This is a genomic window from Pseudomonas furukawaii (assembly GCF_002355475.1).
GTDB classification, from domain to species: domain Bacteria; phylum Pseudomonadota; class Gammaproteobacteria; order Pseudomonadales; family Pseudomonadaceae; genus Metapseudomonas; species Metapseudomonas furukawaii.
The window spans coordinates 5651092-5708412 of sequence record NZ_AP014862.1 but is presented as its reverse complement, the minus strand read 5'-3'; the positions used below and the strand labels follow the sequence as shown (position 1 = coordinate 5708412).

Below are 57321 nucleotides of genomic sequence, written 5' to 3'. Positions count from 1 at the left end.
GGCGGTCAGGGCGGACTGTTCGGCGACCAGCAGGCCGCGCTGTTCGTCGCTGATGGCCTTGCCCGCGTCCTTGCCGCTCTTGAGCAGGCCGTTGATCTGCTGGATGCGGGTCTGGTTGGCGCTGATCTCGGCCTGGGCCCGCTCCGGGCGGGTCTGGGAGGTGATGATCAGGCTGTTGGCCTCGGCCAGGGACTTCTGCAGCTCCCCCTGTTCGGTGCTGCGCTCGTCCAGCAGCTTCTCCAGGTCCGGCAGGGGGGACTTGGCATAGCGCTGGGCCACCGCCACCGGCGGGTTGGACTTCAGTCGCGCCAGCTCGCGCTGGGCCTCGCTGATCAGGCGCGGAGCGTCCGCCAGCTGCCGCTTGAGGGCGGCCAGGTCCTGCTTGCTCTGCTCCTGGCTGCTGGTGAAGGCCAGGGTCTGCTCCTCGATCGAGGGCTGGGCGGTGTCGGCTGACGCGGCCTTGCTGTCCGCGGGCGCCGTGGGCTTGGCGATCACGCCGGGCGTGGCGGGCGCAGCGGTGGACAGGTTGGGGGACAGGCAGAACCCCAGCAGGGCGGCGGCAAGGAGGGATCGCAGGGTGGCTGTCATCGCGATGGGGTGGCTCGGGTTGGCGTGCGGCTAATCATATGCCAGGGCGGCCCTGGTGGGGCCGTCCGGCGCAAGCGGATGTGATTCGGGTTCCGTGGATCGTGCCCACGAGCTCTGGAAGGGTTGAGCCAGAGCGGCTGCTTAAAGGAAGAGCCCGGGTCGTGCCTGACCTTCGGGGAATTTGACGCCGACCTTGCGCACCTTGTTCCCTTCCATCAGCGCAACGGTCCAGGTCAGGCCGTTCCATTCCACCTGGTCGCCCACCACCGGCTCACCGCCGATCTCGTGGGCGATGAAGCGACCCAGGGGCTGCTGGCCATCGAGTTCGCCGAGCTTGAGGCCGTAGAGCGAGGCCACCGCCGACAGCTGGGCGTCGCCTTCCAGCACGAAGTCACCGAAGAAGCGCAGGTCGAGGCCGCGTTGCGGCGCCTGGCTGAACAGCTTGCCGAGGGCCGACAGGTCGTGCTCGTGGCCTACCACGCAGAGGATGTCGCCCGCTTCCAGGGTGGTACTGCCCGACGGGTGGAGCAGTTCCTTGCCGCGGAACAGGGCGGCGATGCGGGTGCCTTCGGGCATCTTCAGTTCCCGCAGGGCGGCGCCGATGCACCACTTCTCGGCGCCCAGGCGATAGACGAACAACTCCCACTCGCTGGTGGGGTGCACCTCCAGGCCGGCGCGGGAGATGGGCGCCGGCTCCGGGGGGACCTCCACTCGCAGCAGCTTGGCCGCCCAGGGCAGGCTGGTGCCCTGGAGCACCAGCGAGACCAGTACGATGAAGAAGGCCACGTTGAAGAACAGCTGGGCGTTGGGCAGCCCCGCCATCAGCGGGAACACCGCCAGGATGATGGGCACCGCGCCGCGCAGGCCGACCCAGGCGATGAAGGCTTTCTCCCGGTCGTGGAAGGCGCGGAACGGCAGCAGGCCGAGGAAGATCGACAGCGGCCGCGCGAACACGATCATCCACAACGCCAGGCCCAGGGCCGGAAGGATGATCGGCAGCAGCTCGTGGGGCGTTACCAGCAGGCCCAGCACCAGGAACATGCCGATCTGGGCCAGCCAGGTCAGGCCGTCGAGCATGTGCAGGATGCCGTGGCGGGAGCGGATCGGGCGGTTGCCGAGGAACAGGCCGAAGAGGTAGACCGCGAGGATGCCGCTGCCGCTCGCGGCGTTGGTCACGGCGAACACCAGCAGGCCGCCGGCCACCACCAGCAAGGGATAGAGGCCGTTGGCCAGGGTCAGGCGGTTGATCAGTTGCAGCATCAGCCAGCCCCCCGTGAAGCCCAGCAGGGCGCCCAGGCCGAACTGCTGGACGATGTGGACGACGAAGCTCCAGCTGAAGCCGGTCTGGCCGCTGGCGAGCATCTCGATCAGGGTGACGGTGAGGAACACCGCCATTGGGTCGTTGCTGCCCGACTCGATTTCCAGGGTGGCGCTGACCCGCTCGTTCAGGCCTTTGCCACCCAGCAGGCTGAACACCGCCGCGGCATCGGTGGAGCCGACGATGGCGCCGATCAGCAGGCCTTCCAGGGTGCTCAGGTTGAACAGCCAGGCGGCGGCGACGCCGGTCAGGCCGGCGGTGATGAGCACGCCGACGGTGGCCAGGGAGAGCGAGGGCCAGAGGGCCACGCGGAAGGTGGCGGCCCGCGTTCGCAGGCCACCGTCCAGAAGGATGATGGCCAGCGCCAGGTTGCCCACCAGGTAGGCCTGGGAGTAGTTGGTGAAGACGATGCCGCCGGGGCCGTCGCTGCCGGCCAGCATGCCGACCACGAGGAAGACCACCAGGATGGGGACGCCGAAGCGCGACCCGAAGGCGCTGACCAGAATGCTCATGCCTACCAGCACCGCGCCGATCAGGAACAGGCTATTGATGGCAGCGGCATCCACTGGCGGCTCCTTGCATTGGAATGGGGGATTCGAGGAAATGCAGGGGGCGCCTGCGGGAAGATTCTAACCTGCCGACGGCGCGTTCCTGCAAGATTTCATGCAGGGTTCTTGCCAGGCCCGGCGCAGGGTCTGACTGTCGGGACGACGGAAGGGCGCATCGCGGAGGCGACGCCAACCCCCCGGGAACGGGGACGCTCAAAAAAAGCCCCGCATGTGCGCGGGGCATGAAACCGTCGAAAGGGGGGGCTAGAACCAGCTGTCCTGCATGGCCAGGCAGGTGTCGTCGCGGGCTTCCAGCAGGGCCAGTTCGTGGTGGCAGCCGGGCACTTCCCAGGTGAGGAAGTAGCGGGCGGCCTGCAACTTGCCCTTGTAGAAATCGGCGTCGGCGGCGTTGCCACGCGCCAGGCCTTCCTGGGCGCGGATCGCCTGCTCCAGCCAGCGCCAGCCGATCACGGCGTGGCCGAAGACCTTCAGGTAGAGCGCCGAGTTGGCCAGGGCGCGGTTCACCTGGCCCTGCATCAGGTCGCCCAGAAGCCCGAGGGTAACGCTGGAAAGGCGCTTCATCAGGGTTTCCAGCGGCTGGCGCAGGTCGTCCAGTGAGTCGAAGGCGGCGGCACGCTCGCAGCACTGGTTGATCAGGCGAGTCAGTTGCTTGAGTCCGGCGCCCTGGTTCTGCGCCAGTTTGCGGCCCAGCAGGTCCAGGGACTGGATGCCGTGGGTGCCCTCGTGGATCGGGTTGAGGCGGTTGTCGCGGTAGTACTGCTCCACCGGATACTCGCGGGTGTAGCCATGCCCGCCGAGGATCTGGATCGCCAGCTCGTTGGCCTTGAGGCAGAACTCCGAGGGCCAGGACTTGACGATGGGGGTGAGCAGGTCCAGCAGTTCATGGGCCTGCTTGCGCTCGTCCTCGGTGTCGAGGGTCTGGGTGTCGTCGAACAGGCGGGCGGCGTACAGGCCGAGGTCGAAGGCGCCTTCCACATAGGCCTTCTGGGTCAGCAGCATGCGGCGCACGTCGGCGTGCTCGATGATGGGCACCTGGGGCGAGGTCGGGTCCTTGCCGTCCGGGCGGCGGCCTTGCGGGCGTTCGCGGGCGTAGTCGAGGGAGTAGAGGTAGCCGGCGTAGCCCAGCATCACCGCGCCCATGCCGACGCCGATGCGCGCCTCGTTCATCATCTGGAACATGTAGGCCAGCCCCTGGTGGGGCTTGCCCACGAGGTAGCCGACGCAATCGCCGTTGTCCCCGAAGTTGAGGGCGGTGGAGGTGGTGCCGCGATAGCCCATCTTGTGGAAGAGGCCGGCGAGGATGACGTCGTTGCGCTTGCCCAGGGAGCCGTCATCGTTGACCAGGAACTTGGGCACGATGAACAGCGAGATGCCTTTCACCCCGGGCGGGGCGTCCGGCAGCTTGGCCAGGACCATGTGCACGATGTTCTCCGACAACGGGTGGTCGCCGCCGGAAATGAAGATCTTGTTGCCCTTGATGCGGTAGCTGCCGTCGCCGGCCGGTTCTGCACGGGTGCGGATGTCCGACAGGGAGGAGCCGGCGTGGGGCTCGGTGAGCGCCATGGTGCCGAAGAAGCGACCCTCGATCATGGGTTGGAGGAAGCGCTGTTTCTGTTCCTCGCTGCCGAAACTCTCGATCAGGTTGGCCGCGCCCATGGTCAGGAAGGGGTAGGCGGAGCTGCCGACGTTGGCCGACTGGAAGTGGGCGAAGCAGGCCTGGGACAGCAGCGTCGGCAACTGCATGCCGCCCTGTTCGAAACTGCGGGTGGCGTTGAGGAAGCCGGCCTCGAGGAAGGCGTCCACGGCCGGCTTCACGTCCGGGATCAGCGTGGCGGCGCCGTCGTGATATTCCGGTTCGTTCTCGTCGCCCTTGCGGTTGTGCGGCGCGAAGAATTTCTCGGCGATGCTACGGGCGGTCCCCAGGGCGGCGTCGAAGGTTTCGCGGTTGTGCTCGGCGAAACGCTCGCGCTGGGTCAGGGCTTCGGCATCCAGCACTTCGTAGAGTTCGAAGGCCAGGTTGCGGGAACTGAGCAGGGTCTCGGACATGGTGGCTCTCCGGTGGGATCGACCCAGTCTAGGTCGGTGAATGAAGGGCGCCTAGCAACATCCATATGCGTGATAAAGAGGGTGCAGCCGTGGTGAGCCGCCGACTGTTAAACTGCGCGCCTTGCGAGGACTCCCCGATGAACTACCGCCATGCCTTCCACGCCGGCAACCATGCCGACGTGCTCAAACATTTCACCCTGGCCCGCCTGATCGCGCTGCTGTCGCGCAAGGAGGCGCCCTTCGCCTACCTGGACACCCACGCCGGCATCGGTCTCTACGACCTCCTGGGCGACCAGGCCAGCCGCACCGACGAATGGCGTGAAGGAATCGGCCGTCTCTGGAACCTGTCCGACCTGCCGGCGCCCCTGGAGGATTACCTGGGGGTGGTTCGCGCGCTCAATCCCGGTGGCGCGCTGCGCTACTACCCCGGCTCGCCCGAGGTCGCTCGTCGGTTGACCCGGCCCCAGGACCGTCTGCGCCTGAACGAGAAGCACCCGGAGGATGGCGTCCTGCTGAAAGAGAACATGGCCGGCGACCGCCGGGTCCACGTCAATCTGGGCGAGGGCTGGCACCTGCCCCGGGCCTTGCTGCCGGTGCCGGAAAAGCGTGCGTTGATGCTGATCGATCCGCCTTTCGAGCAGGGCGATGACCTGGAGCGATGCGTCATGGCGTTGAAAGAGGCCATCGGCCGCATGCGCCAGACGGTGGTGGCGATCTGGTACCCGATCAAGGACCAGCGTCAGCTCAAGCGCTTCTACCAGGGCCTGGAATCCAGCGGCGCGCCCAAGCTGCTGCGGGCCGAACTCCGGGTCAATGCCGCGGACAACGCCTTGGGCCTGAACGGTTCGGGCCTGGCCATTGCCAATCCGCCGTGGGGGATCGAGGACGAATTGCGCCAGACCCTGCCCTGGCTGGCGGAGCACCTGGCGCAGAGCCAGGGTGGCTGGCAGCTGGACTGGCTGATCGCCGAGTGATCAGCCGCGCCCCGGCTCCACGTAGTAGGTCAGCTGCTGGCGCGGGTTGAGGTATTCCAGCACCTCGATCGGCAACTGCGACGGCCGCAGGCTCCGGGCGATGGCCAGGCCCGGTTCCTGCTCCAGGTCGAGGATCAAGGCTTCCTGCTTGGGGATGCCCGGGTCATGCAGGACCACCGTCGGCCGCAAGGGCAGCGTCGGGTTCATGCCCAGGACCAGCGCGTAGCGTTCGTCATCCAGTTGCACCAGGCTGCCCGGCGGATAGACCCCCATGGCACGGATGAAGGCCTTCAACGCCACTTCGTCGAAGCGTGAGCGCTGCTGCTTGAACATCAGGGCGAGGGCTTCATGGGGGCTCAGGGCGTTGCGTGGGTCCGGCGGGTTGCAGAGGTTGTCGAACTGGTTGGCGATGGCCGCCAGCTTGCTCAGGCGTCCGATGCCCGCTTCCCGCAGGCCGCGCGGGTACCCCGTGCCGTCGCAGTGTTCATGGTGCTCGTGGATGATCCGCAGCACCTCGTCATCCAGCATCAGGCGCTGGCCCATGCGCAGTCCGAATTCGGTGTGCAGCTGCAGGAGCTGCTGCTCGGGCCGGGTCAGGGGCCCGGGCTTGAGCAGCACCTTGCTGGGGACCTCCATCTTGCCGATGTCGTGGAGCAGCGCGCCCAGCCCGAGGCTGTGGCAGGCCTCGGCGTCCAGGCCCAGCTGGCGCCCCAGCAGCAGGGCCAGCACCGTGACGTTGAGGGCATGGAAATAGGCATCCTCGGCGGCCTTGCCGGTGATGCTGTGGAGCACCACGCCCGGCTCCCCGAGCAAGGTGTCCACCAGGTCCACCACGATGGCGCCGGCCTGCTGGATGGCTTCTTCCGGCCGGCTGCGCAGGGTCTGGTTGAGGGCCTTGACCCGCTGGCTGGCCTGCACGAAGCGGCGGTCCACTTCGGCGACCCGCTGGCGCAGTTTGCGGAGCTTCTGCGCGCGGGATTCCCGGGCGCGGGCCTCGGGATCTTCCTGTGGGGGAGGCGGGGCCGGGCTGTCCGGAATGTCCAGGGGCAGGGGCTCGCAGTCGCTGCGGCTCGGGTCGTAGCGCAGGCGCTTGAGACCCAGGCTGCGCAACGCGCGGATCTGCCCCTCGTCCTTGATCCTGAAGTTGCTGAAGGCGAAGTCGTGCTCCCACCAGCCCAGCTCCAGCTGGATGTAGAGGCCGATGCAGAGCTGTTCGGGACGGATGTACTGGGCTTGGGGCGACATGTCCGGGTTCAGTGGCGATTGGCCATGTGAGTCTAACCCGTCAGGGGGCGCCCCGCCTGCCCTGCCTTCAGGCGGGCAGGCAGACCCCGGTTCCCCCCAGTCCGCAGTAACCGCCCGGGTTCTTGGCCAGGTACTGCTGGTGATAGGCCTCGGCGTAGTAGAAGGCCGGCGCCTCCCGGATCTCGGTGGTGATGCCGCCGAAGCCGGACCGTTCCAGTTCGGCCTGGAAGCGCTCGCGGCTGGCTTCGGCGGCGGCCAGTTGGGCCGGGCTGTAGCAGTAGATGGCCGAGCGGTACTGGGTGCCGACATCGTTGCCCTGGCGCATGCCCTGGGTGGGGTTGTGGGCCTCCCAGAACACCTTGAGCAGTGCTTCGTAGCTGGTTTCCCGGGGGTCGAACACCACCAGCACCACTTCGGTGTGACCGGTCAGGCCGGAGCAGACCTCGTCATAGGTGGGGTTGGGGGTGGCGCCGCCGGCGTAGCCCGCCGCGGTGGTCCACACGCCGGGTTGCTGCCAGAAGCGGCGCTCGGCACCCCAGAAACAACCCAGGCCGAACTGCGCGACTTCGAAGCCGGCGGGGAAGGGGCCCTGAAGCGGGTGGCCGTTGACGTAATGAGCGTCAGGCACCGGCATCGGCGCATCGCGGCCGGGCAGTGCCTGGGCGGCTGTGGGCAGTTCCAGCTTGTGGGCGAGGATTTGCGAACGCAGGACCATCGGTCTTCTCCTGTCGTGAACGGCGGAGATCGATGTTACCGCGCCAAGGCACCTTTGCGGGAAGGGTAGCGGCCGAGGTTTTCAAGCAGGTGCTTGCCGGCGATGGGCTTGTCGAACAGGTAGCCCTGGCCGACATCGCAGTGCTGGCGCCGGAGGAAGCCCAACTGGGCGGCGGTTTCGATGCCTTCGGCCACCACCTTGAGCTTGAGCTTGTGGGCCATGGCGATGACCGCGGAGGTGATTTCCTTGTCGTCCTGGCTGTCGGGGATGTCCTTGATGAAGCTGCGGTCGATCTTGATGACATCGATGGGAAACTTCTTCAGGTAGCTCAGGGACGAATAGCCGGTGCCGAAATCATCCATGGCCAGGGTCAGGCCCAGGCTTTTCAGGCGATTGAGCTGGTGCCGGGTATCTTCGGTGGCCTCCAGTAGCAGGCCTTCGGTGAGCTCCAGTTCCAGCTGCGCGGGGGGCAGTTGCTCCTCGTGGAGAATGGCGGCGATGGAGCCCACCAGGTCCGGGTCGCTGAACTGTTTGGGCGACAGGTTGATGGCCACCTGCAGGTTGCCGAGCCCGGCGGAGGACAGGTGCCGGCTCATGCGGCAGGCTTCGCGGATCACCCATTTGCCGATGGGGATGATCATGCCGGTCTCTTCCGCCACGCTGATGAACTGCTCCGGGCTGATCATGCCCTTCTCCGGATGGTTCCAGCGCAGCAGCGCCTCCATGCCCAGCAGTTGGCCCGTGCGCAGGCAGAGCTTGGGCTGGTAGAAGACTTCCAGCTCGTTCTGTGCGAGGGCCCGGCGCAGGTTGTTCTCGACGAACAGCTTGTAGCTGGCTTCGGCGTTGAGGGCCTCGGTGAACAGCTGCAACTGATGCTTGCCGTTGGCCTTGGCCTTGTGCAAGGCGAGGCCGGCGTGCTTCATCAGGGTCTGCGGGTCGCGGCCGTGCTGGGGCGCGCAAGCCAGCCCGAGGGAGCCGGTGACGCTGATCAGCTGGTTGTCGACGAACAGCGGCTTGTCCAGGGTCTGCAGCACCTGGGCGGCGATGCGCTGGCCGCTCTCCAGGTCGGCACCGTCCAGCAGCACCGCGAACTCGTTGCTGGCGAAGCGCGCCAGGACGCCATTGGACGCGAGGCTGTTGCGCAGTCGACGGGCCAGGCTCACCAGCAGCTTGTCGCCGGTCTGGTGGCCGAGGCTGTCGTTGATCCGCTTGAAGTTGTCGATGTCCACCAGCAGCAGGCACAAGGGCGTCTCGTGGTCGTGCTGGAAGCGCTCCTCGAGGGTGCGGATGAAATAGGGGCGGTTGCCGAGCCCCGTGAGGTTGTCGGTGTAGGCCAGCTTCTCGATGCGTTGCTGGGCCAGCTTGCTCTGGGTGACGTCCTCGTAGATGCCGATGTAGTGGGTCAGCTCGCCGTCCTCGCCGAACACCTTGGAGATCGACAGCTGGCCCCAGTAGGGCTCGAGGTTCTTGCGGCGACTGCGGAACTCGCCCTGCCAGCTGTTGCAGGCGGCCAGGCCGGAGCCGGTGTCGAAGAGCAGCTCGCTGAGATTCTCCAGGGCCGGCAGGTCGGACAGGCGGCGGCCGTGGACTTCGTCGGCGCTGTATTGGGTGATGGCGGTGAAGCTCGGGTTGACGTACTCCACCAGGCCGTCACGGTCCACCAGCAGGAAGGCGCTGGCGCTCTGCTCCACGGCACGCTGGAACAGGTGCAGGGCGCTGGCGGCATGGCGCCGCTGCTGGTTCACCAGGACCTGGGCGAACTGGTCGGCCAGCTCCCCCGCGAAGGCGATCTCGTCGCTGTGCCAGACCCGGGGCGCCCCGATGTGTTCCAGGCAGAGCACACCCACCACCTCGCCGCCGATGCGGATGCTGGCGTCCAGCATGGCGGTGATGCCCTCCGGCTTGAGGTAGTTGCTGGCTAGCTCGCTGGTGCGCGGGTCGTTGCGAGCGTCGTGGGCATCGATGGCACGGCCGCTGTGGAGGGCTTCCAGATAGCGGGGAAAGAGGCTCATGTCGATGGCGCGCGGGTACTCGTGGTGGGCCTGGTCGCGGCGATAGAGGCTGACGGCCGCCAGTTCGTTACCCTCCAGCAGCCAGATACCGGCGCGGTCCACGTCGTAGGCTTCGCAGGCGGCGCGCGTGATGAGCTGCGCGGCTTCTTCGGCGGGGTTGCTGGAGCTGTAGCGGTGCCGTGCCAGACGCACGATCAGGCTTTGCTGGGCGCGGGAGCGGATCAGGTGCTGCAGGTGGTCCTCCTGGGTGCGCTGGTAGCGTTCCAGGGAGTCTCGCAGTTGGTGGTTCTGAGCTTCCAGCTCCTGATGCTTGCGCCTGTCCGGGGGCGCTTCCGCGTTCCCCTGGGCCATCAGGTAGCCCCGCAGGAGGTGGCGCCCGTGCTGCTGGAAGGCTTCGCCCATCTCCATCAGGCGCAGGGCGCCCCTGGGCGTGTGCAGGGTGTACTCGATGCTGTAGTGCTTCTGCTCGGCAAGCTGCCGTTGCACCTCGTCGTGCAGCCGGTAGCGGCTCTCCGGCTCCATCAGGCTGGCGTAGGGGGCGTCGAGCAAGGCACAGAGCTCGCTGGCCGGCAGGCCGAATCGATGCTCGCAGGATGGGTCGAGGAAGAGCATCGTCCAGCTGGCCTCGTTGAGCCGCTCGAAACGCAGGAGGCCCAGCCGCGAGGGGACAGGCAACTGCGTCACTATCTCGGCCACCGTACGGCTGGCGGCATCGGGATGGCTCTTCATCGGGTGCTGGGCTTCCAGATCTCTGACCAGCTGAGAGGCCGGCCTACTTCAAGGCATCGGGCAAGGGTGCATCATGATGATGGCACTGGCAAGCGCGCCGCGCAGGGCGATTCGATGCCGGGCGGATGGCCGGCTGCGGGCGCTGGGCGAGCGGACACGAGCGCCGTGCGCGGTGGATGGCAGGCAAAAAAAACCCCGCCTCAGGGGGGCGGGGTTGAGGTACGAGCGTGGCGTGCTCGCGAATAGCAGTTACAGCAGCATGGTGCGGATATCCGCCAGCACGTCACCCAGTCGCTTGGTGAAGCGCGCGGCGGCTGCGCCATTGATCACGCGGTGATCGTAGGACAGCGACAGAGGCAGCATCAGGCGCGGCTGGAAGGCCTTGCCGTCCCACACCGGCTGCATGGTGGCCTTGGATACGCCGAGGATCGCCACCTCGGGCGCGTTGACGATCGGCGTGAAGCCGGTGCCGCCAATGTGGCCGAGGCTGGAGATGGTGAAGCAGGCGCCTTGCATGTCGTCTGCCGAGAGCTTCTTGGTGCGCGCTTTCTCGGCCAGGGCGGCGGCTTCCGCAGCCAGTTGCAGCAGGCTCTTCTGGTCGACGTTGCGGATGACCGGGACCAGCAGGCCGTCCGGGGTGTCCACGGCGAAGCCGATGTGCACGTACTTCTTGCGGATCAGCGCCTTGCCGCTGGGGGCCAGGGAGCTGTTGAAGTCCGGCAGTTCCTTGAGCAGGTAGGCGCAGGCCTTGAGCAGCAGCGGTAGCACGGTCAGCTTGACGCCGGCTTTCTCGGCCACGGCCTTCTGGGCGACGCGGAAGGCTTCCAGCTCGGTGATGTCGGCGGAGTCGAACTGGGTCACGTGGGGCACGTTGAGCCAGCTGCGGTGCAGGTTGGCGGCGCCGACCTGCATCAGGCGGGTCATCGCCACTTCCTCGATTTCACCGAACTTGCTGAAGTCCACGGCCGGAATCGGCGGGATGCCCGCGCCACCGGTGGCTGCCGCAGCGGCCGCCGGTGCTTCCTTGGCCTTCTGCATCATGGCCTTCACGTAGGCCTGGACGTCTTCCTTCAGCACCCGGCCGTGGGGGCCGGTGGCGGGGACGGCGTCCAGTTCCACGCCGAACTCGCGGGCCAGCTGGCGAACCGCAGGGCCGGCATGGACCTTGGCGCCGCTGGAGCGTGCCGGTACGCCGGTGGTGTTGGCGGCGGCTGCGGACAGGGAGGCGATGGCCGACACTTCGGCAGCGGCGACCGGGTGCGCACCTTCCGGCACGCGGTGCAGCGGCTGCTGGGGGGCGGGCGCGGCGGCCGGGGCAGCCGGGGCAGCACCAGCCACCTTGAGCTTGAGGATCAGGTCTCCCGTGCTGACTTCATCGTCCAGCTTGACCAGGATGCTCTCCACCACGCCGGCGGCGGGGGAGGGGATTTCCATGGAGGCCTTGTCGGACTCCAGGGTGATCAGGGATTGCTCGGCGGAGACCGAGTCACCGACCTTCACCAGCACTTCGATGACCTTGACCTTGCCGTCGGTGCCGATATCCGGAATCTGGACGTCCTGCACCGAGGAGCCGGTGGCCGGTGCCGCTGCCGGGGCGGCGGAAGGAGCCGGGGCGGCCACGGGGGCGGTCGCCTGGGCCGGCGCCGGAGCGGCCGGAGCGGCGCCCGCTACCTTGAGCTTGATGATCAGGTCGCCGGTGCCGACTTCATCGTCCAGCTTGACGACGACGCTCTCCACCACGCCGGCGGCGGGGCAGGGGATCTCCATGGAGGCCTTGTCGGACTCCAGGGTGATCAGCGACTGGTCGGCTTCGACGCTGTCGCCGGCCTTGACCAGTACCTCGATGACCTTGACCTTGCCGTCGGTGCCGATATCCGGCACGAAGACGTCCTGCACGCTGGAGCCTGCGGCCACGGGGGCCGCAACGGGAGCCGGCGCGGCAGCGGGCTTTTCTTCGGCCTTGGCGGCGGGGGCGGTAGCCGGAGCGGGAGCTGCGGCGGCGCCTTCGACTTCCAGCTCCAGCAGTTCGTCGCCTTCCTTCAGGCGGTCGCCCAGCTTGACCTTGAGGCTCTTGATCACCCCGGCCTTGGGCGCGGGGATTTCCATGGAGGCCTTGTCGGACTCCAGGGTCAGCAGGCTCTGGTCGGCCTCGATGCGATCGCCGACCTTGACGAACAGCTCGATCACTTCACCTTCGCCGCTGCCGATATCGGGTACGCGAATCAATTCACTCATCGTTTCGCTCCTTAGCAGTCCAGCGGGTTGCGTTTTTCAGGATCGATGCCGAACTTGGCGATGGCCTCGGCCACCACTTTCGGCTCGATCTCGCCACGGTCGGCCAGGGCCTCGAGGGCGGCCAGCACGACCCAGTAGCGATCCACTTCGAAGAAGTGGCGCAGTTTCTTGCGGGTGTCGCTGCGGCCGAAGCCGTCGGTGCCGAGGACCTTGTATTCCTTGCTCGGTACCCACTGGCGGATCTGGTCGGCGAACAGCTTCATGTAGTCGGTGGAGGCCACGACCGGGCCCTTGCGGCCGGTCAGGCACTGCTCGACGTAGGTCTGCTGCGGCTTCTGTTCCGGGTGCAGGCGGTTGCGACGCTCCACGGCCAGGCCGTCACGACGCAGTTCGTTGAAGCTGGTGACGCTCCAGACATCGGCTGCGACGTTGTACTGCTCGCGGAGGATCTTCGCGGCTTCGCGGACTTCCCGCAGGATGGTGCCGGAACCGAGCAGCTGCACGTGGTGCGCGGCTTCCTTCTTGTCCTCCTCCAGGAGGTACATGCCCTTGATGATGCCTTCCTCGACGCCTTCCGGAATGGCCGGCTGCTGGTAGGCTTCGTTCATTACGGTGATGTAGTAGAAGACGTTCTGCTGCTCTTCGGTCATCTGGCGGATGCCTTCACGCACGATCACCGCCAGCTCGTAGCCGTAGGTGGGGTCGTAGGTGCGGCAGTTGGGGATGGTGGCCGCCATGATGTGGCTGTGGCCGTCCTCGTGCTGCAGGCCTTCGCCGTTCAGCGTGGTGCGGCCGGAGGTGCCGCCGATGAGGAAGCCACGGGCGCGGCTGTCGCCGGCCGCCCAGGCCAGGTCGCCGATGCGCTGGAAGCCGAACATCGAGTAGAAGATGTAGAACGGCAGCATGGGCTGGTTGTGGTTGCTGTAGGAGGTACCGGCCGCGATGAAGGAGGACATGGCGCCCGCTTCGTTGATGCCCTCTTCGAGGATCTGGCCCTTCTTGTCCTCCTTGTAGAACATCACCTGGTCCTTATCGACGGGCTCGTAGAGCTGGCCGACGGAGGAGTAGATGCCCAACTGGCGGAACATGCCTTCCATGCCGAAGGTACGGGCTTCGTCCGGGATGATCGGGACGATGCGCTGACCCAGTTCCTTGTCCTTGACCAGCTGCGCCAGGACGCGCACGAAGGCCATGGTGGTGGAGATCTCGCGATCGCCGGAGCCGTCGAGGATGGCCTTGAGGGTATCCAGCGGCGGGGTCGGGATGCTGAAGCTGTTCACGCGACGCTGGGGCACGTAGCCACCCAGGGCGGCGCGGCGCTCGTGCAGGTACTTGTGCTCCGCGCTGCCCGGCTCGGGACGCACGAAGGGCAGCTTCTCCAGTTCTTCGTCGCGAACCGGGATGTCGAAGCGGTCGCGGAACTGGCGCAGGCTGTCCACATCCACCTTCTTGGTGTTGTGGGCGGTGTTCTGCGCTTCGCCAGCGCCGGTGCCGTAGCCCTTGATGGTCTTGGCCAGGATGACGGTGGGCTGGCCGCTGTGGTTCACGGCCTGGTGGTAGGCCGCGTAGACCTTGTAGGGGTCGTGGCCGCCACGGTTGAGACGCCAGATCTCGTCATCGGAAAGGTCCTTGACCATTTCCTGCAGTTCGGGCGTGTTGAAGAAGTTCTCGCGGACGTAGGCACCGTCCTTCGCCTTGTAGTTCTGGTATTCGCCGTCCACCACTTCGTCCATGCGACGCTGCAGGGAACCGTCCTTGTCCTTGGCGAACAGCGGATCCCAGAAGCGGCCCCAGACGACCTTGTTGACGTTCCACTGGGCGCCACGGAAGACGCCTTCCAGTTCCTGGATGATCTTGCCGTTGCCGCGAACCGGGCCGTCGAGGCGCTGCAGGTTGCAGTTGATGACGAAGATCAGGTTGTCCAGCTTCTCGCGGCCGGCCAGGGAGATGGCGCCGAGGGATTCGGGCTCGTCGCACTCGCCGTCACCCATGAAGCACCAGACCTTCTGCTTGCCGGCCGGGATGAAGCCACGGGCTTCCAGGTACTTCATGAAGCGGGCCTGGTAGATGGCCTGGATCGGGCCGAGGCCCATGGATACGGTGGGGAACTGCCAGAAGTCCGGCATCAGCCAGGGGTGCGGATAGGACGACAGGCCCTTGCCGTCGACTTCGCGACGGAAGTTCAGCATCTGGTCCTCGCTCAGGCGGCCTTCCATGAAGGCGCGGGCGTAGATGCCGGGGCTGGCGTGGCCCTGGTAGAAGATCAGGTCGCCGCCGTGCTCCTCGGTGGGAGCCTGGAAGAAGTAGTTGAAGCCGATGTCGTACAGGGTGGCCGAGGACGCGAAGCTGGAGATGTGGCCGCCCAGGTCCGGGTCTTCGAGGTTGGTGCGCATCACCATGGCCAGGGCGTTCCAGCGCACCAGGGAGCGGATACGGCGCTCCATGAACAGGTCGCCCGGCATGCGTGCCTCGTGGGAAACCGGGATGGTGTTGCGGTACGGCGTGGTGGTGGAGTAGGGCAGCTTGGTGCCGCTGCGGGTGGCCAGCTCACCCATGCGGGTCAGCAGGTAATGCGCGCGGTCTTCACCTTCTTTGTCGAGTACGGACTCCAGGGAATCCAGCCATTCCTGGGTTTCGACGGGATCGAGGTCTTGCATGGCTTGCTCCAGGGCGGAAAGGCTTCCAGAATCGGATGCCAGTGGTCACGGCCGGCCTTGTGGGGCGGTCGCGGCGAAAATTCTTGTTACCGGGGGTAGAACCGGGCTCGTGTAGTTTTACTACAAATCGACGAAGGTTTCAGCCCTCTGGATACAATCTTTCGTAGTAAAACTACAGACTGCGCGGCGCAGTCGGCTGCAAGCCCCGAGTTAGAGCGGTTTTATCGCCGCCATGCCAGCTACGGAACCCAGCCTCGGCCCGCGGCCCAGAAAGGATAGACCATGAGCCTGCCGCCGCTGGCCGCCTTGCCGGCCAACCTCCAGCCCAGCGCCGAACGCGCGCTTTCCGCCTTCCGCACCGCCCTTGCCGACCAGGCTCCCGAGCTCGCCCATTGGTCCGACGAGCGGCAGCAGGCCTTCGCCCGGGTCGCCGCCGCCAGTGACTTCGTGTCCGAGCAGGCCCAGCGGGACCCGGCCATGCTGCTGGCGCTGGCCGCCTCCGGTGAACTGGAGCGCTCCCTGGCGCCGGGCGAGTTGCGGGGGCAGGTGGCGGAACTCCTGGCCGACTGCGCGGACGAGGACGATCTCGGCCGGCGCCTGCGTCGGTACCGCAACCGGCAGCAGTTGCGCATCATCTGGCGCGACCTGACCCGTCAGGCCGATCTTGCGGAAACCTGCCGCGACCTTTCCGATCTCGCCGATGCCTGCATCGACCTGGCCTACCGCTGGCTCTACGAGCGTCATTGCGCCCAGTTCGGCACGCCGGTCGGTCGCCGCTCCGGCGAGCCGCAGCATCTCGTAGTGCTGGGCATGGGCAAGCTCGGCGCCCATGAGCTGAACCTGTCCTCGGACATCGACCTGATCTTCGGCTACCCGGAAGGCGGCGAAACCGAAGGCACCAAGCGTTCCCTGGACAACCAGGAATTCTTCACTCGCCTGGGGCAGCGGCTGATCAAGGCCCTGGATGCCATCACCGTGGACGGCTTCGTCTTCCGTGTGGACATGCGTCTGCGTCCCTACGGCTCGTCGGGCCCGCTGGTCTTCAGCTTCAACGCCCTGGAGCAGTACTACCAGGACCAGGGGCGTGACTGGGAGCGCTACGCCATGATCAAGGCCCGCGTGGTGGGTGGCGATCAGGCGGCGGGCGCCCAGTTGCTGCAGATGCTGCGTCCCTTCGTCTATCGCCGTTACCTGGACTTCTCCGCCATCGAAGCGCTTCGTGCCATGAAGCAGCTGATCCAGCAGGAAGTGCGCCGCAAGGGCATGACCGAGAACGTCAAGCTGGGCTCCGGCGGCATTCGCGAGGTGGAGTTCATCGCCCAGGCCTTCCAGCTGATTCATGGCGGTCGCGACCTCAGCCTGCAGCAGCGGCCGCTGCTGGGTGTCCTCGGTACCCTGGAGGGGCAGGGCTACCTGCCGCCGCCGGTGGTGGCGGAGATGAAGGAAGGCTACGAGTTCCTGCGCTACACCGAGCACGCCTTGCAGGCGATCGCCGATCGCCAGACCCAGATGCTGCCGGACAACGACCTGGATCGCGCGCGCGTCGCCTTCATCATGGGATTCGACAACTGGGCGGGTTTCCATGAGCGGCTCATGTACTGGCGTGGTCGGGTGGAGTGGCATTTCCAGCAGGTGATCGCCGACCCGGACGAGGAGGAGGGCGGTAGCGGCGACAGCTGCATCGGCGGCGAGTGGCTGCCCCTCTGGGAAGAAGCCCTGGACGAGGACAGCGCCTGCCGACAGCTGGGCGAGGCGGGCTTCGTCGACCCGGCTGCGGCCTGGCGTCGCCTGACCGACCTGCGCAACGGCCCCCAGGTCCGCGCCATGCAGCGGTTGGGGCGTGAGCGGCTGGATGCCTTCATCCCTCGTTTGCTGAATCTTACCGTTGAGCATGGCAATCCCGATCTGGTGCTGGAGCGGGTGCTGCCCATGGTGGAGAAGGTGGCGCGTCGCTCGGCCTATCTGGTGCTGCTGACCGAGAACCCCGGCGCGCTGCAGCGCCTGATCGAGCTCTGCGCCGCCAGCCCCTGGATCGCCGAGCAGATCACCCGTTTCCCACTGCTGCTGGATGAGCTGCTCAATGAGGGGCGTCTCTACCGGCCGCCGCTGGCGCCGGAGCTGGCCGCCGAGCTGCGTGAGCGACTGACCCGGATTCCCGAGGACGACCTGGAGCAGCAGATGGAGGCGTTGCGTCACTTCAAGCTGGCCCACAGCCTGCGGGTGGCGGCCTCGGAGATCGCCGGGACTCTGCCGCTGATGAAGGTGAGCGACTACCTGACCTGGTTGGCCGAGGCGATTCTCGACCAGGTGCTGGCCCTGGCCTGGCGCCAGACCGTGGCCCGGCATGGGACGCCGAAGCGTGCCGATGGCAGCCTCTGCGATCCGGACTTCATCATCGTCGGTTACGGCAAGGTGGGCGGGTTGGAGTTCGGCCACGGCTCCGACCTCGACCTGGTGTTCATCCATGATGGCGACCCCCAGGCCGAAACCGACGGTGCCAAGCCCATCGACGGCGCCCAGTTCTTCACGCGGCTGGGGCAGCGGATCATCCACCTGCTGACGACACAGACCACCTCCGGTGCGTTGTATGAGGTGGACATGCGCCTGCGCCCTTCCGGTGCCGCAGGTCTTCTGGTCAGTTCCCTGGGAGCGTTCCAGCGTTATCAGGAGAACGAGGCCTGGACCTGGGAGCACCAGGCCCTGGTGCGCGCCCGGGTGCTGGTGGGCTCCCCTGGGGTGGCGACCGCTTTCGAGCAGGTACGCCTGGCCGTGCTGGGCCGCGAACGCGACCTGGAGGGATTGCGCCTGGAGGTCAGCGAGATGCGGGCCAAGATGCGCGAGAACCTCGGTACCCGGGAAACCGCTGCCGGAACCGGAGCGAATGCCTTCGAGGCCGCGGCACCCTTCGATCTGAAGCAGGATGCCGGCGGTATCGTCGATATCGAATTTATGGTGCAATATGCGGCCCTGGCCTGGTCGCGACAGCACCCCGAACTGGTGCGTTACACCGATAACATCCGCATTCTGGATAGCCTGGAGCAGGCGAACCTGCTGTCCGGCGAGGACGTCCACCTGCTGCAGGAAGCCTACAAGGCCTATCGCTCGGCGGCGCATCGCCAGGCCCTGCAGAAGCAGCCCGGGGTGGTGGCTGGTGACCAGTTCCATGCGGAGCGCCAAGGCGTGATGCGTATCTGGCGTGAGCTGGGTCTGAAGTGACCCGGACCGCTGAACCAATCGAATTCTTGAGGAGTTGGCAATATGTCGATGGCCGATCGTGATGGCGTGATCTGGTATGACGGCGAACTGGTGCCGTGGCGCGAGGCGACCACCCACGTCCTGACCCACACCCTGCACTACGGCATGGGCGTGTTCGAAGGTGTGCGCGCCTACAACACCCCGGACGGCACCGCCATCTTCCGCCTGCAGGCCCACACCGACCGCCTGTTCGACTCCGCCCACATCTTCAACATGCAGATCCCCTTCACCAAGGAGGAGATCAACGAGGCCCAGCGCGCCGCCGTGCGTGAGAACGGCCTGGAAAGCGCCTACCTGCGCCCCATGGTGTTCTTCGGCAGCGAAGGCATGGGCTTGCGTGCCTCCGGCCTGAAGGTGCATGTGATAGTGGCGGCCTGGCACTGGGGCGCCTACATGGGCGAAGAGGCGCTGGAAACCGGTATCAAGGTGCGTACCAGCTCCTACACCCGCCACCACGTCAACATCTCCATGACCCGCGCCAAGGCCAACGGCAACTACATCAACTCGATGCTGGCCCTGCAGGAAGCCATCTCCGGCGGCGCCGACGAGGCCATGCTGCTGGACCCTGAAGGCTACGTCGCCGAGGGTTCGGGCGAGAACATCTTCCTGGTCAAGGACGGCGTGGTGTACACCCCGGAAGTGACCTCCTGCCTGAACGGTATCACCCGCAGCACCATCCTGACCCTGGCCGGTGAGCTGGGCATCAAGGTGGTGGAGAAGCGCATCACCCGCGACGAGGTGTACATCGCCGACGAGGCCTTCTTCACCGGCACCGCCGCAGAAGTCACCCCGATTCGCGAAGTCGACGGCCGCCAGATCGGCGCCGGTCGTCGTGGTCCGGTGACCGAGAAGCTGCAGAAAGCCTACTTCGACCTGGTGACCGGCAAGACCTCGGCCCACGCCGAGTGGCGCACCCTGGTCAAGTAATCCGACTGAGCCGCATTTCGCAGGCCGCAAGCCACAAGTGGTCGTCACCGCTTGGAGCTTGCGGCCTGTCGCTTGAGGCTTGAAGCTGCCCTTATGAACATTCTGATCGTAGGACCCTCCTGGGTGGGCGACATGGTGATGGCGCAGACACTCTTCCAGTGCCTGAAGTCCCGCCATCCCGACTGCGAGATCGACGTGCTGGCGCCCGAATGGAGCCGGCCCATCCTCGAACGCATGCCGGAAGTGCGGAGCGCCCTGAGCTTTCCCATCGGTCATGGCGTGCTGGATATCGCCACCCGCCGCAAGATCGGCAAGTCCCTGGTGGGCCGCTACGACCAGGCGATCCTCCTGCCCAACTCCCTGAAGTCGGCCCTGGTGCCCTGGTTCGCGGATATCCCGACGCGTACCGGCTGGAAGGGCGAGATGCGCTATGGGCTGCTGAACGACATCCGCACCCTGGACAAGGATCGTCATCCGCTGATGATCGAGCGCTTCATGGCGCTCGCTTTCGAGCCCGGCGCCGAACTGCCCAGGCCCTATCCGCGCCCTGCCTTGCGCATCGAACCGGCCAGTCGTGAAGCCGCACTCGAGCGCTTCGGCCTGGGGCTGGACCGCCCGGTGCTGGCCCTCTGCCCTGGGGCCGAGTTCGGCGAGGCCAAGCGCTGGCCGGCGGAGCACTACGCCAAGGTCGCCGAGGTGAAGATTCGCGCGGGCTGGCAGGTCTGGTTGTTCGGCTCGAAGAACGACCACCCCGGTGGCGAGGACATCCGCATGCGGCTGATCCCCGGCCTGCGCGAAGAAGTCACCAACCTCGCCGGCGAGACGAGCCTGGCGCAAGCCATCGACCTGCTGTCCTGCGCCAGCGCCGTGGTGTCCAACGACTCCGGCCTGATGCATGTGGCGGCGGCCCTGGGGCGTCCGCTGGTGGCGATCTACGGCTCCACTTCGCCGCAGTTCACGCCGCCCCTGGCCGAGCAGGTGGAGATCGTCCGCCTCGGCCTGGAATGCAGTCCCTGTTTCGAGCGTACCTGCCGCTTCGGTCACTACGATTGCCTGCGCGAACTCAAGCCGCGACCGGTGATCGAGGCCCTGGATCGCCTGGCCCCGGACCCGCTGGAACTGGTGGAGACTTCCTGAGTGCGGGTACTGCTGATCAAGACCTCCTCCCTGGGTGACGTCATTCATACCCTGCCGGCGCTGACCGATGCCGCGCGCGCGATCCCCGGCATCCAGTTCGACTGGGTGGTGGAAGAAGGCTTCGCCGAAATACCCGCCTGGCACCCGGCGGTGGCCCGGGTCATTCCGGTCGCCATCCGTCGCTGGCGCAAGAATTTCTGGCAGACGCTGAAGAGTGGCGAATGGCGCCGCTTCAAGCGCCGTCTCCGGGAAGCCCGGTACGACCTGGTGATCGATGCCCAGGGGCTGCTGAAAAGCGCCTGGCTGACCCGCTATACCCGCGCGCGCGTGGCGGGCCTGGACAAGTCGTCGGCCCGCGAGCCCCTTGCCAGTCGCTTCTACGACCGTCGCTACCCGGTCGCCTGGGGTCAGCACGCCGTGGAGCGGGTGCGCCAACTGTTCGCCCAGGCCCTGGACTACCGTTTGCCGGAAGGGGTGGGCAATTACGGGCTGAATCGCGCCCAACTGGCCGACTCCGCGGGAGAGGCCCCCTACCTGCTGTTCCTCCACGGCACCACCTGGGACACCAAGCACTGGCCCGAGCACTACTGGCGAGAGCTGGCCGAGCGTGCCTGCGACCACGGCTGGCATGTGCGCCTGCCCTGGGGCAATCCGAGCGAGAAGGCGCGGGCCGAACGCATCGCCCAGGGTCTGGAAAAGGCTGCGGTGCTTCCCCGCTTGTCCCTGGCGGGCATGGCCAAGGTGGTGGCTGGCGCACGGGCCTGCGTGGCCGTGGATACCGGACTCGGTCACCTGGCGGCGGCACTGGATGTGCCGACCCTGTCGCTTTATGGCCCGACCAACCCGGGCTTCACCGGTGCCTATGGGCGGGCGCAGATCCATCTGGGCAGCGACTTTCCCTGCGCGCCCTGCCTGAAGAAGACCTGCGCCTACAAGCCGACGGCGGAGGATCGACGCCTGTTCGACCTGGCGCGTGAGCAGCCCCTCTGCTTCACCCGGCTCAATCCGCAGCGGGTGGCCACCCAATTGGAGGCCCTGCTGCTGACCGAGGATTTCCACTGATGCAACTGGCCTTCGTGCTCTACAAGTACTTCCCCTTCGGCGGCCTGCAGCGTGACTTCATGCGCATTGCCCTGGAGTGCCAGCGTCGTGGGCATGAAATCCGCGTCTACACCATGATCTGGGAAGGCGACGTCCCGGAGGGCTTCGAGGTGCTGATCGCGCCGGTCAAGGCGCTGTTCAACCACAAGCGCAACGAGAAATTCACCGCCTGGGTCGAGGCTGACCTGGCGAAGCGTCCGGTGGACCGGGTGATCGGCTTCAACAAGATGCCGGGCCTGGATGTCTACTACGCCGCCGACCCCTGCTTCGAGGACAAGGCCCAGACCTTGCGCAACGGCCTCTATCGCCGCTGGGGGCGTTACAAGCACTTCGCCGACTACGAACGCGCAGTGTTCGCACCCGAGTCTGCAACCTCGGTGCTGATGATCTCCGAGGTGCAGCAGCCGCTCTTCGTCAAGCATTACGCCACCCCGGCCGGGCGTTTCCACCTGCTGCCGCCGGGTATCGCGGCGGACCGTCGCGCACCGGCCAACGCCGCCGAGATCCGTGCGGAGTTCCGCCGTGAGTTCAAACTGTCCGATGATGAACTGCTGCTGGTACAGATCGGCTCCGGCTTCAAGACCAAGGGCCTGGATCGCAGCCTCAAGGCCCTCGCAGCGTTGCCCCGCGAACTGAAGAAGCGCACCCGGCTGATCGTCATCGGCCAGGATGACCCCAAGCCCTTCCTGCTGCAGATGAAGACCCTGGGCATTTCCGACCAGGTGCAGATCCTCAAGGGACGCAGCGATATTCCTCGCTTCCTGCTGGGGGCCGACCTGCTGATCCACCCGGCCTACAACGAAAACACCGGCACCGTGCTCCTGGAGGCGCTGGTGGCGGGGCTTCCGGTGCTGGTCACCGATGTCTGCGGCTATGCCCACTACATCGTCGAGGCCGACAGCGGCCGCGTGGCTCCGAGCCCCTTCGACCAGGATGCCTTCAACCGCATGCTCGCCGAGATGCTCGCGGACTCCGTGAGCCGAGCCCGCTGGGGCGCCAATGGCCTGGCCTTCGCCGATTCCGCCGACCTCTACAGCATGCCGCAGCGCGCCGCTGACGTGATCCTCGCGGAGCGCCCATGAAACTGGTCCTGAAGGAGCCCTTCGAGCGCCTCTGGGCCGGGCGTGACGCCTTCGCCGCCGTCGAGGCGCTCGAAGGCCAGGTATACCGCGAGCTGGAAGGGCGGCGCACCCTGCGCACCGAGGTGGACGGGCGAGGCTATTTCGTCAAGATCCATCGGGGCATCGGTTGGGCCGAGATCGTCAAGAACCTGGTAACGGCCAAGGCGCCCGTGCTGGGAGCCGGCCAGGAGTGGACGGCCATCCGCCGCCTCCATGAGGTCGGCGTCCCCACCATGACCGCCGTGGCCTTTGGTGAGCGGGGCGGCAATCCGGCGCGGCAGCATTCCTTCATCATCACCGAGGAACTGGCACCCACCATCAGCCTCGAGGATTTCTGCCTCGATTGGCCGAACGATCCGCCGCCGGCGAGGCTCAAGTGGGCCCTGATCGAGGAAGTGGCCCGGATGACCGGGACCATGCACCGGGCCGGGGTCAATCACCGCGACTGCTACATCTGCCATTTCCTCCTGCACACCGACAGGCCGGTCACGGCGGATGATTTCAGGTTGTCGCTGATCGACCTGCACCGTGCCCAGAGCCGTCGCCACACACCCCGGCGCTGGCGCGACAAGGACCTGGCCGGGCTCTACTTCTCGGCGCTGAACATCGGTCTCACCCGCCGCGACAAGCTGCGCTTCCTCAAGGCCTACTTCCGCCAGCCGCTGCGCCAGGTGCTGAGGGAGGAGATCGGCCTGCTGGCCTGGCTCGAGCAGAAGGCGGAGCGCCTGTTGTCGCGCTACGAGCGCAAGTACGCCGGAGGAGACGAGGCGTGAGTCAATGGAACCTTGCCGAGGGGCTGTCGGCTGAAGCCGCTGCGCTCTTCGGCGACCTCGACCGGGTGTTCGCCCTGGAGGGTGAGTGGATCACCGGCGATCCGCTGTCGGAGGTGCTCCGGGTGGAGCACCAGGGCGTGCGCTACTACGTCAAGCGGTACTGGGGCGCCGGCAAGGGGCTGCGTCGCTGGTTCGGACGCCCCCGTGTGAAGGCGGAGTGGCAGAACCTGCGCCATTTCGACAAATGGGGCATACCGACCGCGCCGGTGGTGGCCTGGGGGCTGGAACGGCGCATCGGCGCCTTTCATCGGGGCGCTCTGATCACGCGTGAACTCAAGGGCACCGTGGACCTTGCCGATCTCGCCCGCAGTGGCGATCCGCGCCTGGCGGACGCGCGCTGGGTGGACCGGGTGAGCCGTCAACTGGCCAGCGCCACGCGCAGCCTGCACCAGCACCACTTCGCCCACAACGACCTGAAGTGGCGCAACCTGCTGGTGGACGATGCGGGCGCCCTGTTCCTCATCGACTGCCCAACCGGCACCTTCTGGTGGGGGCCTTTCCTGCGCTATCGGGTCATCAAGGACCTGGCCTGCCTGGACAAGGTGGCCAAGTACCACCTGAGTCGCAGCCAGCGCCTGCGCTTCTACCTGCAGTACCGGGAGCGTTCGCGCCTGAGCGCTGCGGACAAGCGCCGGGTGCGGCACATCCTCAAGTTTTTCGAGGGACGTGAATGAGCGACTTCATCGCCGTGGAGGACCGGGAGATTCTCGCCCGCCACGGACTGGATAACTTCGATGCGCTCTGGAACCTGCGCCTGGACGCGGTGGATGAGCCCAATACCGGCCGGGGCGGCTGGAGCAGCGTCTTCCGACTGGACCTGGGCGACGCCGCCTACTACCTCAAGCGGCAGAGCAACTTCCTCAGCCGCAGCCTGGCGCGCCCCTTGGGCGAGCCCACCTTCGCCCGGGAGTTCCGCAACATCCGCCGCTACCAGGAACTGGGGATTCCCGCGTTGCAGGCCGCGTTCTTCGGCGCCCGGCAGGTGGCGGGCGAGCGCCGCGCCATCCTGGTGTCCCGGGCCCTGGATGGCTGGCGCGAGCTGGCGGCCTGGCTGGAGCAGTGGCCGGCGTTCCCCGGCGAACAGCGTGCCGCCCTGATCGCGGCGGTGGCGACCCTGGCGCGCCGCCTGCATGGAGGGGGGCAGTTGCACGGTTGCTTCTATCCCAAGCACGTCTTCCTGCGGGAGACCCGCGCCGGCTTCGAGGCCTGCCTGATCGACCTGGAGAAGACCCGACCCCTGTTGCTGGGGCGTCGTGACCGGGTCAAGGACCTGGAGGCCCTGGTGCGGCGTGCCGATGCCTGGGGGGAGTCCGAGATTCGCGAGCTGCTTTCCGGCTACCTCGCGCGGCCGGTCGATTCCGTCGAGGTGGCGGAATGGACGTCCCGGCTCGCTCGTCGTCGTCGGAGCAAGGAGGGCGCCCGATGACCCTGGAAGAGCTTGCGCGGTCCGGTCGCGCTCCGCAGCTCCCGCTGCACCTGGACATCGCCGGTGGCCTTGAGCTGCAAGGCCTGCTGCGCGTGCTGCCCGGCCAGCGTTATGTCGGCGTGGCCCTGTGGCAGGGGCGCAAGGTCCTGGCCAAGATCCTGGTAGGGCGCAAGGCCGAGCGTCATTTCCAGCGGGAGCTGGAGGGCGTGCGCGCCCTGCAAGGGCAGGGACTGGATACCCCGGGCCTGCTCGCCGAAGGGCGGCTGGCGGGACGGGGCGGCTGGTTGCTGTTCGACTATCTGGATGCCGCCGAAAGCCTCTGGGATGCCTGGCGCCGGGTGGAGCGGGACTCCCCGCTCTCCGCCGAGCAGCAGGGGGTACTGGCCGAAGCCTTGGTCGCCATCGCGCGCCTGCACCTGGCCGGCCTGGTCCAGGAAGACCTGCACCTGGACAACCTGCTGCGCCAGGACGGCCGCCTGTACCTGATCGACGGGGGCGGTATCCGCGCCGAGTCGCCTGGCACGGTGCTGTCCCGGGACAAGGTGCTGGCCAACCTGGGGGTGTTCTTCGCCCAGTTGCCCGCGACGCTGGACCCCTTCATCGAAGAGCTGCTGGTGCACTACCTGCTGGTCAACGGCGAACATGCCCTGCCCCTGGAAGCCCTGCAGAAGGAGATCGCCCGGGTGCGACGTTGGCGCCTGGGCGACTACATGAAGAAGATCGCCCGGGATTGCAGCCTGTTCAGCGTGGTTCGCGGCGCGTTCGGTCTGCAGGCGGCGCGTCGGGACTGCCTTGCCGAGTTGGCGCCACTGCTGCGTGATCCCGACCGGGCGCTGGCGGCCGGACGCTCGCTCAAGCAGGGCGCCACCGCCACCGTCGCCGAGGTCGACTCGGGGGCGCGGCAGGTGCTGGTCAAGCGCTACAACATCAAGGGGCCGCTGCACTGGCTGACCCGCTTCTGGCGTCCCAGCCGCGCCTGGCACAGCTGGCGCGAGGGCAATCGCCTGGCATTCCTGGGTATCGCCACGCCCCGCCCGCTGGCGGTGATCGAGCGTCGCTTCCTCTGGCTGCGGGGGCGCGCCTACCTGATTACCGAATATCTCTCCGGGCACGATATAATCGCGCGTTTTCGACCCTATCTGGACGACCCGGACGGGGCCGGCATGCCGCCTGAGTCCGAGCTCGTGGCCCTCGATCAGCTTTTCGCCGCGCTGATCCGCGAACGCATCAGCCATGGTGATTTCAAGGGCTACAACCTGTTCTGGCAGGACGGCCGCTGGACCCTGATCGACCTCGACGCCGTGCAGCAACACCGCAGCGAGCGCAGCTTCGCCAGGGCCTATGCCCGGGATCGCGCGCGCTTCCTGCGCAATTGGCCGGCCGAGTCGGCGCTGTACCAGATGCTGGATCGACGATTACCGAAAGACAGCTTCAAGCCGGACGCTTGAGGCTGGAACGCAAAGCCCGCCGGGCTGTGAACCATACGACCGCTGTCGCCTCGGGCCTTTCGACTCGGGCAGCCAGCAGCTTTCAAGAGGCTTAACACTGTGGCATTGACGATCCTCGGCCTTTCCGGCGCCCTCAGCCATGATCCTTCCGCCGCGCTCTACATCGACGGCAAGCTGATCGCGGCCGCCGAAGAAGAGCGCTTCGTGCGCGACAAGCACGCGAAGAATCGCATGCCCTACGAGTCGGCCAAGTTCTGCCTGGAGCAGGCCGGCATCAAGCCGTCGGATGTGGATGTGGTGGCCATTCCCTTCGCCCCCATCAGCCTGTTCGGCGAAGCCCGCTGGCACTACGCCAAGCGCTACTGGTACGCCCCGGATCGCGCCCTGGACGCGATCCTCATGGGCAACCGCCGCTACAAGCGCTACCGCAAGAAAATCGTCTGGTGCCTGGAGCAACTGGGCTTCGACGCGAAGAAAGTGAAGATCGAGCCGGTGGAGCACCACCTGGCCCATGCCTCCAGCGCCTACCACTGCTCCGGCTTCAAGGAGAAGACCGCGATCCTCGGGATCGACGGCAAGGGCGAGTACGCCACCACCTTCTTCGGCTGGGGCGAGAACGGCAAGATCCACAAGATCAAGGAGTTCTACGACCCGGATTCCCTGGGCGGCCTCTACGGTGCCATCACCGAGTACCTCGGCTTCGAGATGCTCGACGGCGAGTTCAAGGTCATGGGCATGGCGCCCTACGGTGACGCCGCCAAGTACGATTTCTCCCGCCTGGCCAAGTTCGAGAACGGCCAGCTGGAGATCAACACCGACTACGCCAACGTCATCGGCTTCCGTCGCTACAAGGAGAACGGCAAGGGCTACTACTTCTCGCCCAAGCTGATCGAGTGGCTCGGCCCGAAGCGCCAGGGCGACATCGCCGACGACCCCTACATCCACTACGCCGCCAGCATGCAGGCCCTGTTCGAGAAGCTGGCGCTGGAGATGATGGACTACTACCTGGGCGACATCATCCGCGAAACCGGCAAGATCGCCTTCGCCGGCGGCTGCGCGCTGAACGTCAAGCTGAACCAGAAGATCATCGCCCGCCCCGAGGTGAAGGAGCTGTTCGTGCAGCCGGCCTCCGGTGACGCCGGTACCGCCGTCGGCGCCGCCGCCTATGTGTCCCACAAACGCGGCGTGCCGGTGGAGAAGATGGAGCACGTCTACCTCGGCCCGTCGTTCAGCAACGAGGACGTGATCGCCGCCTGCGCCCGTCACCCGAACAAGCCGGTGTTCAAGCGCATCGAGAACACCCCGCAGCGCATCGCCCGCATCATGGCCGACGGCAACCCGGTGGCCTGGTTCCAGGGCCGCATGGAATTCGGCCCCCGCGCCCTGGGTGGTCGCTCCATCATCGGTTGCCCGAGCGTGCCGGGCGTGGCCGACCGCATCAACGAGCAGATCAAGTTCCGCGAGCGCTGGAGGCCCTTCTGCCCGTCGATGCTCGACACCGTGGCGCCGCAGATGCTCAAGGTCGATCATCCGAGCCCCTTCATGACCTTCACCTTCGAGGTCAACGAGGAGTGGAAGACCCGCGTCTCCGAGGTGGTGCATGAGGACGGTACCTCCCGTGCCCAGGTGCTGGAGCGCCGGCACAACCCGCGCTGGTACGACCTGATGAAGGAGCTGGAGAACCTGACCGGCAACGGCGTCTCCCTGAACACCTCCCTCAATCGCCGTGGCGAGCCGATGATCTGCTCGCCCACCGACGCGCTGAACATGTTCTACGGCTCGGACCTGCAGTACCTGATCATGGAAGACATTCTGGTCGTCAAGGAAGGCAAGGACTGGTATGACCATGTCGGCTAAGCCGCTGCTTAGCATCATCATCCCCAGCTACAACTACGCGGGCGTGCTCCCGCGTGCCGTGGACTCGGTGTTGTCCCAGGCCACCCCGGAGGTCGAACTCTGGGTGGTGGACGACGGTTCCACCGATGACACGCCGGCGGTCTTCGCCGCCCTTAGCCAGCGTCATGGCGAGGCCTTCCAGGGCGTGCGCCAGGCCAATGGCGGACCCTCCGCCGCTCGCAACAACGGCGTGCAGTTGGCCCAGGGTCGCTACGTGCTGTTGCTGGACGCCGACGACGAGCTGGCGCCCGGTGTGCTGCCCGGCCTCTGTGACCGCCTGCGGGCCCGGCCGGATGTCGGTCTCTGGCTGGCCGGCCACGTTTCGATCGAGCCCGATGGCCGCGAGCGCGCCCATGCCGCCAGCCCCGTCCCGGCCGACGCCCTGCAGCGCCTTAAGGCGTACCTGCTGGACAAGAAGATCGCCCTCAGCCACGGCGCCTGTGTCTTCCTCCGCGAGCTGCTGCTGGAGCGCCCTTATCCCGAGCAGCTGCGTCACAGCGAGGATATCCCGGTCTTCGCCTACTGCCTGACCCGGCGTGAGGTCGAAGTCCTCGACCTGTCGCTGGCGAGGATCCACAAGCATCCCGGCAGCCTGCGGCACAACGCCGAGGCCGCCCGCCGGGTCGGCCTCGATCTGGTGGACGAAGTGTTCCGCCAGTTGCCCGCCGGCCTCCAGTCCCTCAAGCCCGCCTACCGCGCCCAGCGCTGCCTGTCGCTGTTCCGCACCTGCCTGCTGGCCGGTGACACGGACGGCGCCCGCCATTACTACGGCGAGGCGATCAGGACCGACTGGCGGGTGCTGTTCAAGTTTTCCTATACCCGCAAGGCGTTGCGCCTGTGGTTGAAGTCCAGGAAGAGCCCGGCATGAGCCCGCGTCGCATCAAGGTCCTGCAACTGCAGAACTACTACAACGTCAATGCTTCCGACCTGGCCGAGCAGATCATCCAGGCACTGCCCACCGACCGTTACGAGGTCACCACCGCCTTCCTGCGCGGACGGCCTGGCCCGGGCGAGCCGGTGAGCAAGGCGGAACGCTCGGTGTATTTCGGCTATAGCAAATCGGCTGTCAGTGGCCTGCGCCTGCGCGCGCTCTGGGCGCTGTACCGCCACTGCCGCGCCGAAGGTTACGACGCGGTCATCGCCCATCGCTTCAAGCCGGTGAACATGCTGATGCTGCTCAATCGCTGGTTGCGGTTGAGTGCCTGCATTGGCGTGGCCCACGGTTTCGGTGAGTACGACCGCTCCTTCCGCTGCTGGGTGGCGCGGCAGCTGGTGACGCCGGCGTGGCGGCTGGTGGGGGTATCGCGCGCGGTACGCGATTACCTGATCGGCGCGAATGCCGGATTCACTCCGGCCAACACCCGCCAGATCAACAACGCCATCGACATATCCCGTGCAGAAGGGCTGCAGCACCCCGCCGAACAGGCCCGGGCGATGTTGGGCCTGCCGGCCGATGCCTTCGTCTTCGGTGCCATCGGCCGCCTGGTGCCAGTCAAGGGGCACATCCACCTGCTGCGGGCCTTCGCCCGGGTCAAGGATGCCCATCCCCAGGCGCTGCTGGCGATCATCGGCGAGGGGCGGGGGCGTCCCGAGCTGGAGGCCGCCATTGCCGAGTTGGGACTGGAGGGGCGCGCCCTGCTGCTGGGCGCGCGCGACGATGCCTTGCAGTATGTTCGCGGCTTCGATGCCTTCGTCATGCCGTCTCTGAGCGAGGGGTTGCCCTTGGCCCTGCTGGAGGGCATGAGCGGGCGGCTTCCCGTGATCGGCTCGGATATCCCGAGCCTGAAACCGATCCTCGAGGACTGCGGCGGGCGGATCTTCCCGTCCGGCCGGCACGAGGTCCTCGCCGAGCGTCTGGCCGAAGTGCTGGCGCTGTCGCCGGAGGCCCGTCGCGCTGAAGGCGAGCGAGCCTACCAGTACCTGTGCCGGGCGCACTCGATCGAGGATTTTCGCCGGCAGTACCGTGAACTGCTGATTGAATTGCTGGAAGGAGCTGGCCGTGACTGATTCCAAAGACCTGCCCCTGGTCAGCGTCATCATTTCGTCCTACAACCACGCGGACTACATCGAGGCCTGCATCGAAAGCGTCATGGCGCAGACCTATCCGAACGTCGAGTTGCTGGTGGTGGACGACGGCTCCCGGGACGACAGCGTCGAGCGAATTCGTGCGTTGCAGGTGAAGTACGGCTTCGATTTCCGCGCCCAGGAGAACAGGGGCCTGTCCCGCACCCTGAACGAGACCATCGCGCGCTCGAAGGGCAGCCTGATCGCTCCATTCGGTTCCGACGACATCATGGTTCCCGAGCGCCTGGCGATTCAGGTGGCCTACCTGGCGGACAAGCCCGAGGTGGGGATCTGTGGGGGGAATGTCGAGAGTATCGACGCGAACGGCCAGGTGCGGTCGAAGCAGAAGCTGCGTCCGGCGAGGCGCCTCGAATTCGACGACATCTTCCTCGATCGCAAGCCGGGGGCGCCGGCGCCGACCATGCTGTTCCGCCGCGAGGCGATCGATGCGGTGGGAGGCTACGATCCCGAGATCCGCCTCGAGGACCTGCTGATGAAGCTCAAGATCACCCGTGCCGGTTACGTGATCGATGTGCTGGAGGATGTCCTGGCGCAGTACCGGACCCATGAGCACAACACCTACAAGAACCTGGGCTTCATGATCGAGCACGTCATGAAGACCTACGCGATCTTCAAGGATCATCCGGCCTACGAGGAAGTCTGCGCACGCTTCATCAATTCGATGCTGATGAAGTGCGCCCGGGACGACAAGCCTCTGGCTCGCCAGTTGTTCGCTCGCCTGCCCTGGCGCTACTGGAACGGCAAGACGCTGCGTGCCGTGGGGCGGTTCCTGTTGCCGCGACGCACTGCGGGCAACTGATTCTCAGTCGGGCAGGGGAGCCAGTACCTTCGCCGGTACGCCCCCGGCGATGACGTTGGGCGGAATGTCCCGGTTCACCAGCGAGCCGTTGGCGATGACGCTGTTATCGCCGATGGTGACGCCCTTCAGCACTGTGACGTTGGCGCCGATGAAGACATTGTTGCCGATGCTGATGTCCTTGCCGTCATGGGTGCCCGAGCTGCGCAGGTGGGCTTCCAGGCGATGGAAGTCAGAGTCATAGGCCGAGAAGCAGTGCCCGATGAGGGTGTCGTCGCCAATGCTGATGCGATTGCGCTCGGCGATCAGTACCGCGTTATTGTTGAGATGACAGCCCTTGCCGATACGGATTTCCGCCGTGGACTCCCGTGCCTCGATATGGGCGTAGCCATTGAGAAAATAGGGTGACGGCCAGACACCGATGCTGGATGCCCCGATATAGATCTCACCGACGCCGCAGAACAGGGCGGGTTGCTTCAGCCGACCGCGCATTTCCCTGGGGGCATTCTCGGAAAGCAGCCGATACTGGAGGATCCTCAGTTTCTGCAGGCCCCTGAACAGGTAGAGCTTCAGGCCCCGGCGCAGTCCATGCTTGATCAGTCTCTTCATGGGCTTGAGGTCAGAGTCTGGCCTGGTTGACGGCGTCGATCACGCGGCTCACCTGCTCATCCGTCATGCTGGGGTCCATGGGCAGGCTGAGCACTTCCTGGTGAATCCTTTCCGTCAGCGGGAGGGTCTGCGCGTTGAGCTCAGGGTAGGCCTGCTGCTTATGGGGCGGAATGGGGTAATGGATCATGGTCTGCACGCCAGCCTCGCCCAGCAGCTGCTGGAGCCTGTCCCGCTGCTGGCTGCGCACCACGAACAGATGCCAGACATGCTGCTCGGCCCGCTCCCAGATCGGTAGCTGAACGGCCGGATTGTTCATCCCGTCCAGGTAGTGGCGAGCGATCTGCTGGCGTCGCGCGGTCTGCCGGTCCAGATGGCGAAGCTTGACACGCAACATGGCGGCCTGCAGTTCGTCCAGGCGGCTGTTCACACCCTGGTAGAGGTTCTGGTACTTCACGTGCGAACCGTAGTTGCGCAGCGCCTGCAGGGTCGTCGCCAGCTCCGGGTCCGAGGTGGTGATGGCGCCGCCGTCACCCAGGGCTCCGAGGTTCTTGCCGGGGTAGAAGCTGAAGCCGGCGGCGTCTCCCCAGTTGCCCGCCTTGCGTGACCCCAGGCTGGCCCCATGGCCTTGCGCGGCGTCTTCGAGGACCAGCAGCCCATGCTCGGCCGCGATCCGCCCCAGTGCCGGCATGTCCGCAAGCCTGCCGTAGAGATGAACGGGGAGCAGTGCGCGAGTCCTGGGGCCCAGTGCCTTCCGGACGGCTTCTGGCGACAGGTTGAAGCTGTGTTCGTCCGGCTCCACCAATACGGGCTTCAGGCCATTCTCGGTAATCGCCAGCAAGGTCGCGATGTAGGTATTGGCCGGAACCATGATCTCGTCGCCTTCCTGCAGGCGTCCCAGTTCGCGCCACGCGCGCAGGGTCAGGGTCAGGGCGTCGAGTCCATTGGCGACTCCGATGCAATGACGGCTGCCGCAGTAGTCGGCGAACTCCTGCTCGAAGGCGCGAAGCTCCTGCCCCATGATGTACCAGCCCGAGTCTATGACCCGGGCGCAGGCCTCCAGCAGTTCGTCGCGGAGGCTTGCGTTCAGGTCCTTAAGGTTGAGGAATGGGATCATTGTCGTCCAGGAAGCGCAGAATTCGGGCTGGGTTACCTGCTACCACCGCGCGCGGCGGGACGTCCTTGGTCACGACGGCTCCGGCGCCAACCATGGCGTACTCGCCGACGGTGACTCCAGGCAGCAGGGTGGCGTTGGCGCCGATCGAGGCGCCGCGCTGAAGATGAACGCCCAGGAATCGCTCCGGGTATACCTTGGAGCGAGGCATGGGGTCGTTGGCAAAGGTGGCATTGGGGCCAATGAACACGTCGTCCGCGATACGGATGCCATCCCAGAGGTAGACGCCCGACTTGACCGTCACCCGGTCGCCCAGTTCGACATCGTTCTCTATCAGCGTATGGGCGCAGATGTTGCAATCCTCGCCAATTCTGGCGCCCGGGAGCACGACGGCGTACTGCCAGATGCGTGTCCCGCGGCCAATGGCGGTGGACTGCACATCGGACAGATCATGGATTTGCGGCATGCTCCACCTCGGCGAGGAAGCGATCGTAGTCGCGAATGTAGTCGGCTTCTTCGAAGTGCTCGCTGGCCATCACCATCAGCACGCAGTCAGGGGAGAAGTCGAACATTTCATGCCAGACCATCTTCTCGATGCGCAGGCCCTGGTGGGGGGAGTCGAGGCGCCAGGTTTCCTTGGTGCGTCCGTCGTCCAGCAGGAAGTTGCAGCTGCCGCTGAGGCAGATGGCGATCTGTTCCAGCTCATAGTGGGCGTGAAAGCCGCGCTGGAGTTCGGTGCTGAGTCCGTAGACGTAGTAGATGCGGCGGATGTCGAACGGAATGTCCTGGCCGCCTTCGATCACCGCGAGGGTGCCTCTGGGGTCCGAGAAAGTTCGGAAATCGATCAGCTTTACAAGGCTCATGATGGGCTCGTGGTGCCAGTTGGCGGGGCTGGTTATTGGGCGTCTATTTCTCGTGCCAGCATCCTTGCGGCAGCCTTGCCTGCCCGATCCGCATACCCTCGCAGCAGATCGTCCTTGTACAGCCGTGCCAGCCACTGGGCATCCTCGGCATATCGCAACATGTGGCGAATATTTCTCCGACGTTTCCAGTCGCTCAATGGATGTCCACTGATGTGCATGTCGGAGAGGTCGATCAGGCCGAATTGCCCACTGGGCATCTTGATCACGTTGCCCAGATGCAAGGAGCGAAAATATACGCCTTTTCCGTGAAGTTCGCCCAGTAGCCTGCCAAAGGCTTCGACTTCCAGCGAGGTGACTTCAGGGAGCGATCTTCTCCAGAGTCCGCGCAAGGTATCGCCGGGCAGCGGCTGATAGCGCACGCCATTGAGCTGGCGCTCCGGAACCCGAATCGTTTCCAGTATTTCCGGGGCGGGCACGCCCAGCGAATTGAGTGTCCTGGCATTGTCGGCGAATCGCTTCGCCGGGGGCGACCAGAGGGCCGATGAAAGCAGGCGCTTGCGTCGATACAGCTTGAGGAAGGTACCGTCCTCAAGGCGCGCGACCTTGATCCCGAAGGCATCCGCCTCGATGATTTCGGCGCCCTCCAGCAGGGAGGCCAGCGCTTGGTTGGACAGCACCTTCATGCCAATCCCCTGGAGCGCTGCTGCAGCGACAGGCCGATCAGGATGGCCAGTGGTATCCAGATCAGGAACCAGTTCTCATTGGGCCTGGAGAGGAAGTTGCTGCCCTCGGTCATCCCCGCTGCCAGCCCGTAGATGACCAGGCATGAGGAAACCTTGACGCCGGGCTGCTCCCTGAGGCTCAGGCTTCGCCAGAGGGTGAGCCCGTACATCAGCACCCACAGCGCCAGTCCGACGAGGCCGAGTTCGAGCAGTACCGCGATCTGCACGTTGTGGGGGTCCGACCAGACTCCCGGTATTTCTGCAATGCGGAACTGGAACTCGCTGCCATAGCCGTGGCCCAGCCAGAAGAAGCCGTTGGCCTGCTCGAGGGCCGCTTGCCAGATCTGGGGACGGTAGGAGAGTCCGCGCTGGAGAATCGACTCCGGCAACAGGATGGCGAGACCGACACCGGCGACTCCCAGCAATGCGACGGCGATCACCGTGCGGCGGCCATTGGTCAGCAGTGCCAACCAGGCCATGCAGGCCACCAGTGCCATCAGTGGGGTGCGCGAGCCGGTTGCCAGGGTGGCGGCGGCCAGCGGGATCAGGGCCAGGAAGGGGAGCCAGTGCTTGCGCTCCTGGTGCGTCACCCAGGCGGCCATCCAGTAAGCGCAGAAGAACCCCAGCAGGTGCGAAGTGAGCAGCGGGTTGAGCAGCCCGCCGGTGCCGATCAGGCGCTTCCAGGCGGGTGGCTGGAGATAGAACTGCACCAGGCAGGCGACAGCCGCAACGCTGGCGACGATGGCCGCGATGCGCAGGGCGGTGGGCAGCAGTCGGGTGTCCTGGCTGGCCATCACGGCGCAGGAGAGGAACAGCATGAAGACATACAGCGGCCGTTTGGCCAACGAACCCGGGCTGTCGTCACTGGCGGTCCAGATCAGGCTCAGCAGCACCCAGGCCGACAGCGCCAGGAAAGCGAGGACCACGGGTTCGCGGAGCAGTTGCCGGAGCACCGCCGGGCGCAGGATCGCCGCTATCAGTGCAGGTAGCACGGTCAGGAGGTAGAAGGATTTGCTGTACTGGCTGCGTTCCATCACCCAGAACAGGCCGGTAAGCAATACCAGAAAGCCGAAGGGCAGCCAGCGGCACGCAATGAATCGGTGGACCCTCTCCAATCTGGAGGCCGGCAGTACCATGTTGTTCAAGTGGAGTGTTCCGGTCGGTTAAAGCGCGCATTTTACTGGAACGACCTTGCCCTGTGCTAAGATCCAGCGCCTTTTCGGCTACGTCTGAAGCGCAAGCGCATGTCCGAGCAGCACTCCGAAGTCTCCCGCCCTTCCAGCCTGAAGATCTACTTCCGCCTGCTGGGTTATGTCCGACCCTATGTCGGCTTTTTTCTGATCAGCATCGTCGGCTACATCATCTTCGCCTCCACCCAGCCGATGCTGGCGGGCATCCTCAAGTACTTCGTGGATGGGCTCAGTAATCCGGATGCCGTCCTGTTTCCCGATGTTCCCTACCTGGAACACCTGAAGCTCCTGCAGGCGGTTCCGTTGCTCATCATCCTGATCGCCGCGTGGCAGGGGCTGGGTTCCTATCTGGGCAACTATTTCCTGGCCAAGGTTTCCCTTGGCCTGGTGCACGACCTTCGCCTCGCGTTGTTCGACAGCCTGCTGTCCCTGCCCAATCGCTATTTCGACAACCACAACTCCGGTCACCTGATTTCCCGAATCACCTTCAACGTGACCATGGTCACCGGCGCGGCCACCGATGCCATCAAGGTGGTGATCCGCGAAGGGCTGACGGTGATCTTCCTGTTCGGCTACCTCCTGTGGATGAACTGGAAGCTGACCCTGGTGATGGTGGCCATCCTGCCGCTGATCGCGCTGATGGTCAGCAGCGCCAGTCGCAAGTTCCGCAAGCAGAGCAAGAAGATCCAGGTCGCCATGGGGGACGTTACCCATGTGGCGTCCGAAACCATCCAGGGGTATCGAGTGGTACGCAGCTTTGGCGGCGAGCCCTACGAGTCCGACCGTTTCAAGCGCGCCAGCGAGGACAATACCCACAAGCAATTGCGCATGACCAAGACCTCGGCGGTCTATACCCCGATGCTGCAGTTGGTCATCTACACGGGCATGGCTGCGTTGATGTTCCTGGTCCTCTTCCTTCGCGGCGATGCCAGTGCGGGGGACCTGGTGGCCTATATCACGGCGGCGGGCTTGCTGCCCAAGCCGATTCGCCAACTGTCCGAGGTCAGCTCCACTGTGCAGCGCGGTGTGGCAGGCGCCGAAAGCATCTTCGAGCAACTGGACGAGGCGCCCGAGGTGGATAGGGGCACCGTCGAGCGTGAGCGCACCGAGGGTCGGCTGGAGGTGCGTAACCTCAGCTTCCAGTACCCCGGAACCGAAAAGCCCGTACTGCAGGATGTGAGTTTCGTGGCCGAGCCGGGCCAGATGGTCGCACTGGTGGGGCGCTCGGGGAGCGGCAAGTCCACCCTGGCCAACCTGATACCCCGTTTCTACCACCATGAGCAGGGTGACATCCTGCTGGATGGCGTCGACATCGAGGACTATCGCCTGCGCAACCTCCGTCGCCACATCGCCCTGGTGACCCAGCAGGTGACCCTGTTCAATGACTCGGTGGCCAACAACATCGCCTACGGCGATCTGGCCGGAGCGCCGCGCGAGGACATCGAGCGGGCGGCCGAGGCGGCGTACGCCCGGGAGTTCGTCGACAAGCTGCCCCGGGGCTTCGATACCGAAGTGGGGGAGAACGGCGTGCTGCTCTCCGGCGGCCAGCGCCAGCGTCTGGCGATTGCCCGGGCGCTGCTGAAGAACGCACCGGTGCTGGTGCTGGACGAGGCCACTTCCGCCCTGGATACCGAGTCCGAGCGGCATATCCAGGCTGCACTGGACCGCGTCATGACCGGTCGCACGACCCTGGTGATCGCTCACCGATTGTCCACCATCGAGAAGGCCGATCTGATCCTGGTGATGGACCAGGGGCGGATCGTCGAGCGTGGCACTCACAGCGAATTGCTGGCCCTGAATGGCTACTACGCCCGCCTGCATGCCAACCAGTTCACCGAGGAGGCTCAGCACCAGGCGAGCTGAGCCAGGCGCCACCCCTGGTACAAGGATGCACCGGGCCTGTGCCCGACAAGGTAAGGATGTGTTCAAGAGTTTCCGGTTTTATCGTGAGCAGGGTTGGCGACCGCTGGATGCGGCGGCCTACCAGGCTGCATGGGACCGCTTCGGCGGCAGTGTCATCACCCATCCCCAGGTGGTCGAGCGGCTGTCCGCGTTGGCCGGGATTCCAGTGCGTTACCTTGGCTACCCCGCCCGTGGCGAGCTTCAGGCGGCCATTCCTGCTTGGGGACGCCACCTGGCCTTGTCCAGGCGCGCGCTGAAGCGATGTGGCCAGCGAAACCTGTTCGACCTGGGTAATGCCGAGGTCATCCTTCCGGTGGCACCGGGCGCGGGTGCCCCCCTGCGTCATGAGGTGGGCTACCTCTCCGAATTGAACCGCACCGGCTTCAGTGGCTTGCGCCAGCAGAAGGAACAGTTGGCGCTGGCTCGTGCTCCGGAGGAGTGGTCGAAGAAGTTCCGCTACAACCAGCGTCGCGAGCTTCGTCTGTTCGAGGAGGCCGGTGGTGAGGTGCGTCCGGTCTCGGACTACAGCCCGACCGAATTTGCCGACATCTACACCGAACTGTTCGAGCGGCGCTGGGGGTTCGAGGTGCCAGGGAAAGGGCATCTCGAGGAGGTATTCGGTCTCCTGCGGGCGTTCCTCAGCGGTTCCGTGCTCCTGTTGGGCGGTGCGCCCATCGCCGTTCAGGTGCTCTACAGGGCCGAGTCTCCGGGCTGGATCAGTTACGAGTACGTCAATGGTGGGGTCGACCCTGCCGCGCACCATCTGAGCCCAGGCAGCGTTCTCAGCTTCCTCAATACCCAAGCGGCGTGGGAAGACGCACGTTTAAGAAACAAGGCATTGCGCTACTCCTTCGGCCGGGCTGATCGTGAATACAAGGATCGTTGGTGCAACCGGGTTGCCGCATTTCGGGTGTAAGTGAATGGAAACACGCAAACAGCGCTTGCTGCGCCGTCATCGGCGCAACAAACGTCTGGTCATGGTGGTGGCGCTTCCGGTCCTGGTCGCGCTGGACTGGTTCGCGGGCTGGAACAGCCTGCCGGTGCTGCTCCTGCTGGCCTGGATCGCCCATGAGGCCTGGTTCGCCGACCACCTCTTCTATTCCCCTCGGGCGGACTACCGTTACCGCTTCCCCGAGGGTGTGATAGTCCTGCCGGGCGTCCTGGAGAGCGGGCGACTCGTGCTGGCGGACGACGCATTGCCCGCCGATGCCGATACCCTGTTCCTGGAGGTGCGGGTTCGTGGTTCCTGGGTGGGGCGCTGGCTCGACCCGCATGTCCTGGTCGACGATGGCCAGTGCCTCGATCGACAGGATTTCGAGCGCAGCCTGGAGGGGCTTCGCTACCTGAACCTGTCCGGCCTGGCTCCCGCGGTTCGTGAAGGACGGCTTGGATTGCGGGGGCGCTTTTGTCGACTGGCCCCCGAGGTTCGGCTCTATGCCTTCCGCAATCCGGATTATGCCGCTCGACGCCTGATGGTGATCGCGCCCCATGCGGACGACGCCGAGCTTGCCGCCTTCGGGCTTTATAGCCGTGCCAGGGAAGCCAGCATCGTGACCCTGACCCAGGGGGAGATCGAAGCTCGGAGCTACTGCCGCATGGGCCTCGACAGGGCCGCCGCAGCGCGCCTGAAAGGTCGCCTGCGCAGCTGGAGTAGCCTGGCGGTGCCGCTTTGGGGCGGCGTGCCGGCCAGTCGCTGCGTGCAGCTCGGGTACTACTGCCTGCAGCTGGCCTCCATGGCCGCCGAGCCGGAGCGGGCCTTTGGTTCCCTGGAATCAGGCGAGACGGATATCCGCACCGTGCGTCGTTTCAACCCCCTGGCCTTGCCCGGCGACCTGAATGGCGTGCCCAGCTGGAACAACCTGGTGGGCGACCTTGCCGCCCTGCTCAGGCGTTTCAGGCCCGAGGTGGTGGTCTTGCCCCATCCCGAACTGGACCCGCACCCCGACCATATCCAGGCGAGCCGGGCCCTCGACGAGGCAATCGGGCGCAGTGGCTGGAGACCGGCGGTGCGGTTGCTCTACGCCAACCACCTGTACGACAACGATCGTTGGCCGATGGGGCCGGCGGGCGGTGGCATCGCCCTGCCGCCGAGGCTCGAGGCATTGCCTGCGGACGGGCTGTGGAGCCCCGTGCTGGAGGACTCGGTCCGGTTGGACAAGGTACAGGCGCTTGCCATGCAGCATGACCTGCAGACCCCGCTTCCACTCAAGAAGCGCCTGCGTCGGATCATCCAGTGGGTACTGGCCGGGCGACGCTGGCCAGACGTCGGCCAGGACGACTTCTTCCGCAAGGCCGTGCGTCGTCATGAGTTGTTCTGGGTGCGTCCGGAGTCCGATCGGGAGCCTCGGGCCGACTGAGCTGCTATGTTATGATCCGCGCCGTTTTTGACGCCCGGAGACCCCATGAAGCTGTCCATGCCCCGATTCGATCAAGCCCCCGTTCTGGTGGTCGGCGACGTCATGCTTGACCGCTACTGGCATGGCGGTACCTCGCGCATTTCCCCCGAAGCCCCGGTGCCCGTGGTCAAGGTGGATCAGATCGAGGACCGTCCCGGCGGAGCCGCCAACGTCGCGCTGAACATCGCCGCCCTGGGTGCCCCGGCCATGCTGGTGGGCATCACCGGTGTGGACGAAGCGGCCGACAGCCTTTCCGACAGCCTCAACGCTGCGGGTGTGGATGTGCATTTCCAGCGCATCGACGAGCAGCCCACCATCGTCAAGCTGCGGGTCATGAGCCGCCACCAGCAATTGCTGCGGATGGATTTCGAAGAGGCGTTCGCCACCGACGCCGAGGCGTTGGCCGCCGATGTGGAGCGGCTCCTCCCCAAGGCCAGCGTGCTGGTGCTTTCCGATTACGGCAAGGGAGCGCTGAAGAATCACCAGGTGTTGATCCAGGCCGCACGCCGTCAAGGCGTACCCGTGCTGGCCGACCCCAAAGGCAAGGATTTCAGCATCTACCGTGGCGCCAGCCTGATCACCCCAAACCTCAGCGAGTTCGAAGCCATCGTCGGTCGTTGCACCGACGAAGCCGAACTGGTGGCCAAGGGGGCGCAGTTGATGCGGGAGCTGGAACTCGGCGCCCTCCTGGTGACCCGGGGCGAGCACGGCATGACCCTGCTGCGACCCGAGCATCCGCCCCTGCATCTGCCGGCCCGGGCCCGTGAAGTGTTCGATGTCACGGGCGCCGGCGATACGGTCATTTCGACGCTGGCCGCGTCCCTCGCGGCTGGCGAGGACCTGCCCCAGGCAGTGGCCCTGGCCAATCTGGCTGCGGGAATCGTGGTCGGCAAACTGGGTACGGCGGCCATCAGCGCGCCTGAACTGCGCCGCGCGGTGCAGCGCGAGCAGGGGTCCGAGCGCGGCGTCCTGAGCCTGGACCAGCTGCTGCTGGCCATCGAGGATGCACGCGCTCACGGCGAGAAGATCGTGTTCACCAACGGCTGCTTCGATATTCTCCATGCCGGCCACGTGACCTACCTGGAACAGGCCCGCGCCCAGGGCGATCGCCTGGTGGTCGCGATCAACGACGACGCATCCGTCAGCCGCCTCAAAGGCCCGGGGCGTCCGATCAACAGCGTTGAACGGCGCATGGCAGTCCTGGCGGGGCTGGGTGCGGTGGATTGGGTGGTCAATTTCACCGAAGACACCCCCGAGCGCCTGCTCGCAGAGGTCAAGCCCGATGTACTGGTGAAGGGCGGGGACTATGGCATCGACCAGGTGGTCGGGGCCGATATCGTTCGTGCCTACGGCGGCGAGGTGAGGGTGCTGGGGCTGGTGGAGAACAGCTCCACCACCGCCATCGTCAACAAGATTCTCGATCGGTCCTGAGTCCGCCGCATGTTCGAGCCTGTCTACCTGTTCCTGCGAAATCTGGCCTACAAGAACCGCCTGCGCATCAAGCCCGGCAATGACCTGACTCTGCCCCGCTGCGCGCAGCGGGGGATGAAGAAGGTCACCATCAAGCTGGGTGGTCGCAACAATCGACTCGTGATCGGCGAGGGTGTCCAGCTGAGTCACTGCGAGATTCGCCTGGATGGCCAGGACAACCTGATCGAGATCGGCCCCCGTGTACGTTTCAGCTCAGGCAAGATCTACCTGCGCGATACCCGTGGGCAGCATATTCGCATCGGCGAGGACACCACTGTGGAGGGGGCCTACCTGCTGGTGGACGAGGCGGCCAGCATCGACATCGGTCGTGATTGCATGCTGTCCACCGATATCCTGATCCGTACCGGTGACAAGCACTCCATCCTCGACATGCACAGTGGCGAGCGCCTCAATCCCTCCCGGCCGATCACCATTGGCGACCGTGTCTGGATCGGGCGTGACGTGCAGGTGCTGAAGGGCACCGTGCTGCTTCCAGAGTCGGTGGTCGGCGCATGCTCCGTTGTCAGTCGCGCGTTTGGCGAGGGCAACTGCGTGGTGGCCGGCGTTCCGGCACGCATCGTCAAACAGGGTATTCGCTGGGATCGCGCCAAGCTCTGACGGTTCGTTGGCTGCAGGGCGAACCACTCGCTTCGACTCGGACATGGGCGAACGGGGCGACGACACCCATCTTCCGGCGCCCTCAACCTCCCAGGAGCGCGATGTCCCCGTATGCAGGCCCACGCCCGTCGTCGCAGGGGGGGTGGTGCGTTCGACGGCAAACAGTGCCTGGTCTGCAGGGGCTTGCAGCCGGTGGCTTCCAGGAGGCGGGACCTGCATTGTTCCTTGTTGGGGCCTCTGCTCTGGCGCCGGATGGCGCTGGACCGGACTCGCGAGTTGATGACGCGGGCTGGGGTATGGCGAGGATGAGCTGCTGGAAAAGTGGGCGTGGGATCTGAAGATCCTCGACATCTTCGAGGGCGTCCAGCAGATCCGGCTGTTGATCATCGCACGGTGCCTGCTCGGCAAGAGTCCCAGCGGATTGCGGTGACGCCGTCAGGAAGTGACTGGCGCCTGATCTTCCAGATTTCCGGGCGCCAGGCAGCGTTCCCCGGAGCGGCGTCGCTGTTCCAGCTGCTCCTGGGCTCGCGCTCGCAGGCGCTGCTGCTGGCCGGGATGCGCTTCGCGGTAGGCCGTTTGGGCGCTGCGGATTCGGGCCAGGTGTGCGTCCAGGACTGTTCCGTCCAGGGCGACGCCGAACTGGCCGTCTTCGCCGGTAAGTCCTGTGAAAAGTTGCTGAAGCATCTGATCCCCCAGTCGCTCATGGTAGTGGGACGAATCGAGGTACCAGTGCATTTCCTCGTTCGGCGCCAACGGCAGGGGTTCCATGCTGTATCTGTGGTAGCCGCTGAAATCCACCACTTCCAGCCTGCGTCCGGCGGGTACTTCTGCATTGACGTGCTCGGTCGCGGCGACGATGTCGCGCTTCCACCGCTCGAAGGCCGGCCAGAGCTCCGTGGCATCCAGGGTTTCCAGCAGGCGTGCGTGGACTGGTGAAATGAAGATCTTCAGGTCGATATCCGCGTCGCGCGCCATGCGCAACAGGTCCTGATAGCGCGCCAGTGTGTTTCCAGAAGCCACTCCATAGCTGAACCTGTTGTCCTGGCAGGCCGTCCATGTGCTGTGGGCGAAGCCTTCCTCGAAGCGCACGAAGGCGCGCTCGTAGCCGTCCTCTCTCAGCTTGAGCAGCTCCCTCTGGTTGTTGCGCTGGCCGTCGAGGTGGAACTCGTCATCGATCGGCTTCTGCTTGCGCAGGGTGCGGATACTGGCGCGAGTCATCGCCGGGCTGAACAGGGCCAGCCTCAGCTGTTCGAGTCGACGGTTGGCGGACTGGATCGGGCCATCGTCCTTTCCTGCCAGCAATTGGGGGTAGGCATAGCGGGTGGGCTTGCCGGCGCTGAACATGAAAAAGTCGATGCCCAGGACGACGCTGCGTGGCTTGGCGGTGTGGATGGCATGGGCCAGGCTGTCGTGCAGCTCGCCAATACTGGCCCCGCTCAGGGCCGCATTGAACCCGGTTCCCGGGTAGGCCTGCGCCCACGCTTCGTTGCTCGTGCGCAGACCCAGTTCCGCGCGTGACGAGCCGAGTGCAAGACGCTGGGGTGCCGTCCACTCCACCTGAATCGGCTTGGCGATACGGGTGTAGTCGCTGTAGGTGTTCTTGAAGGCGTTGACCCCGGGAAGGCGGGCCAGGCCGAACAGGTTCAAGGGGTCGGCGAACAGTACCAGCAGTGTATTGCCCACGAGGAGCAGGGTGCTGAGCAGCAGCAGAAGGCGTGTATAGGAGCGCATCTCGGCCTCAGAACTGGAAGTAGATGAATTCGCTGACCTGGCTCATGTAGAGGATGCCCGCGAGTCCTAGGAAGGCGACGATCAGCGCCCACTGTGGCGACGGGCTCCAGCGCAGGCGGCCCAGGTAGCGTTCGGGACGTCCGTACTCGTCCAGTGCCGGCGTGATCCTGGAGAACACCTGTGCTGTGTTGGGCAGGCAGGTGGCGATGAGCAGCAGGGCGATGACCCAGTTCAGGGTGTCCTTGCCGACCAGACGGGTGGCATAGAGGCTCACATCCACCGACAGGCCCAGCTCGCGCAGGCGTTCGGCGAGGCCTGCGCTGTCGGGGTGCAGGCTGATGCCGTTGAGCCCGGCCATTCCCTGGAGAATGCTCCAGGCGGCATCGAAGTTGCTGGCGCGGAAGAACACCCAGGCGACTATGACGCTGAGGAAGGTGAGCAGGTAGGCGAATGGGGTGAAGCCCAGGCGCCAGAGTGCGAAGCGCTGCAGGGGCGCCGTCAGGCGCTCCCAGAGTCGGTGGATGACCAGGTAGGCGCCGTGCAGCCCGCCCCAGACCACGAAGGTCCAGGCGGCGCCGTGCCAGAGGCCACCCAGCAGCATGGTGATCATCAGGTTGACCAGCCGCCGGGCCTCGCCGCTGCGATTGCCGCCCAGAGGGATGTACAGGTAGTCACGCAGGAAGCGCGACAGGGTGATATGCCAGCGCCGCCAGAAATCAGAGATGTTGCGCGCCCGGTAGGGCGAGAAGAAGTTCAGCGGCAGGATGACGCCGAACATGCGAGCCAGACCGATGGCCATGTCCGAATAGCCAGAGAAGTCGAAGTAGAGCTGCAGGCTGTAGGCCAGTGAGCCGCCCCAGGCCTCCAGCAGGGTCAGGGCTGTGCCGCTGGCGGCGGCATCGAAGACCGGGTTGGCATGGGCCGCGGCGCCGTCGGCCAGCACGGTCTTCTTGAACAGCCCCACCATGAAGATGCTGAGTCCGATACCCAGGTTGGACGAGAGTTTCTCCAGGTTCTCCAGGCGCACGAACTGAGGAATCAGCTCGCGGTGATGGACAATCGGACCGGCCAGTAGCTGCGGGAAGAAGGTGACGAACAGGCAGAAGTGCAGGAGGTTGTACTCGTGGGTCTTGCCCTTGTAGGCATCCACCAGGAAGGCGATCTTCTGAAAGGTTATGAAGGAGATGCCGAGGGGCAGCACGATGTGCAGCAGGTTGAAGTCGCTGCCGCTGAGGCTGTTGAGGGTACCGATGAAGAAGTCGCAGTACTTGTAGTAGCCGAGAACCCCCAGGTTGGCGGCGATACCGAACGCCAGCAGGGGGGTGCGCCAGTCCTGTTGACGGCTGATCAGTCGGCCTAGCAGGAAGTTGCTCAGCGTCGAAGCCACCAGGAGCGCGATGTAGACCGGGTTCCACCAGCCGTAGAAGAACAGCGAGCAGAGCACCAGCCAGGTCAGGGCTGGCTCCAGCAGCCGGCGGCCGACCAGGACGTAGTAGCCGAGCAGGCAGATGGGAAGGAACAGGAATACGAATGTGTAGGAGTTGAATAGCATCCGGGCGTCCCTGCAGATGAAAGGCGCCGGATTCTATTCGTTTTCTTACAAGAAATGTCAGAGTGCTAGCAGGCCAGTCGGCTACCCGACATACGGCGCCGGTGTCCGCACTTTCCCACCCAGTCCCGCCAGCGCACCCGTTCTTCGTGCACCAGCCAGCCCTCGCGCTCGGCGAAGCTCTCCGACAGCCAGACGCCCCGGGTGCTGGCGGTCCTGAATTCGCCATTGCGCAAGGTCAGCAGGTCGCCCGTGGGCAGGCCCTGGTGCAGGGGGAGCAGGAAGATGTCCGGGCGGCGGCGGTCCAGTCGCGCGATCAACTTGCCGTCCTCCAGCACTTCGTCGACATGGAAGAGGCTGATCGGGTGGTTGTCCCTGGGCATTTCCAGGCGCAGGTCATAGACCAGTTGCAGGGAGGCCGTGGGCAAATGGACATAGGCATCCGGGCGCTCCAGCAGCGTCAGGCTGCCGCTCCGCACCGGGCGTGCAGCGCCGGAAAGGGGGCTCAGGCGGAAGTGCGCGGCTTCCCGGTAGCGCAGTTCACGCTGGTAAGGGGTGGGCAGCCAGGTGTCGGCGAAGCGTCCGGCGAGCCAGCCTTCCGGCGTCTCGATCAGGCATTCCTCCGCCACTTCCTGAATGGCGGTGAGCAGCGGCAGGTTCAGTTCGTGGGCGGGGACGTAGCCGGAGATCAGCTTGAGCACTGTGTCGCCGCGGTCCTGGCGCTGCTGGCGGACCAGCAGCCAATAGTCTTGTCCGAGCAGATTGAGGGTCAGCCGCACCGACACGCCGAGATTCGCCAGCTCTACCGCGAAGCGCCGGCTGTCGTTCACCTGCACCGGTTTCCGGCGTTCCAGCATCTGGCTGAAGTTCAGCGGCCGTCCCAGACTCTGGTAGCTCAGGGCATCGGCGCTGGCTTCGACATACAACGGGAGTGTCTTGAACGCACTGGGGTCCTTGCGGGCGAGGATACGCGGCATGTCGACTCCTTCTGCTTCGTCAGGGGGTGCCCTCGATGACGGCCACGGCCGTCGCGACATTATGGGACAGATGCAGCGGGTTGATCGTCCCGATTATCGCGCTGGTCACCCCGGGGTGACCGAAGATCAGTTCGAAGCTGGCGCGCACGGGGTCGATGCCGGCGCCCAGGCAGGCATGACCGCTGGCCAGCCCTTTCTTGATCAGGATGCCCTTGCCATGTTGCAGCGCGTAGTCGAGCACCGGCTTCTCGCCCTGCTCGTTGAGGTTGTAGGTGACCATGGCGCAGTCACCCCGCTCAAGGGCGAGCAGGCCGCCCTCCACGGTCTTGCCGGAGAGGCCGAAGCCGCGGATCTTTCCGGCCCGCTTGAGCTCGGCGAGGGTCTCGTAGACGCCGCTGTCCTGCAGGATGGCCAGGTCGTTGCCGTCGGAGTGAACCAGCAGGAGATCGATGAAGTCGGTTTCCAGGCGTTCGAGGCTGCGCTCGACGGACCGGCGTGCATGGGCCGGGCTGAAGTCGAAACGGGACTGGCCGGCCTCGAACTCTTCGCCCACCTTGCTGACGATCACCCAGTCCTGGCGCTGGCCGCGCAGCAGCGGGCCGAGGCGTTCCTCGCTGCGGCCATAGGCCGGGGCGGTGTCGATCAGGTTGATCCCCAGATCGCGGGCCAGGGCCAGCAACCGGCGGGCCTCGGCATCGTCGGGAATGGTGAAACCGGCCGGGTACTTCACGCCCTGGTCACGGCCGAGCTTGACCGTGCCGAGGCCGAGGGGGGAAACCATCAGGCCGGTGTCGCCCAGCGGGCGATGGTGCGCGTGCAGGCTGCTCATCCCAGCAATGCCTCCCAGGCCGGTTGTGCGACGGGGGGACGGGGCAGCGGCGGGAGCGGCGCATGTTCGCCCGGCTGGATGCCGTCCCGGGCCAGGCAGGCCAGCACGCGGTCGGCGAAGTCCGGGGCCAGGGCCAGCTTGGTCGGCCATCCCACCAGCAGGTTGCCTGCTTCGGCCAGGAAGGCATTGTCCGGGCGCACCAGGCCGGATTGCGCCGGCTCGGCGCGGTCCACACGCAGCGTGGCCCATTGGGCGCCGGTGAAATCGATCCAGGGCAGCAACTGGCGCAATTCCTGCTCGGCGACGGCGATCTGTTCGGCCTCGTTGCGGGCCACGCCGTCGGCTTCGGCGAGATCACCGCCCAGGTACCAGACCCACTGGCCATCGGCCGCCGGATGGCTGGTAACGGTGACACGGGGTTTGGGACCGCCGCCCAGGCAATGGGCGTAGAGCGGTTTCAGGCCCGGGGCCTTGACCATCACCATGTGCAACGGACGTCGCTGCATGGCCGGCTGCCGGATACCCATGCGCTGCAGCAGGTCTTCATTGCCGGCACCCGCGCTGAGCACGATGCGCTGGGCCCGGACCTCCCGGCCATCCAGGCGCAGGCCTACCAGGGCCTCGCCCTCGCGCAGCGGCTCCACCTCACGCGCTGCCACCAGGCTGTCGCCGCCGAGCTCCGCCAATCGGGCGATCACGCTGGGCACGTCCAGCACCAGTTCGGCCAGGCGGTAGACCTTGCCCTTGAACTTCGGGTGCTGCAGCGCCGGTGGCAGCTCGCTACCGCTGACCGGGTCGACGCGCCCGCGCATGGCCTTGCTGGCGAAGAAGCTGGTGACATTGCCGAACAGGCTGCCGGGGGACCAGAGGTAATGGGCGGGGGAGAGCAGCCGGACGCCGGAGAGGTCGAGTTCGCCGGTTCCGGCCACGGCCTCGCGCCAGCGGCGGGGCATGTCGGCGATGGCTTCGGAGGCACCGGTCAGGGCGCCGTGCAGGGCGTACTTGGCACCCCCGTGGATGATGCCCTGGGACTTCACGCTCTGCGCGCCGCCCAGGCTGGCGCTCTCCACCAGCAGGGTGGAGAAACCCTGCTGACGCAGGCGGGCATTGAGCCAGAGGCCGGCGATGCCGCCGCCCAGGATGAGGACATCGGTGGAAAGGGGTTCGGCCATGGGAGACGCCTGCCTGAAAAAAACAGGGGCGCAGTATAGCGCCCCTGAGGTAGTGCCGACGCGCAGTGCGCGCTCAGTGCCCCGTGCTGCTGGAGAACAGCTGGATCACCACCACGCCCGAGACGATCATGCCCATCCCCACCACGGCGGGCGCGTCCAGCTTCTGCTGGTAGAGCACCAGGGCCGCAATGCTCACCAGCACGATGCCGAGCCCCGCCCAGATGGCGTAGGCGATGCCCACCGGAATGCTCTTGACCACCATGGTCAGCATCCAGAAGGCGAGGGTGTAGCCGCCGATCACCAGGATCAGGGGCAGGGGTTTGTTGAAGCCGTCGATGGCCTTCATCGAGGTGGTGGCGATCACTTCGGCGGCGATGGCGATGGCGAGGTAGATGTAGCCGGTCATGGTCGGGCCTCCTGTCAGATGGGCGAATTCTAAGGCGTACACCGATGGGATAAAGTCATTACCCATCTGTATTGGAGATAGGTTGGGCCGTCATGCAGTGGAGTCTCGAGCAGATTCGTCTTTTCGTCGCCGTGGCCGAGGGGCAGTCGTTCTCTGCGGTGGCGCGTGGCCTGCGACGCGCCCAGTCGGCGGTGAGCAGCAGCATCGCCCTGCTGGAGGAGGACCTGGGTGTCGCCCTGTTCGATCGCAGCAGCGGGCGTCAGCCGCGACTGACGGCGGCGGGGGTGGCGCTGCTGGAGGAGGCGCGGGAGGTGCTTCGCCAGTGCCAGCGCCTCGATGGACGCGCCCTGGGCCTGGCCAAGGGCGAGGAAGCGCTGCTGCGCCTGGCTCAGGACGAGGCCATGCCCTATCAGCCGGTGCTGGCGAGCCTGGAGGCTCTGGGCAAGGCATTCCCGCTGCTGGAGGTTCGACTGGCCAGCAGCGCCCAGGGCGACGTGGCGCGCAAGCTGCTGGAGCGACGCGCCGATCTCGGCCTGCTGTTCCACCATGAGCACATGCCCGATGCCCTGGAGCGCCAGCGCCTCGGGACCATCGAGATGGTCACCGTGTGCGGCGCCGGGCATGTCCTCGCCGCGCGACCCTATGCGGATCGTCGTGAGCTGGTGCGTCATCGGCAGATCCTCATGGCCCCCCAGGACAGCCACTACCCCGGTGGCGAGCAACTGGGGCCGCAGGTCTGGCGCGCCGACAGCTTCTACGTCATGGCCGAGCTGGTGATGCGGGGGCTGGGTTGGGCCTGGTTGCCCCGGCATGTCGCGCAATACCCGGCTTACCAGGGGCAGCTGGTGGAGTTGCGCAGCGACTGGACGCCGCCTTCCCTGGTGGTGGAGCTGGTGTGCCGGCGGGACGAGGCCCTGGGGCCGGCGGCATTGTGGCTGGCGGAGAAGCTGGCGGAGCACCTGCAGGCCATCGGCTGACTGCCCGGGCATGGGGTTGGCGGCGGAGTCGGTTATCATCCGCCCCCTGTCCGGACGACTGGCACCTCCATGAACCGCACCCTCTATACCCTGCTGTTCCACCTCGGCCTGCCCCTGGTGGGCCTGCGCCTGGCCTGGCGCGCCTGGCGAGCGCCGGCCTACGCCAAACGCGTCGGCGAGCGCTTCGCCCTGGGGTTGCCCCCGCTCAAGTCCGGTGGCATCTGGATCCACGCCGTATCGGTGGGGGAGAGCATCGCCGCCGCGCCCCTGGTTCGTGCCCTGATGGCGCGCTACCCGGACCTGCCCATCACCCTGACCTGCATGACCCCCACCGGCTCCGAGCGCATCCAGGCGCTGTTCGGCGACCGGGTGCAGCACTGCTACCTGCCCTACGACCTGCCCTGGGCGGCGGCGCGTTTCCTCGACCGGGTGCGGCCGAAGCTGGGGATCATCATGGAAACCGAACTCTGGCCCAACCATATCCATCAGTGTGCCCGGCGCCGCATCCCCGTGGTGCTGGCCAATGCCCGATTGTCCGAGCGTTCGGCCCGGGGGTACGCGCGCTTCGCACGGCTCACCGCGCCCATGCTGGCGGAACTGGACTGGATCGCGGTGCAGACCGAGGCCGAGGCCGGGCGCTTCCGCCAGTTGGGTGCCCGCGCCGAGCGGGTCGCGGTGACCGGCTCCATCAAGTACGACCTGCACATCGATCCGGAGCTGCCCCCGCGTGCCGCCGAGTTGCGTGGCCAGTGGGGCGCGTCGCGGCGTCCGGTGTGGATCGCCGCGAGCACCCACGCGGGCGAGGACGAGGTGATCCTCGCGGCTCATCGGGCCCTGTTGGCGAATCATTCGGATGCCCTGTTGATCCTGGTGCCGCGCCACCCGGAACGCTTCAACTCGGTCTTCGAACTGAGCCGCAAGGAGGGCTTCGCCAGCCAGCGCCGATCCACGGGCGAGCCGGTGGCGGCCGGGACCCAGGTACTGGTGGGCGACACCATGGGCGAGTTGCTGTTCCTCTATGCCCTGGCCGACATCGCCTTCGTCGGCGGCAGCCTGGTGCCCAACGGCGGTCACAACCTGCTGGAGCCGGCGGCCCTGGGCAAGCCGGTGCTCTCTGGCCCACACCTGTTCAATTTCCTCGAAATCGCCACGCAGTTGCGCGAGGCGGGGGCGCTGGTCGAAGTGGACGGCGCCGATGCGCTGGTCGCCCAGGTGGATGGGCTCTGGCGTGCGCCGGCTCGGGCCGGCGCCATGCGCGACGCGGGCCTGTCGGTGCTCAGGGCCAACCAGGGGGCGCTGGAGCGGTTGCTGGGCGGGATTGCGCGACGGCTCTGAGCCTCAGAACGTCGGCGGGGTGATCACCCAGAGAATCAGCGCATCCTGGTCCCCGGGATTACCATAGCGGTGGGGCTCCCGGCTGGAGAAGGCGAAGCTGTCGCCTTCCTTCAGGTGGAAGTGGCGATCGCCGACCCAGAGCTCGAATTCACCGCTGAGCACATAGCCGGCCTCTTCCCCTTCGTGGCTGTAGCTTTCTTCGCTGTAGGTTCCGGGCGGGAAGCGCGAGTGGAGCATTTCCAGCTGTCGCAAGGGTTGCGGGCTCAGCAACTCGTCGATGATGCCGTCCTCGTAGTTCAGGCTGGTGCGGGCGCTGCGCCGCACCACGTAGCCGCGATCGGCTTCGTTCACCGGGGCTTCGCTGGCGAAGAACCACTGGATGGTGACGCCCAGGCTGCGGGCGATGTTGAACAGAGCGGGAATCGACGGATAGGCGAGGTTGCGCTCCAGCTGGCTGATGTAGCCGGCGGTCAGGGCGCTCTGCTCGGCCAGTGCGGTGAGCGTCAGGCCCCGGCGCTTGCGCAGCGCGCGGATGCGCGTGCCGAGGAACTGGCTTTCGGCATTGGCGTTGGGCGACGGCAGGCTGGGGCTCATGCATCTCTCCGGTTCTTCGGGGCGGGGCATTGTACGGCAGCATGCCGCCTGGCACGGAGGCGGAAACGAGGAAGCCCGGCGGTGCCGGGCTTCTTCGGTGCGGGACTCAGTAGTCCGAGTTGCCGCGCAGGCTGGCTTCCGCCGCCTTGGCCAGGTCCGGCGGGAGGAAGTCCTTGTCCGGGTCGTAGTCCGGCTTGAGGAAGCCGGCCAGGGCCTCCAGGTCCGCCGGGCTCAGGGTGCCGGCCGCCTGCTTCAGGCGGAGGTTGTCGAGGATGTAGTCGTAGCGGGCGTTGTTGTAGTCCCGCACCGAGCTGTACAGCTGGCGCTGGGCGTCCAGCACGTCGACGATGTTGCGGGTGCCCACCTGGTAGCCGATCTCGGTGGCTTCCAGGGCGCTCTGGTTGGAGATGATCGACTGCTTGCGGGCCTTCACCTGCTCGACGTCGGTATTCACCGCGCGGTGGAAGTTGCGGGTGTTCTGCACCACGTTGCGGCGCAGGCTTTCGCGCTGCTGCTCGGTCTGGTTCAGGCGCTGGTAGGACTCGCGCACCTGGGAGCTGGTCAGCCCGCCGCTGTAGATCGGGATGTTCAGCTCCAGGCCGATGCTGCGCTGCTCCACGTCGCTACCGAAGGACGGGCCTGCGTTGTTGACGCTGTTGGAGAAGCCCAGGCTGTCGTTGTCGCCCTTCTGGTAGCTGGCCACGGCATCCAGGGTCGGGGCGTGCCCGGCCTTGCGCTGGCGCAGGGTCTCCTCGGCGGCGTCCACGGCGTGGTTGGCGGCCTGCAGGTTGAGGTTCTGCTGGGCGGCGGTGTCCACCCAGGCCTTGGCGTCATTGGGCGCGGGCACCACCACCGGCAGGGTGTGGAGGATGCCTTCGAGGGAGGCGTATTCGCGGTTGGTGAGGGTCACCAGGGCCTGGAAGGCATCTTCCACATTGCGTTCGGCGATCATCCGGTTGGCGCGGGCGGTGTCATAGCCAGCCTGGGCTTCCAGTACGTCGGTCTTGTCCGAGAGCCCCACGTCGAAGCGCTCGTTAGCCTGGTCCAGCTGGCGCTTGAACGCCGCTTCCTCGGCCTTGGTCGAGGCCAGGTTGTCCTGGGCGCGGAGGACGGCGAAGTAGGTCTCGGCGGTCTGCAGGATCAGGTCCTGCTGGGTCGCGGAGAACTCCAGGGCGGCCTGCTCTGTGCTGGACTCGGCGGCCTTGAGCTGGAACCAGCGGTCGGCGCGGAAGATCGGCTGGCTCAGGGTCGCCTGGTAGGCGATGCCGCTACGGGAGCTTGTGGAGGAGGGCTCGTCCAGCTTGGTGCGGGTATCGGTGGCCGTGGCGCCGCCATTGATCTGGGGCAGCAGGCCGGCGCGGGCCTGGGGCACGGCCTCGCGTTGCGCCTCGAAGTTGGCGCGGGCGGCGGCGAGGTCGGCGTTGTTATCGACAGCGTCCTTGTAGACGGTGACAAGGTCCGTCTTGGCTGACAGGGGGGCATCTTCGGCCCAGGCGGTTCCGGCAAAGGCGGATGCCACGGCGATGGCCAGCGAGAGTCTGCGCAGCATGATTCATCCTGGATTCTGGGGTGTCGGGCAAGGCTACGGGGCGGCCGGTGGCGGGTCAAGACGCCCGGCCGGCGGCCTCAGTGTAGTTTGCGTCAAGCTATGTTGCCTGCCTGCAACAATCCTTTTGCGAACGAAGATATCGTCATTTTCCGACGGGATGGTCACGTCAATCTGACCGCCGGGTTGGTTTTCTTCGTCGAGCTTGTTTAGACTGCGCGGGTTCTTGTCGGGGTGCCTCGAATCGGAGGCTGAGATCGGAGAGTTCCGGATCCCGTTGAACCTGATCAGGTTAAGGCCTGCGTAGGGAACAAGATGTGCCTCCCAAGTCCCGTTCCGGGAGGCTCCTCTCGGCACCGATCCCGGTGCACTCTGCCCTCAGGTTCGCTCCGACATCATCCTCAGGAGCCAGCCGATGACTGTAAAACAACAAAAGAACCTGAGCGAAAGCGCCCAGGTGGACCAGCAATCCGTCCAGCCTTTCCCCCGTTCCCACAAGGTCTATGTGCAGGGTTCCCGCCCGGATATCCGCGTTCCCATGCGCGAGATCGCCCTGGACGTGACCCCCACCGCCTTCGGTGGCGAGATCAATGCCCCGGTCACCGTCTATGACACCTCCGGCCCCTACACCGACCCCGCCGTGCAGATCGACGTGCGCAAGGGCCTGGCCGATATCCGCAGCCCCTGGATCGACGACCGCGCCGACACCGAGCGCCTGTCGGGCCTGACCTCCGAGTTCGGCCAGCGCCGCCTGGCCGATGCCGAACTCTCGGCCATGCGCTTCGCCCATGTGCGCAATCCGCGCCGGGCCAAGGCCGGCCAGAACGTCACCCAGATGCACTACGCCAGGAAGGGCATCATCACCCCGGAGATGGAGTTCGTCGCCATCCGCGAGAACATGAAGCTGGCCGAGGCCCGCGAGGCCGGCCTGCTGAAGGAGCAGCACCCGGGGCACAGCTTCGGCGCCGCCATCCCGAAGGAGATCACCCCCGAGTTCGTGCGTGAGGAAGTGGCCCGCGGCCGCGCCATCATCCCGGCCAACATCAACCACGTGGAGCTGGAGCCGATGATCATCGGCCGCAACTTCCTGGTGAAGATCAACGGCAACATCGGCAACTCGGCGCTGGGTTCCTCCATCGAGGAAGAAGTGGCGAAGTTGACCTGGGGCATCCGCTGGGGCTCCGACACCGTGATGGACCTGTCCACCGGCAAGCACATCCACGAGACCCGCGAGTGGATCATCCGCAACTCGCCGGTACCCATCGGCACCGTGCCCATCTACCAGGCCCTGGAGAAGGTCGGCGGCATCGCCGAGGACCTGACCTGGGACCTGTTCCGCGACACCCTGATCGAACAGGCCGAGCAGGGCGTGGACTACTTCACCATCCACGCCGGCGTGCTGCTGCGCTACGTGCCCCTGACCGCCAAGCGCGTCACCGGTATCGTGTCCCGTGGCGGCTCGATCATGGCCAAGTGGTGCCTGGCCCACCACAAGGAGAATTTCCTCTACACCCACTTCGAGGAAATCTGCGAAATCATGAAGGCCTACGACGTGTCCTTCTCCCTGGGTGACGGCCTGCGCCCCGGCTCCATCGCCGACGCCAACGACGCGGCGCAGTTCGGTGAGCTGGAAACCCTCGGCGAGCTGACCAAGATCGCCTGGAAGCATGACGTGCAGACCATGATCGAAGGCCCCGGCCACGTGCCCATGCACCTGATCAAGGAGAACATGGACAAGCAGCTGGAGTGCTGCGACGAGGCGCCGTTCTACACCCTCGGCCCGCTGACCACCGACATCGCCCCCGGCTACGACCACATCACCAGCGGCATCGGCGCCGCGATGATCGGCTGGTTCGGCTGCGCCATGCTCTGCTACGTGACGCCCAAGGAGCACCTGGGCCTGCCGAACAAGGATGACGTGAAGACCGGCATCATCACCTACAAGATCGCCGCCCACGCCGCCGACCTCGCCAAGGGCCACCCTGGCGCGCAGATCCGCGACAATGCACTGAGCAAGGCGCGCTTCGAGTTCCGCTGGGAAGACCAGTTCAACCTGGGCCTGGACCCGGACACCGCACGGGCCTTCCATGACGAGACGCTGCCCAAGGAGTCGGCCAAGGTGGCCCACTTCTGCTCCATGTGCGGGCCGAAGTTCTGCTCGATGAAGATCACCCAGGAAGTGCGTGACTACGCCAAGGAGAACGGCCTGACCGACGAGCAGAAGGCCATCGAGGCCGGCTTCGCCGAGCAGTCCGGGCGCTTCAAGGACGAAGGGTCGGTGATCTACAAGCAGGTCTGATCCAGACCGCGCGCAACGAGAGCCGGGCCCAGTGCCCGGCTTTCCCGTTTGCAGGTCGTGATCCGCGCCCCTGCTTTCGCCGGCTAGCCGGCTCCTACGGATTCAGGCACCGCCAACTGAGGGCATCTGCCATCGTGAATACCCCTACCAGCTACTCGCCGTCCATCCCGGTCGCCTTCGACCAGCGCGTGCTCGGCACGCGCGACCTGTTTTCCCTCTGGTTCTCCCTCGGCCTCGGGCTGATGGTGCTGCAGACCGGCGCCCTGCTGGCCCCGGGCCTCGGTGGTTCCGACGCGCTGCTGGCGATTCTCCTGGGCACCGGCGTCGGCGTGCTGCTGCTGGGTGCCGCCGCCATGATCGGCAGCGACACGGGCCTGGCTACCATGGCGGCGATGAAGCTCAGCCTGGGCTCGGCCGGCGCCTCGTTGCCCGCCCTGCTCAACCTGCTGCAACTGGTGGGTTGGGGCGCCTTCGAGATCATCGTGATGCGCGATGCCGCGAGCCTTCTGGCCGGGAGGAGCTTCGGCGAGGGCAGCCCGTGGGCCTCGCCCACGCTCTGGACCCTGGTGTTCGGCGCCCTGGCGACCCTGTTGGCGGTGGCGGGGCCCCTGGCTTTCGTCCGTCGGATCCTGCGTCGCTGGGGTATCTGGCTGCTGCTGGGGGCCTGCGTCTGGCTGACCTGGGACCTGCTGCGCCGGACCGACCTGTCCACGGTTCTGGCCAGGGCCGGCGACGGGTCCATGAGTTTCGCCCTGGGTTTCGACATCGCCATCGCCATGCCGCTGTCCTGGCTGCCGCTGATCGCCGATTACTCGCGCTTCGGGCGCCGGGGCGGCGGCGTGTTCTTCGGCTCGGCCCTGGGCTTCTTCATCGGCTGCCTGTGGCTGATGGGCCTGGGCGTGGCCTACACCCTGGCGTTTGCCGAGGGCAGCGACGCCAACGCCCTACTGCTGGCGCTGGCCGGTGCCGGCATGGGCATCCCGCTGCTGCTGATCCTGCTGGACGAGTCGGAGAAGGCCTTCGCCGATATCCATTCGGCTGCGGTCTCCAGCGGCATCCTGCTGCCGCTGAAGGTGGAGCGGCTGGCCCTGGCCATCGGCGTGCTCTGCACCCTGATCGCCTGGTTCGCGCCCCTGGCGGAGTACCAGAACTTCCTGCTGCTCATCGGCTCGGTGTTCGCGCCGCTGTTCGGCGTGGTGCTGGCGGACCATTTCATCCTGCGCCGCCGCCGTGCCGACGGGGCGCCACGTACCGCCCTGCGCTGGGACAGCCTCCTGGCCTGGGCCTGCGGCGTGGCGCTCTACCATCTGCTGGCCAGCCGCTGGCCGGAGCTCGGGGCGACCCTGCCGGCGCTGTTGGCCTCGGGGGCGCTGCAGTGCCTCCTGGGGCGCTTCAGCCGCGCCCGGGGAAATACCGGGGCTTCAATATTCCGTTGAGCTGCGGGTAGGGGATGCGCAGTTCCGGGTGGCCGCTGGAATAGGGCGCGATGCTGTAGACGTCGTACTTCAGCAACACCGCGCCGTAGCCCAGGCCGACATGGGCGGTGCGCTGGAAGGGCCAGGTGCTGAGGAAGTCGGGGTCCTGGTCCAGCCGGTTGCTCGCCAGCCAGCGGCGATGGGCCTGTTCGGCGACTTTCCAGAAGGCCTCTTCCTGGCCCGGCAGCAGCATGTCGCCAAGGGTCAGGGGCTTTTCCAGCGTGCGGTCGTAGTTGATGTAGCCGCGTCCCGGCATGCCGTGGGCACCGCCGGTGAAGAGGTAGCTGGAGAGTTCCACCAGCACCAGCCTGTCGTGCTGCTCCAGCACCTTGGCCTGGAGGTAGCTGGCCCAGCCGGGCTGGGCGCTGGCGAGGAAGTCCCTTTCGTAGGACTCAAGCGATGCCGGCAGCGGCGCGCCGGGGGCGTCCTGGGTCATC

Annotated in this window: 46 protein-coding genes, 1 pseudogene and 1 riboswitch (2 of these 48 cut by a window edge); of the genes and pseudogenes, 24 read left to right on the top strand and 23 right to left on the bottom strand. The window is 66.1% G+C overall.

Translation table 11 applies throughout. From position 1 onward, the window contains the following. The 3 genes from mscK to KF707C_RS26465 all read right to left on the bottom strand — a co-directional run. Nucleotides 1-588: the 5' portion of a mechanosensitive channel MscK gene (mscK, locus tag KF707C_RS26475; protein ID WP_003453166.1), read on the bottom strand. 2733 nt of this gene lie to the left of the window's left edge; the window shows 588 of its 3321 coding nt (coding positions 1-588); its start codon is at nt 586-588; its stop codon lies beyond the left edge, outside the window. A 141-nt stretch (nt 589-729) separates the two neighbouring features. After that, a complete protein-coding gene (locus tag KF707C_RS26470) occupies nt 730-2472 on the bottom strand; it encodes a potassium/proton antiporter (RefSeq protein WP_003453165.1) in 1743 nt (580 codons plus the stop codon). Nucleotides 2473-2718: 246 nt separating this feature from the next. Next, nucleotides 2719-4521 (bottom strand): acyl-CoA dehydrogenase, encoded by a 1803-nt coding sequence (locus KF707C_RS26465; protein ID WP_003453162.1) that lies wholly within the window; start codon nt 4519-4521, stop codon nt 2719-2721. Nucleotides 4522-4658: 137 nt separating this feature from the next. Here KF707C_RS26465 and KF707C_RS26460 point away from each other — a divergent pair, with 137 nt between their 5' ends. After that, nucleotides 4659-5495: a 23S rRNA (adenine(2030)-N(6))-methyltransferase RlmJ gene (locus KF707C_RS26460; protein WP_003453160.1), complete on the top strand. Its 837-nt coding sequence runs from the start codon at nt 4659-4661 to the stop codon at nt 5493-5495. Here KF707C_RS26460 and KF707C_RS26455 read toward each other — a convergent pair whose 3' ends face one another. The 5 genes from KF707C_RS26455 to aceE form a co-directional block, all read right to left on the bottom strand. After that, nucleotides 5496-6740, bottom strand: a complete 1245-nt coding sequence (locus KF707C_RS26455; protein WP_003453158.1) for an HD-GYP domain-containing protein — start codon at nt 6738-6740, stop codon at nt 5496-5498. A gap of 67 nt (nt 6741-6807) precedes the next feature. Further along, nucleotides 6808-7455: a peptide-methionine (S)-S-oxide reductase MsrA gene (msrA, locus tag KF707C_RS26450; RefSeq protein WP_003453157.1), complete on the bottom strand. Its 648-nt coding sequence runs from the start codon at nt 7453-7455 to the stop codon at nt 6808-6810. Nucleotides 7456-7490: 35 nt separating this feature from the next. Continuing rightward, complete coding sequence (locus KF707C_RS26445; RefSeq protein ID WP_003453156.1) at nt 7491-10196, bottom strand: sensor domain-containing protein; 2706 nt, start codon at nt 10194-10196, stop codon at nt 7491-7493. A 249-nt stretch (nt 10197-10445) separates the two neighbouring features. Further along, complete coding sequence (gene aceF / locus KF707C_RS26440; protein WP_003453153.1) at nt 10446-12431, bottom strand: dihydrolipoyllysine-residue acetyltransferase; 1986 nt, start codon at nt 12429-12431, stop codon at nt 10446-10448. Nucleotides 12432-12442: 11 nt separating this feature from the next. Then, nucleotides 12443-15088, bottom strand: a complete 2646-nt coding sequence (gene aceE / locus KF707C_RS26435; RefSeq protein ID WP_003453152.1) for a pyruvate dehydrogenase (acetyl-transferring), homodimeric type — start codon at nt 15086-15088, stop codon at nt 12443-12445. Between the two features lie 282 nt (nt 15089-15370). On the opposite strand from aceE, the gene glnE reads away from it, so the two are divergent. From glnE to KF707C_RS26370, 13 genes are all read left to right on the top strand, one after another. Next, on the top strand, nt 15371-18304 hold the full coding sequence (gene glnE / locus KF707C_RS26430; protein WP_003453150.1) for a bifunctional [glutamate--ammonia ligase]-adenylyl-L-tyrosine phosphorylase/[glutamate--ammonia-ligase] adenylyltransferase: 2934 nt from the start codon (nt 15371-15373) through the stop codon (nt 18302-18304). 42 nt (nt 18305-18346) lie between these two features. Continuing rightward, nucleotides 18347-19270 (top strand): branched-chain amino acid transaminase, encoded by a 924-nt coding sequence (locus tag KF707C_RS26425; RefSeq protein ID WP_003453149.1) that lies wholly within the window; start codon nt 18347-18349, stop codon nt 19268-19270. Between the two features lie 93 nt (nt 19271-19363). Next, nucleotides 19364-20407 carry a lipopolysaccharide heptosyltransferase II gene (waaF, locus tag KF707C_RS26420; protein ID WP_036993210.1) on the top strand — a complete coding sequence of 348 codons (1044 nt, stop codon included), beginning with the start codon at nt 19364-19366 and terminating at the stop codon, nt 20405-20407. After that, the gene (waaC, locus tag KF707C_RS26415) at nt 20408-21469 is read left to right on the top strand and encodes a lipopolysaccharide heptosyltransferase I (RefSeq protein WP_003453145.1); all 1062 of its coding nucleotides are present in this window, start codon (nt 20408-20410) and stop codon (nt 21467-21469) included. Then, entirely contained in the window at nt 21469-22590 is a 1122-nt protein-coding gene (locus KF707C_RS26410; protein WP_003453143.1) for a glycosyltransferase family 4 protein, read from the top strand. Before waaC ends, KF707C_RS26410 begins: the two co-directional genes overlap by 1 nt. Further along, nucleotides 22587-23402: a lipopolysaccharide core heptose(I) kinase RfaP gene (gene rfaP / locus KF707C_RS26405; RefSeq protein WP_003453139.1), complete on the top strand. Its 816-nt coding sequence runs from the start codon at nt 22587-22589 to the stop codon at nt 23400-23402. The genes KF707C_RS26410 and rfaP overlap by 4 nt, the downstream gene beginning before the upstream one ends. Then, entirely contained in the window at nt 23399-24136 is a 738-nt protein-coding gene (locus KF707C_RS26400) for a lipopolysaccharide kinase InaA family protein (RefSeq protein WP_003453137.1), read from the top strand. The genes rfaP and KF707C_RS26400 overlap by 4 nt, the downstream gene beginning before the upstream one ends. Next, nucleotides 24133-24888, top strand: a complete 756-nt coding sequence (locus KF707C_RS26395) for a lipopolysaccharide kinase InaA family protein (protein ID WP_003453135.1) — start codon at nt 24133-24135, stop codon at nt 24886-24888. The genes KF707C_RS26400 and KF707C_RS26395 overlap by 4 nt, the downstream gene beginning before the upstream one ends. Then, the gene (locus KF707C_RS26390) at nt 24885-26336 is read left to right on the top strand and encodes a lipopolysaccharide kinase InaA family protein (protein WP_003453131.1); all 1452 of its coding nucleotides are present in this window, start codon (nt 24885-24887) and stop codon (nt 26334-26336) included. The genes KF707C_RS26395 and KF707C_RS26390 overlap by 4 nt, the downstream gene beginning before the upstream one ends. Nucleotides 26337-26435: 99 nt before the next feature. Continuing rightward, nucleotides 26436-28193: a carbamoyltransferase family protein gene (locus KF707C_RS26385; RefSeq protein WP_003453130.1), complete on the top strand. Its 1758-nt coding sequence runs from the start codon at nt 26436-26438 to the stop codon at nt 28191-28193. Continuing rightward, entirely contained in the window at nt 28183-29100 is a 918-nt protein-coding gene (locus KF707C_RS26380) for a glycosyltransferase family 2 protein (RefSeq protein WP_096368077.1), read from the top strand. The genes KF707C_RS26385 and KF707C_RS26380 overlap by 11 nt, the downstream gene beginning before the upstream one ends. After that, complete coding sequence (locus KF707C_RS26375) at nt 29097-30239, top strand: glycosyltransferase (protein WP_036993291.1); 1143 nt, start codon at nt 29097-29099, stop codon at nt 30237-30239. The genes KF707C_RS26380 and KF707C_RS26375 overlap by 4 nt, the downstream gene beginning before the upstream one ends. Next, the gene (locus KF707C_RS26370; RefSeq protein WP_003453127.1) at nt 30232-31116 is read left to right on the top strand and encodes a glycosyltransferase; all 885 of its coding nucleotides are present in this window, start codon (nt 30232-30234) and stop codon (nt 31114-31116) included. Before KF707C_RS26375 ends, KF707C_RS26370 begins: the two co-directional genes overlap by 8 nt. A gap of 3 nt (nt 31117-31119) precedes the next feature. On the opposite strand, the gene KF707C_RS26365 is transcribed toward KF707C_RS26370, so the two are convergent. Genes KF707C_RS26365 through KF707C_RS29865 form a run of 6 tightly spaced genes read right to left on the bottom strand, consistent with a single transcriptional unit; the run spans nt 31120 to nt 35554 of the window. After that, nucleotides 31120-31722: an acyltransferase gene (locus tag KF707C_RS26365; protein WP_003453125.1), complete on the bottom strand. Its 603-nt coding sequence runs from the start codon at nt 31720-31722 to the stop codon at nt 31120-31122. A 10-nt stretch (nt 31723-31732) separates the two neighbouring features. Next, nucleotides 31733-32836 carry a DegT/DnrJ/EryC1/StrS family aminotransferase gene (locus KF707C_RS26360; RefSeq protein ID WP_003453122.1) on the bottom strand — a complete coding sequence of 368 codons (1104 nt, stop codon included), beginning with the start codon at nt 32834-32836 and terminating at the stop codon, nt 31733-31735. Next, nucleotides 32814-33299 carry an acyltransferase gene (locus tag KF707C_RS26355; RefSeq protein WP_003453119.1) on the bottom strand — a complete coding sequence of 162 codons (486 nt, stop codon included), beginning with the start codon at nt 33297-33299 and terminating at the stop codon, nt 32814-32816. Before KF707C_RS26355 ends, KF707C_RS26360 begins: the two co-directional genes overlap by 23 nt. Beyond that, nucleotides 33283-33696 carry a sugar 3,4-ketoisomerase gene (locus tag KF707C_RS26350; RefSeq protein ID WP_003453116.1) on the bottom strand — a complete coding sequence of 138 codons (414 nt, stop codon included), beginning with the start codon at nt 33694-33696 and terminating at the stop codon, nt 33283-33285. The genes KF707C_RS26355 and KF707C_RS26350 overlap by 17 nt, the downstream gene beginning before the upstream one ends. A gap of 32 nt (nt 33697-33728) precedes the next feature. After that, complete coding sequence (locus KF707C_RS29870; protein ID WP_003453114.1) at nt 33729-34379, bottom strand: BUD32 family EKC/KEOPS complex subunit; 651 nt, start codon at nt 34377-34379, stop codon at nt 33729-33731. Beyond that, nucleotides 34376-35554, bottom strand: coding sequence for an O-antigen ligase family protein (locus KF707C_RS29865; protein ID WP_003453112.1), 1179 nt, complete (start codon nt 35552-35554; stop codon nt 34376-34378). Before KF707C_RS29865 ends, KF707C_RS29870 begins: the two co-directional genes overlap by 4 nt. A gap of 108 nt (nt 35555-35662) precedes the next feature. On the opposite strand from KF707C_RS29865, the gene msbA reads away from it, so the two are divergent. The 6 genes and pseudogenes from msbA to KF707C_RS26315 all read left to right on the top strand — a co-directional run. Further along, the gene (msbA, locus tag KF707C_RS26340) at nt 35663-37471 is read left to right on the top strand and encodes a lipid A export permease/ATP-binding protein MsbA (RefSeq protein WP_003453110.1); all 1809 of its coding nucleotides are present in this window, start codon (nt 35663-35665) and stop codon (nt 37469-37471) included. Nucleotides 37472-37529: 58 nt separating this feature from the next. Then, nucleotides 37530-38426 carry a GNAT family N-acetyltransferase gene (locus KF707C_RS26335; protein ID WP_036993202.1) on the top strand — a complete coding sequence of 299 codons (897 nt, stop codon included), beginning with the start codon at nt 37530-37532 and terminating at the stop codon, nt 38424-38426. Between the two features lie 4 nt (nt 38427-38430). Beyond that, entirely contained in the window at nt 38431-39867 is a 1437-nt protein-coding gene (locus KF707C_RS26330; protein ID WP_003453103.1) for a PIG-L deacetylase family protein, read from the top strand. Between the two features lie 45 nt (nt 39868-39912). Next, nucleotides 39913-41337 carry a bifunctional D-glycero-beta-D-manno-heptose-7-phosphate kinase/D-glycero-beta-D-manno-heptose 1-phosphate adenylyltransferase HldE gene (gene hldE / locus KF707C_RS26325; protein WP_003453101.1) on the top strand — a complete coding sequence of 475 codons (1425 nt, stop codon included), beginning with the start codon at nt 39913-39915 and terminating at the stop codon, nt 41335-41337. Between the two features lie 9 nt (nt 41338-41346). Beyond that, nucleotides 41347-41994: an acyltransferase gene (locus KF707C_RS26320; RefSeq protein ID WP_003453098.1), complete on the top strand. Its 648-nt coding sequence runs from the start codon at nt 41347-41349 to the stop codon at nt 41992-41994. A 289-nt stretch (nt 41995-42283) separates the two neighbouring features. Then, nucleotides 42284-42424, top strand: a pseudogene (locus KF707C_RS26315) (acyl-CoA dehydrogenase family protein); the annotation flags it as partial. A 5-nt stretch (nt 42425-42429) separates the two neighbouring features. On the opposite strand, the gene KF707C_RS26310 reads toward KF707C_RS26315, so the two are convergent. The 6 genes from KF707C_RS26310 to KF707C_RS26285 form a co-directional block, all read right to left on the bottom strand. Next, nucleotides 42430-43725: a hypothetical protein gene (locus KF707C_RS26310; RefSeq protein WP_003453096.1), complete on the bottom strand. Its 1296-nt coding sequence runs from the start codon at nt 43723-43725 to the stop codon at nt 42430-42432. 7 nt (nt 43726-43732) lie between these two features. Beyond that, a complete protein-coding gene (locus KF707C_RS26305) occupies nt 43733-45277 on the bottom strand; it encodes an MBOAT family O-acyltransferase (RefSeq protein WP_003453094.1) in 1545 nt (514 codons plus the stop codon). 65 nt (nt 45278-45342) lie between these two features. Next, on the bottom strand, nt 45343-46251 hold the full coding sequence (locus KF707C_RS26300; RefSeq protein WP_003453092.1) for a hypothetical protein: 909 nt from the start codon (nt 46249-46251) through the stop codon (nt 45343-45345). Between the two features lie 19 nt (nt 46252-46270). Next, a complete protein-coding gene (locus KF707C_RS26295; RefSeq protein ID WP_003453089.1) occupies nt 46271-47080 on the bottom strand; it encodes an aldo/keto reductase in 810 nt (269 codons plus the stop codon). Further along, on the bottom strand, nt 47077-48252 hold the full coding sequence (locus KF707C_RS26290; protein ID WP_003453087.1) for an NAD(P)/FAD-dependent oxidoreductase: 1176 nt from the start codon (nt 48250-48252) through the stop codon (nt 47077-47079). Before KF707C_RS26290 ends, KF707C_RS26295 begins: the two co-directional genes overlap by 4 nt. Before the next feature lie 73 nt (nt 48253-48325). Next, complete coding sequence (locus KF707C_RS26285; protein WP_003453086.1) at nt 48326-48658, bottom strand: DMT family transporter; 333 nt, start codon at nt 48656-48658, stop codon at nt 48326-48328. A 92-nt stretch (nt 48659-48750) separates the two neighbouring features. Between KF707C_RS26285 and KF707C_RS26280 the strand changes: the two genes are divergently transcribed. Further along, on the top strand, nt 48751-49635 hold the full coding sequence (locus KF707C_RS26280) for a LysR family transcriptional regulator (protein WP_003453083.1): 885 nt from the start codon (nt 48751-48753) through the stop codon (nt 49633-49635). Between the two features lie 69 nt (nt 49636-49704). After that, nucleotides 49705-50970, top strand: coding sequence for a lipid IV(A) 3-deoxy-D-manno-octulosonic acid transferase (gene waaA / locus KF707C_RS26275; RefSeq protein WP_003453081.1), 1266 nt, complete (start codon nt 49705-49707; stop codon nt 50968-50970). Between the two features lie 3 nt (nt 50971-50973). Here the strand turns inward: waaA and KF707C_RS26270 are convergent, their stop codons facing one another. Then, entirely contained in the window at nt 50974-51594 is a 621-nt protein-coding gene (locus KF707C_RS26270; RefSeq protein WP_394296133.1) for a cupin domain-containing protein, read from the bottom strand. Between the two features lie 76 nt (nt 51595-51670). Further along, a complete protein-coding gene (locus tag KF707C_RS26265; protein ID WP_003453077.1) occupies nt 51671-53113 on the bottom strand; it encodes a TolC family outer membrane protein in 1443 nt (480 codons plus the stop codon). Between the two features lie 217 nt (nt 53114-53330). Further along, a riboswitch (TPP riboswitch) is annotated at nt 53331-53437 on the top strand. 88 nt (nt 53438-53525) lie between these two features. On the opposite strand from KF707C_RS26265, the gene thiC reads away from it, so the two are divergent. Together thiC and cytX are read left to right on the top strand one after the other, a co-directional pair. Next, on the top strand, nt 53526-55409 hold the full coding sequence (gene thiC / locus KF707C_RS26260; protein WP_003453073.1) for a phosphomethylpyrimidine synthase ThiC: 1884 nt from the start codon (nt 53526-53528) through the stop codon (nt 55407-55409). A gap of 134 nt (nt 55410-55543) precedes the next feature. After that, nucleotides 55544-56845 (top strand): putative hydroxymethylpyrimidine transporter CytX, encoded by a 1302-nt coding sequence (gene cytX, locus KF707C_RS26255; protein ID WP_003453071.1) that lies wholly within the window; start codon nt 55544-55546, stop codon nt 56843-56845. Here the strand turns inward: cytX and KF707C_RS26250 are convergent. Then, a protein-coding gene (locus KF707C_RS26250) for a DUF3298 and DUF4163 domain-containing protein (protein ID WP_003453069.1) crosses the window boundary here: on the bottom strand, nt 56802-57321 show its 3' portion. 221 nt of this gene lie beyond the right edge of the window; 520 of the gene's 741 nt are visible here — the last part of the coding sequence; its start codon lies off the right edge, out of view — the gene reads right to left on this strand; its stop codon occupies nt 56802-56804. The two genes, cytX and KF707C_RS26250, sit on opposite strands and share 44 nt — an antisense overlap.

Excerpts from the sequence above, each read along its gene's own strand:
- KF707C_RS26465 (WP_003453162.1), bottom strand. The coding sequence starts at position 4,521 with ATGTCCGAGACCCTGCTCAGTTCCCGCAACCTGGCCTTCGAACTCTAC.
- KF707C_RS26460 (WP_003453160.1), top strand. The coding sequence starts at position 4,659 with ATGAACTACCGCCATGCCTTCCACGCCGGCAACCATGCCGACGTGCTC.
- KF707C_RS26455 (WP_003453158.1), bottom strand. The coding sequence starts at position 6,740 with ATGTCGCCCCAAGCCCAGTACATCCGTCCCGAACAGCTCTGCATCGGC.
- msrA (WP_003453157.1), bottom strand. The coding sequence starts at position 7,455 with ATGGTCCTGCGTTCGCAAATCCTCGCCCACAAGCTGGAACTGCCCACA.
- KF707C_RS26445 (WP_003453156.1), bottom strand. The coding sequence starts at position 10,196 with ATGAAGAGCCATCCCGATGCCGCCAGCCGTACGGTGGCCGAGATAGTG.
- aceF (WP_003453153.1), bottom strand. The coding sequence starts at position 12,431 with ATGAGTGAATTGATTCGCGTACCCGATATCGGCAGCGGCGAAGGTGAA.
- aceE (WP_003453152.1), bottom strand. The coding sequence starts at position 15,088 with ATGCAAGACCTCGATCCCGTCGAAACCCAGGAATGGCTGGATTCCCTG.
- glnE (WP_003453150.1), top strand. The coding sequence starts at position 15,371 with ATGAGCCTGCCGCCGCTGGCCGCCTTGCCGGCCAACCTCCAGCCCAGC.
- KF707C_RS26425 (WP_003453149.1), top strand. The coding sequence starts at position 18,347 with ATGTCGATGGCCGATCGTGATGGCGTGATCTGGTATGACGGCGAACTG.
- waaF (WP_036993210.1), top strand. The coding sequence starts at position 19,364 with ATGAACATTCTGATCGTAGGACCCTCCTGGGTGGGCGACATGGTGATG.
- KF707C_RS26410 (WP_003453143.1), top strand. The coding sequence starts at position 21,469 with ATGCAACTGGCCTTCGTGCTCTACAAGTACTTCCCCTTCGGCGGCCTG.
- rfaP (WP_003453139.1), top strand. The coding sequence starts at position 22,587 with ATGAAACTGGTCCTGAAGGAGCCCTTCGAGCGCCTCTGGGCCGGGCGT.
- KF707C_RS26395 (WP_003453135.1), top strand. The coding sequence starts at position 24,133 with ATGAGCGACTTCATCGCCGTGGAGGACCGGGAGATTCTCGCCCGCCAC.
- KF707C_RS26390 (WP_003453131.1), top strand. The coding sequence starts at position 24,885 with ATGACCCTGGAAGAGCTTGCGCGGTCCGGTCGCGCTCCGCAGCTCCCG.
- KF707C_RS26380 (WP_096368077.1), top strand. The coding sequence starts at position 28,183 with ATGTCGGCTAAGCCGCTGCTTAGCATCATCATCCCCAGCTACAACTAC.
- KF707C_RS26375 (WP_036993291.1), top strand. The coding sequence starts at position 29,097 with ATGAGCCCGCGTCGCATCAAGGTCCTGCAACTGCAGAACTACTACAAC.
- KF707C_RS26365 (WP_003453125.1), bottom strand. The coding sequence starts at position 31,722 with ATGAAGAGACTGATCAAGCATGGACTGCGCCGGGGCCTGAAGCTCTAC.
- KF707C_RS26360 (WP_003453122.1), bottom strand. The coding sequence starts at position 32,836 with ATGATCCCATTCCTCAACCTTAAGGACCTGAACGCAAGCCTCCGCGAC.
- KF707C_RS26355 (WP_003453119.1), bottom strand. The coding sequence starts at position 33,299 with ATGCCGCAAATCCATGATCTGTCCGATGTGCAGTCCACCGCCATTGGC.
- KF707C_RS26350 (WP_003453116.1), bottom strand. The coding sequence starts at position 33,696 with ATGAGCCTTGTAAAGCTGATCGATTTCCGAACTTTCTCGGACCCCAGA.
- KF707C_RS29870 (WP_003453114.1), bottom strand. The coding sequence starts at position 34,379 with ATGAAGGTGCTGTCCAACCAAGCGCTGGCCTCCCTGCTGGAGGGCGCC.
- KF707C_RS29865 (WP_003453112.1), bottom strand. The coding sequence starts at position 35,554 with ATGGTACTGCCGGCCTCCAGATTGGAGAGGGTCCACCGATTCATTGCG.
- msbA (WP_003453110.1), top strand. The coding sequence starts at position 35,663 with ATGTCCGAGCAGCACTCCGAAGTCTCCCGCCCTTCCAGCCTGAAGATC.
- KF707C_RS26330 (WP_003453103.1), top strand. The coding sequence starts at position 38,431 with ATGGAAACACGCAAACAGCGCTTGCTGCGCCGTCATCGGCGCAACAAA.
- hldE (WP_003453101.1), top strand. The coding sequence starts at position 39,913 with ATGAAGCTGTCCATGCCCCGATTCGATCAAGCCCCCGTTCTGGTGGTC.
- KF707C_RS26320 (WP_003453098.1), top strand. The coding sequence starts at position 41,347 with ATGTTCGAGCCTGTCTACCTGTTCCTGCGAAATCTGGCCTACAAGAAC.
- KF707C_RS26310 (WP_003453096.1), bottom strand. The coding sequence starts at position 43,725 with ATGCGCTCCTATACACGCCTTCTGCTGCTGCTCAGCACCCTGCTCCTC.
- KF707C_RS26305 (WP_003453094.1), bottom strand. The coding sequence starts at position 45,277 with ATGCTATTCAACTCCTACACATTCGTATTCCTGTTCCTTCCCATCTGC.
- KF707C_RS26300 (WP_003453092.1), bottom strand. The coding sequence starts at position 46,251 with ATGCCGCGTATCCTCGCCCGCAAGGACCCCAGTGCGTTCAAGACACTC.
- KF707C_RS26295 (WP_003453089.1), bottom strand. The coding sequence starts at position 47,080 with ATGAGCAGCCTGCACGCGCACCATCGCCCGCTGGGCGACACCGGCCTG.
- KF707C_RS26290 (WP_003453087.1), bottom strand. The coding sequence starts at position 48,252 with ATGGCCGAACCCCTTTCCACCGATGTCCTCATCCTGGGCGGCGGCATC.
- KF707C_RS26285 (WP_003453086.1), bottom strand. The coding sequence starts at position 48,658 with ATGACCGGCTACATCTACCTCGCCATCGCCATCGCCGCCGAAGTGATC.
- KF707C_RS26280 (WP_003453083.1), top strand. The coding sequence starts at position 48,751 with ATGCAGTGGAGTCTCGAGCAGATTCGTCTTTTCGTCGCCGTGGCCGAG.
- waaA (WP_003453081.1), top strand. The coding sequence starts at position 49,705 with ATGAACCGCACCCTCTATACCCTGCTGTTCCACCTCGGCCTGCCCCTG.
- KF707C_RS26270 (WP_394296133.1), bottom strand. The coding sequence starts at position 51,594 with ATGCCCCGCCCCGAAGAACCGGAGAGATGCATGAGCCCCAGCCTGCCG.
- KF707C_RS26265 (WP_003453077.1), bottom strand. The coding sequence starts at position 53,113 with ATGCTGCGCAGACTCTCGCTGGCCATCGCCGTGGCATCCGCCTTTGCC.
- thiC (WP_003453073.1), top strand. The coding sequence starts at position 53,526 with ATGACTGTAAAACAACAAAAGAACCTGAGCGAAAGCGCCCAGGTGGAC.